The organism is Succinivibrio dextrinosolvens DSM 3072 (assembly GCF_900167015.1).
Lineage (GTDB): Bacteria > Pseudomonadota > Gammaproteobacteria > Enterobacterales > Succinivibrionaceae > Succinivibrio > Succinivibrio dextrinosolvens.
In genome coordinates this window covers 1-46,397 of the sequence record NZ_FUXX01000021.1, presented here as the reverse complement: position 1 = coordinate 46,397, position 46,397 = coordinate 1, and the positions used below count along the sequence as shown (strand labels likewise).

The 46,397-nt window shown below is 37.9% G+C and carries 35 protein-coding genes and 10 tRNA genes; 23 read left to right on the top strand and 22 right to left on the bottom strand.

Annotated elements, in window-relative coordinates:
- Positions 1-496 precede the first annotated feature (496 nt).
- The 4 genes from B5D46_RS07010 to B5D46_RS06995 all read left to right on the top strand — a co-directional run bounded on the left by B5D46_RS07010 (position 497) and on the right by B5D46_RS06995 (position 2,415).
- Positions 497-572 (top strand) — tRNA-Ala (locus B5D46_RS07010).
- A 16-nt stretch (positions 573-588) separates the two neighbouring features.
- A tRNA-Ala gene (locus B5D46_RS07005) sits at positions 589-664 on the top strand.
- Between the two features lie 16 nt (positions 665-680).
- Positions 681-756: transfer RNA gene (locus B5D46_RS07000), tRNA-Ala, on the top strand.
- A gap of 309 nt (positions 757-1,065) precedes the next feature.
- Positions 1,066-2,415 (top strand): TolC family outer membrane protein, encoded by a 1,350-nt coding sequence (locus B5D46_RS06995; RefSeq protein WP_078928858.1) that lies wholly within the window; start codon positions 1,066-1,068, stop codon positions 2,413-2,415.
- A gap of 312 nt (positions 2,416-2,727) precedes the next feature.
- Here B5D46_RS06995 and B5D46_RS06990 read toward each other — a convergent pair whose 3' ends face one another.
- The 3 genes from B5D46_RS06990 to B5D46_RS06980 all read right to left on the bottom strand — a co-directional run bounded on the left by B5D46_RS06990 (position 2,728) and on the right by B5D46_RS06980 (position 8,353).
- Complete coding sequence (locus tag B5D46_RS06990) at positions 2,728-4,752, bottom strand: OPT family oligopeptide transporter (RefSeq protein ID WP_078928857.1); 2,025 nt, start codon at positions 4,750-4,752, stop codon at positions 2,728-2,730.
- A gap of 719 nt (positions 4,753-5,471) precedes the next feature.
- Positions 5,472-6,818 (bottom strand): NCS2 family permease, encoded by a 1,347-nt coding sequence (locus B5D46_RS06985; RefSeq protein WP_078928856.1) that lies wholly within the window; start codon positions 6,816-6,818, stop codon positions 5,472-5,474.
- Between the two features lie 113 nt (positions 6,819-6,931).
- Entirely contained in the window at positions 6,932-8,353 is a 1,422-nt protein-coding gene (locus B5D46_RS06980; protein WP_078928855.1) for an MFS transporter, read from the bottom strand.
- 255 nt (positions 8,354-8,608) lie between these two features.
- Here B5D46_RS06980 and B5D46_RS06975 point away from each other — a divergent pair, with 255 nt between their 5' ends.
- Positions 8,609-9,052 carry an RNA chaperone Hfq gene (locus tag B5D46_RS06975; RefSeq protein WP_078928854.1) on the top strand — a complete coding sequence of 148 codons (444 nt, stop codon included), beginning with the start codon at positions 8,609-8,611 and terminating at the stop codon, positions 9,050-9,052.
- Between the two features lie 52 nt (positions 9,053-9,104).
- Here the strand turns inward: B5D46_RS06975 and hldE are convergent, their stop codons facing one another.
- From hldE to B5D46_RS06940, 7 genes are all read right to left on the bottom strand, one after another.
- Positions 9,105-10,526 carry a bifunctional D-glycero-beta-D-manno-heptose-7-phosphate kinase/D-glycero-beta-D-manno-heptose 1-phosphate adenylyltransferase HldE gene (hldE, locus tag B5D46_RS06970; protein WP_078928853.1) on the bottom strand — a complete coding sequence of 474 codons (1,422 nt, stop codon included), beginning with the start codon at positions 10,524-10,526 and terminating at the stop codon, positions 9,105-9,107.
- 12 nt (positions 10,527-10,538) lie between these two features.
- Entirely contained in the window at positions 10,539-11,510 is a 972-nt protein-coding gene (locus B5D46_RS06965) for a KpsF/GutQ family sugar-phosphate isomerase (protein ID WP_031491817.1), read from the bottom strand.
- A gap of 159 nt (positions 11,511-11,669) precedes the next feature.
- Positions 11,670-11,930: a helix-turn-helix domain-containing protein gene (locus B5D46_RS06960; RefSeq protein ID WP_051639427.1), complete on the bottom strand. Its 261-nt coding sequence runs from the start codon at positions 11,928-11,930 to the stop codon at positions 11,670-11,672.
- Positions 11,931-12,470: 540 nt separating this feature from the next.
- A tRNA-Phe gene (locus B5D46_RS06955) sits at positions 12,471-12,546 on the bottom strand.
- Positions 12,547-12,569: 23 nt separating this feature from the next.
- Positions 12,570-12,645, bottom strand: a tRNA-Phe gene (locus B5D46_RS06950).
- 159 nt (positions 12,646-12,804) lie between these two features.
- Positions 12,805-15,480, bottom strand: a complete 2,676-nt coding sequence (gene secA / locus B5D46_RS06945; RefSeq protein ID WP_078928852.1) for a preprotein translocase subunit SecA — start codon at positions 15,478-15,480, stop codon at positions 12,805-12,807.
- A gap of 309 nt (positions 15,481-15,789) precedes the next feature.
- A tRNA-Gly gene (locus B5D46_RS06940) sits at positions 15,790-15,865 on the bottom strand.
- A gap of 243 nt (positions 15,866-16,108) precedes the next feature.
- Between B5D46_RS06940 and asd the strand changes: the two genes are divergently transcribed.
- From asd to pykF, 6 genes are all read left to right on the top strand, one after another.
- Positions 16,109-16,951, top strand: coding sequence for an archaetidylserine decarboxylase (gene asd / locus B5D46_RS06935; RefSeq protein WP_078928851.1), 843 nt, complete (start codon positions 16,109-16,111; stop codon positions 16,949-16,951).
- 229 nt (positions 16,952-17,180) lie between these two features.
- On the top strand, positions 17,181-18,995 hold the full coding sequence (gene frdA / locus B5D46_RS06930) for a fumarate reductase (quinol) flavoprotein subunit (protein ID WP_078928850.1): 1,815 nt from the start codon (positions 17,181-17,183) through the stop codon (positions 18,993-18,995).
- Positions 18,995-19,747 carry a succinate dehydrogenase/fumarate reductase iron-sulfur subunit gene (locus tag B5D46_RS06925; protein WP_074839903.1) on the top strand — a complete coding sequence of 251 codons (753 nt, stop codon included), beginning with the start codon at positions 18,995-18,997 and terminating at the stop codon, positions 19,745-19,747. Before frdA ends, B5D46_RS06925 begins: the two co-directional genes overlap by 1 nt.
- A 1-nt stretch (position 19,748) precedes the next feature.
- Entirely contained in the window at positions 19,749-20,201 is a 453-nt protein-coding gene (locus B5D46_RS06920) for a succinate dehydrogenase/fumarate reductase transmembrane subunit (RefSeq protein WP_078928849.1), read from the top strand.
- A 12-nt stretch (positions 20,202-20,213) separates the two neighbouring features.
- Positions 20,214-20,591: a fumarate reductase subunit FrdD gene (gene frdD, locus B5D46_RS06915; RefSeq protein ID WP_078928848.1), complete on the top strand. Its 378-nt coding sequence runs from the start codon at positions 20,214-20,216 to the stop codon at positions 20,589-20,591.
- Between the two features lie 651 nt (positions 20,592-21,242).
- The gene (gene pykF / locus B5D46_RS06910) at positions 21,243-22,661 is read left to right on the top strand and encodes a pyruvate kinase PykF (protein WP_078928847.1); all 1,419 of its coding nucleotides are present in this window, start codon (positions 21,243-21,245) and stop codon (positions 22,659-22,661) included.
- A gap of 103 nt (positions 22,662-22,764) precedes the next feature.
- Here the strand turns inward: pykF and fliS are convergent, their stop codons facing one another.
- The 6 genes from fliS to B5D46_RS06880 all read right to left on the bottom strand — a co-directional run bounded on the left by fliS (position 22,765) and on the right by B5D46_RS06880 (position 28,750).
- Positions 22,765-23,181 carry a flagellar export chaperone FliS gene (gene fliS, locus B5D46_RS06905; RefSeq protein ID WP_078928846.1) on the bottom strand — a complete coding sequence of 139 codons (417 nt, stop codon included), beginning with the start codon at positions 23,179-23,181 and terminating at the stop codon, positions 22,765-22,767.
- Positions 23,182-23,339: 158 nt separating this feature from the next.
- Positions 23,340-23,855, bottom strand: coding sequence for a flagellar protein FlaG (locus tag B5D46_RS06900; RefSeq protein WP_078928845.1), 516 nt, complete (start codon positions 23,853-23,855; stop codon positions 23,340-23,342).
- Positions 23,856-24,071: 216 nt separating this feature from the next.
- Complete coding sequence (locus B5D46_RS06895) at positions 24,072-24,359, bottom strand: hypothetical protein (RefSeq protein ID WP_078928844.1); 288 nt, start codon at positions 24,357-24,359, stop codon at positions 24,072-24,074.
- Between the two features lie 20 nt (positions 24,360-24,379).
- Complete coding sequence (gene flgL / locus B5D46_RS06890) at positions 24,380-25,597, bottom strand: flagellar hook-associated protein FlgL (protein WP_078928843.1); 1,218 nt, start codon at positions 25,595-25,597, stop codon at positions 24,380-24,382.
- A gap of 13 nt (positions 25,598-25,610) precedes the next feature.
- Complete coding sequence (gene flgK, locus B5D46_RS06885; protein WP_078928842.1) at positions 25,611-27,698, bottom strand: flagellar hook-associated protein FlgK; 2,088 nt, start codon at positions 27,696-27,698, stop codon at positions 25,611-25,613.
- 59 nt (positions 27,699-27,757) lie between these two features.
- Positions 27,758-28,750 carry a glucosaminidase domain-containing protein gene (locus B5D46_RS06880; RefSeq protein WP_078928841.1) on the bottom strand — a complete coding sequence of 331 codons (993 nt, stop codon included), beginning with the start codon at positions 28,748-28,750 and terminating at the stop codon, positions 27,758-27,760.
- A gap of 524 nt (positions 28,751-29,274) precedes the next feature.
- On the opposite strand from B5D46_RS06880, the gene B5D46_RS06875 reads away from it, so the two are divergent.
- Genes B5D46_RS06875 through pseG form a run of 5 tightly spaced genes read left to right on the top strand, consistent with a single transcriptional unit; the run spans position 29,275 to position 34,667 of the window.
- Entirely contained in the window at positions 29,275-30,783 is a 1,509-nt protein-coding gene (locus tag B5D46_RS06875; RefSeq protein WP_078928840.1) for a sigma-54 dependent transcriptional regulator, read from the top strand.
- A 14-nt stretch (positions 30,784-30,797) separates the two neighbouring features.
- Positions 30,798-31,832 (top strand): UDP-N-acetylglucosamine 4,6-dehydratase (inverting), encoded by a 1,035-nt coding sequence (gene pseB / locus B5D46_RS06870; RefSeq protein WP_078928839.1) that lies wholly within the window; start codon positions 30,798-30,800, stop codon positions 31,830-31,832.
- A 5-nt stretch (positions 31,833-31,837) separates the two neighbouring features.
- A complete protein-coding gene (gene pseC, locus B5D46_RS06865) occupies positions 31,838-32,998 on the top strand; it encodes a UDP-4-amino-4,6-dideoxy-N-acetyl-beta-L-altrosamine transaminase (protein ID WP_078928838.1) in 1,161 nt (386 codons plus the stop codon).
- The gene (gene pseF, locus B5D46_RS06860; protein ID WP_078928837.1) at positions 32,999-33,691 is read left to right on the top strand and encodes a pseudaminic acid cytidylyltransferase; all 693 of its coding nucleotides are present in this window, start codon (positions 32,999-33,001) and stop codon (positions 33,689-33,691) included.
- On the top strand, positions 33,684-34,667 hold the full coding sequence (gene pseG / locus B5D46_RS06855; protein ID WP_078928836.1) for a UDP-2,4-diacetamido-2,4,6-trideoxy-beta-L-altropyranose hydrolase: 984 nt from the start codon (positions 33,684-33,686) through the stop codon (positions 34,665-34,667). The genes pseF and pseG overlap by 8 nt, the downstream gene beginning before the upstream one ends.
- 604 nt (positions 34,668-35,271) lie before the next feature.
- On the opposite strand, the gene ung is transcribed toward pseG, so the two are convergent.
- Positions 35,272-35,964: a uracil-DNA glycosylase gene (gene ung / locus B5D46_RS06850; RefSeq protein WP_078928835.1), complete on the bottom strand. Its 693-nt coding sequence runs from the start codon at positions 35,962-35,964 to the stop codon at positions 35,272-35,274.
- Positions 35,965-36,118: 154 nt separating this feature from the next.
- Here ung and B5D46_RS06845 point away from each other — a divergent pair, with 154 nt between their 5' ends.
- From B5D46_RS06845 to B5D46_RS06835, 3 genes are all read left to right on the top strand, one after another.
- Positions 36,119-36,862 (top strand): Bax inhibitor-1/YccA family protein, encoded by a 744-nt coding sequence (locus B5D46_RS06845; RefSeq protein ID WP_078928834.1) that lies wholly within the window; start codon positions 36,119-36,121, stop codon positions 36,860-36,862.
- An 83-nt stretch (positions 36,863-36,945) separates the two neighbouring features.
- A complete protein-coding gene (locus tag B5D46_RS06840; protein ID WP_159443046.1) occupies positions 36,946-38,112 on the top strand; it encodes a prephenate dehydratase domain-containing protein in 1,167 nt (388 codons plus the stop codon).
- A gap of 101 nt (positions 38,113-38,213) precedes the next feature.
- Positions 38,214-39,278 (top strand): hypothetical protein, encoded by a 1,065-nt coding sequence (locus B5D46_RS06835; protein WP_159443045.1) that lies wholly within the window; start codon positions 38,214-38,216, stop codon positions 39,276-39,278.
- Between the two features lie 50 nt (positions 39,279-39,328).
- Here B5D46_RS06835 and B5D46_RS06830 read toward each other — a convergent pair.
- The 4 genes from B5D46_RS06830 to B5D46_RS06815 all read right to left on the bottom strand — a co-directional run bounded on the left by B5D46_RS06830 (position 39,329) and on the right by B5D46_RS06815 (position 39,731).
- Positions 39,329-39,412: transfer RNA gene (locus B5D46_RS06830), tRNA-Leu, on the bottom strand.
- A 43-nt stretch (positions 39,413-39,455) separates the two neighbouring features.
- Positions 39,456-39,539, bottom strand: a tRNA-Leu gene (locus tag B5D46_RS06825).
- A gap of 17 nt (positions 39,540-39,556) precedes the next feature.
- Positions 39,557-39,632 (bottom strand) — tRNA-His (locus tag B5D46_RS06820).
- A gap of 22 nt (positions 39,633-39,654) precedes the next feature.
- Positions 39,655-39,731: transfer RNA gene (locus tag B5D46_RS06815), tRNA-Arg, on the bottom strand.
- 311 nt (positions 39,732-40,042) lie between these two features.
- Between B5D46_RS06815 and B5D46_RS06810 the strand changes: the two genes are divergently transcribed.
- Both B5D46_RS06810 and folD read left to right on the top strand, forming a co-directional pair.
- The gene (locus B5D46_RS06810; protein ID WP_078928831.1) at positions 40,043-40,966 is read left to right on the top strand and encodes a sulfite exporter TauE/SafE family protein; all 924 of its coding nucleotides are present in this window, start codon (positions 40,043-40,045) and stop codon (positions 40,964-40,966) included.
- A 4-nt stretch (positions 40,967-40,970) separates the two neighbouring features.
- Entirely contained in the window at positions 40,971-41,831 is an 861-nt protein-coding gene (gene folD / locus B5D46_RS06805) for a bifunctional methylenetetrahydrofolate dehydrogenase/methenyltetrahydrofolate cyclohydrolase FolD (protein ID WP_078928830.1), read from the top strand.
- A 59-nt stretch (positions 41,832-41,890) separates the two neighbouring features.
- Here folD and fabV read toward each other — a convergent pair whose 3' ends face one another.
- Positions 41,891-43,087, bottom strand: coding sequence for an enoyl-ACP reductase FabV (gene fabV, locus B5D46_RS06800; RefSeq protein ID WP_078928829.1), 1,197 nt, complete (start codon positions 43,085-43,087; stop codon positions 41,891-41,893).
- A gap of 182 nt (positions 43,088-43,269) precedes the next feature.
- On the opposite strand from fabV, the gene dacB reads away from it, so the two are divergent.
- Both dacB and B5D46_RS06790 read left to right on the top strand, forming a co-directional pair.
- Positions 43,270-44,754, top strand: a complete 1,485-nt coding sequence (gene dacB, locus B5D46_RS06795) for a D-alanyl-D-alanine carboxypeptidase/D-alanyl-D-alanine endopeptidase (protein ID WP_078928828.1) — start codon at positions 43,270-43,272, stop codon at positions 44,752-44,754.
- Positions 44,755-44,865: 111 nt separating this feature from the next.
- Entirely contained in the window at positions 44,866-46,077 is a 1,212-nt protein-coding gene (locus B5D46_RS06790) for a pyridoxal phosphate-dependent aminotransferase (protein WP_031492372.1), read from the top strand.
- Positions 46,078-46,397 lie beyond the last annotated feature (320 nt).

Genomic DNA, 46,397 nt, shown 5'->3' with positions numbered 1-46,397 from the left:
GAAGGTAAGTCTCTGACAAAGAAAATCCTCACCTGGGATATGGTTTCCCTGTCAGAAGGTTTTGAATTCAATAAATATCAGATAATCAAGATCTGATCCTGCCAATCCAACAAACGCGTTTGTTGGAAATCCCAGAAACCTGATTAAATCCCAGGAACGCGTTCATTGGAATAATCCTAGATACATGATTAAATCCCGGGAACGCGTTCGTTGGAATAATCCTAGATACATGATTAAATCCCGGGAACGCGTTCGTTGGAATAATCCCAGATACATGATTAAATCCCGGGAACGCGTTCCTGGGATTAGCAAAAGCTTTATTTAAAAGTGCGAAAAAACAGGGTTGGGAAATTTACATTAAACTTATTGTTTTGTATAGTTTGTTTTTGCTTTTAGTAGCTTGAATACAGGCATATTCTCCACTTTCGTAAAAAAAAGATCCAAAATTCCTTGACCTATCTCAAATATCATATATAATGAATCTCGTTTTGAATATGGGGTTATAGCTCAGTTGGGAGAGCGCTTGCATGGCATGCAAGAGGTCATCGGTTCGATCCCGATTAGCTCCACCAGTTCAAAATCCCTTGTGGGGGTATAGCTCAGTTGGGAGAGCATCTGCTTTGCAAGCAGAGGGTCATCGGTTCGATCCCGTTTACCTCCACCATTTCATATCCTTCTGTGGGGGTATAGCTCAGTTGGGAGAGCATCTGCTTTGCAAGCAGAGGGTCATCGGTTCGATCCCGTTTACCTCCACCATCCGTTACATTCAAATATTAATTTGTTGCGCAATATCTCAATTTATAAATTACGCATTGTGATTTGTGTTGATATAATCTTACGGCTTTAAAACTAAAATAATCTTACAGGGGTATTTGTTTTCTTCTGCATTATGCTGAAGTTAATTTCAATTACTAGTGCTCCCTGTCCAGAATTGACTACGTTATTAAAGAAATATAGCAACTTTGGATCTCATCATAATTCAGAGCTCTGCGCGGTCGGTGATTTAACAGGAGGTGCGAAATACCTTCTCATTCTTATAAAGAGACTGTATTTTCGCAAATACATATGAATTTTAAGATATCATCTTTAGCTTTAACTGTTGCATGTTCACTTGCTATCTTCAGCGTTCAGGCAGAAGATCTTATGGATATCTACAAAGAAGCACTTCAAAAAGATACCGAGCTAAATCAGGCTAAGGCAAATGCTGATGCCGCACATGCAGGAATTTCACAGGCAACAGCAGCCCTTTTACCTCAGATTGATGTTGTAGGCTCTCTAACTAAAACTCGCACAAATTATGTAAAGACTGCGACATATGAAGGAAGAGCCAGCAACAAAGTAGCTTCAGCAGGCGCAACCTTATCTCAGGCCATCTGGAGACATTCCAGCTGGGTTAACCGTTCAATTGCAGAAAAAACAGCTACCCTGAATGATTTGGCTTATGCAGATGCTCAACAGGATTTAATTCTGAGAGTAAGCACTGCATATTTCAATGTTCTAAATGCAGCAGAAACACTAAAATACCAGCAGGCAAACAATCAGGCACTAAAAAGACAGCTTGACGAAGCTGAAAAAAGACTTAATGTTGGTCTTATTGCAGAAACAGACAAGCTTGAAGCTCAGGCTGCTTACGACTTATCAACGGCTAACGTTATTTCTGCAGAAAATGCCCTGATTAACTCATATGAGCAGATTCGAATCCTTACCGGAAATACTGTAACATCAAACCAGCTTTCAGAACTCGATATAACAAAATTTGATACTCCTAAGGTGAATGAAACTCTTCAGAGACTTATCAAAAGAGCAGAAGAGAATAACATTGCCCTACAGGAAGCTGTTGTTTCGCGTGATATAGCTAAGGATAACATTACCCTAGCAAGAACTGGTCACGAACCAACGCTTGATTTTAACGCTAATATCAAAACAGCTTACACGGACTACAGCCACGAAAATCCAACTCCAGGCTGGGTGGATAACAACTCCTGGTCTAAGTCTGTAGGACTTACTCTGAATATTCCTATTTATCATGGTGGCGAAACATCTGCAGCTGTAGATAAAGCAACCGCAAACTATGTTGCTCAGTCAGAGGCTCTTGAAAATGCTCACAGAACATTACTGACTAACGTAAATAACAGCTACAACAATGTTAATGCAGCTATCAGTAAAGTTACAGCCTACAAGAATACTGTTGCTTCAGCAAAATCTGCATTAGATGCTACCATTGCCGGCTATGATGTTGGTACCCGTACCATGACTGATGTGCTTGATGCTACACAGAACCTATACAATGCAATGCAGCAGTCAGCTCAGTCACGCTATGATTACATTCTGGCAAGACTTAACCTGATGTACACTCAGGGAGATCTTAAGGTTGAACACATCAACCAGATTAACAACAGTCTTGTAAAGAAATAACCTACTTCAAAAGATTCTTTCCTAAGGAGAACTCAAATTGAGCTCTCCTTTGTTATGTCTAAAAACTCCCCTTCCCTCTTAATTATCATTTGATTGATTTTCTGAAGTTCTCATCACCGAACTCACGGCTACTATTTGAAATATACAACTATAAGATGTCAACCGATCTTTGAGAGCTTAAGCGCCAAGTGCTGGGCATAATTATCAACAGACAAGGGACAAAAAAGAAAGGCTGTTTAGAAAAGGGAAAAGGCATCGAATGCAAAAAAAACTCCTCGTGAAGAGGAGTTTTACAGCAAATTCAATAATGAATTACTTAGAAGAACCAGATGCTATCTTATGTAGAACGTAAATAAGTCCACCAAAGAAGATAACAAATGAAATAACGCTGATAACAGTTGCATTCAGCCCCAGATCAATAGCTAAAGGAGCATCAGAACCACCGGTTGAAATAGATGCGGTTAAAACGAAGGCCATTAAAACGCCCATCAGACTTTCACCAACAATTAGTCCTGCCGCCATTAGATTGTTTCTGCTATCTAGATTGGTCAGTTTATTTTTCTGCTCTTCCTTATCGGTAAACTTGAGCTTAATGCGACGAACGATAAAGTAAGAAGCAATTGCACCAATGATAATTACAACATTAACACTTGATGGAAGATAAATACCCAGACCTACAGCTAATGGTGCGATGAACATCTTGTTCTTAGTAATCTTCTTTATGAAAAGATTCAGAACAATTAATAACGCACCTAAAATCAAACCAATAATGATATAGGTCCATTCTAAGTGATGATTGAAAATGCCTTTTGCAATAGATGCCATCAGAGTTGCCTGAGGAGCATTCAGCGCAAGACTTGGATCCATATTAGATCTTGGCATTGCACCTGGGAAACCATAGCTGTTGTATAGAAGTTCAAGAACAGGAGCAATAACAAAAGCACCAATAATAGTACCGATAATCAGAGCAACCTGCTGATGCTTTGGAGAAGCGCCTACAAGCTGACCAGTCTTTAAATCCTGAAGGTTATCGTTTGAAATACATGCTGTTGCATTAACGACGGTAGCAGTAAACAGAGTAAATGCAGTAACAAAATCTCTACCACCTTCAATATTGAACATTCCCTGTACTCCTGAAAGAACCAGGTAACATAAGGAAATAACAACAACAGAAATAATTGTGATTCCAGAAATAGGACTTGAAGATGAACCAATCAGACCTGCCATATAACCACATGATGCAGCTAATAAGAAACCGATAAGAACAGCTAAAAGAGTTCCTAAAATAATAAATGACCAGCTCCATAATGCAGGAATATCAATATTAGTAGTGAACTTATAGAAAACACCACAAATAATCAGAATCGATATAACTGTATAGATAATCATCTGCTTGAAACTTAAATCAGTATTTCTTGAGTCAATCTGACCAGATTTAGCTTCTTTAGCAAGTTCCATGGAGTCTAAAAGACCTTTAACAATAGGCTTAACAAGAACAATCAGAGTCCATAAAGCAGAAATAGCAATACAGCCTGCACCAGCGAATCTTAGCTTGGTAGCCCAGATCATTGAAGAGAAATCTTCAACTGCCAGCGCATCTGGATTTAGAAGAATAGATGTTAATACAGGAACACCTACACCCCAGCATAAAATTGTACCAACTAGCAGAGAAAAACCACCACCGATTCCGATAAGTAAACCGGCGCCTAATAGAGCAAATGAATAACCGGTACCTAATGAGAATACTGCAGCTCCAACTTTTCCTGTAATGGTAAAACCATCAAAAAGTACTCTTAAACCACTGGTACAGAAAGTAAAGACTGATGATAAACCAGCACCTAAAGCTAATAATTTAACACCACTCTTTGCCTGTGATTCTCCATCGGAGGACTTCTTGTTTGCTGTCTTTAGAATTACTGCGGCAGCTACTCCTTCAGGATAAGGTAGATTTGATTTCACTACCATTGCATATCTTAAAGGAACAGTAAAAATAACACCAAGAGTACCACCTGCGGCACAGATCAGGAAAGTCTGCCAGAATGGGAAATCATTCCAGTAGCCAATCATTACCATTGCAGGCATAACGAAAATAATTGATGAGATACAACCTGCAGCAGAAGCCTGAGTCTGTACAATATTATTTTCGAGAATTGATGAGTCTTTAAACATTCTCAAAACAGCCATTGAAATAACAGCAGCAGGAATTGAGGATGCAAAGGTCATTCCCACCTTTAGTCCTAAATAAACATTAGAAGCAGTAAAGACTAAAGTAATTAAGGTACCTAAAATAATACCTCTGAGAGTAAGTTCTCTCATAGAGTTGCTAGATGTTTTCATTGTTAAGTTTTTTTTATTAATTCTGTCAAGAAAGCAAAGAGAGCTTTCAATGCAGATTGTTTATTTAATCTATAACCGAATAAATCGGCGCTCTTAACCTTACGCTAATAAGGAAATTCATTCTATAGAATCAGATTTTAACTTCACTCTCAAAAGAAAGTTTCTGTAATAGCAGAAATATCTTCCAAGCAGCGAAAAGAGCTACTCCGACAACGAAAGTTCAAGAATCAATGCATTCTCAACAATAACTTCCGCCCAAAAAGAAGAAATTCGGTTATTTTTCAGAATGTTACAAATCACACCGAAACAAAATTAATTTTAATTCAGAATGATTTATTGAAAATGAACCTGCATTATACGGACAAAAAAACACCTCGGAGACTAAACCTCGAGGCTGGCTGATTGTCCGGTAAAATCCAATACTACAGGACGGTGTCTTATTAACCAGAATCATTTTAGCTGAGGAATACCTTTGAAAGGATTCTCTTACCGTAAAAGATCGTAACAAAGACACATATATGAGTCTGAAATGCTTTTATTAGCCTTTTAATCAAAACTCGCAATGCACAATTTTACCACATTGCACAAGTCTACGCAAAAATATGCATACACAAAAGAATCTCTTTCAAAAAAAGGGAATGAAAACAGATAATCAGATAAGAATACAGATAGGAATATTTGTGTTTAAGCCTGCAACGGCTTAAACACAAATAAGAAAATTAACGAATAAAGAAGCTGAGAGCTAAGAACAGAGTAATTCCCCACATAGTAGGAGTAATCTCTTTAATTCTTCCTGAGAATACCTTAATAAAGCAGTAGCTTAGGAAACCAAAAGCAAAACCATTAGCAATTGAGTAGGTTAATGGCATCATAATGATTGTTAAGAATGCAGGGAACCCCTCAGAAAAATCCTTAAAATCAATTGAGCTGATATTAGTTGCCATTAAACCACCTACGATAATCAGTGCAGGTGCAGTTGCACAGGCAGGAATTAAATCACCTAATGGAGTAACAAAGAATCCTAGAAGGAATAACAGGCCAACAAATACTGCTGTTAAACCGGTTCTTCCACCAGCATTAATACCAGTTGCAGACTCAACATAAGTTGCAACGGTACAGGTGCCGATAGCTGCAGAAGCTATAGTACCAACAGAATCAGAAATCAGAGCCTTGTCAATATTCTCAATCTTGCCATTTTCATCAACCATATGAGCCATCTTGGTAACAGCAATCAGAGTTCCAATAGTGTCAAACAGCTCCACGATTGTGAATGTAAAGATAATAGAAATAATACCGTAATGCAGAGCTCCAAGCAGATCCATCTGCATAAATGTTCCTGCAAAATTTGGCATTTCAAAGCTGAAAACATCATCAAATGAAGATGGGACAGCAGAATTACCAAGAATCATACTGATTAAGGAGACAGCAAAGATGCCAATAAGAACTGCAGCCTTAACGTTAATTGAGATCAGAGCGGCAGTAAATAAAATACCAAACAGTGTCAGAAGGACATTTAAGGAAGTTAAATCTCCAAGAGTAACCTTTGTGGCAGGATCAGCAACAATTATTCCTGAACTCTGCAGACCGATAAATGCAATAAAACAGCCAATACCAACAACAATTGCTGTTTTTAGTCCAGCAGGAACAGCATCAATAATAAGCTGACGAATCTTTGTTACAGATAAAATAAAAAAGATAATACCAGAAATGAATACTGCACCTAAAGCGGTCTGCCATGGTAGATGCTGGCTTCCACACACATAGAAGGCAAAGAAAGCGGTTAATCCCATACCAGGAGCAACTGCCACAGGGTAGTTGGCATAAACACCAATATAAATTGTACACAGTGCTGTGGTCAGAAGACATGAAGCAAGAGCAGCGTCCTTTGGCATGCCTGCAGCTGACAGCATTGAAGGCACAACAAAGATAATGTAAGCCATAGAGAAAAATGTGGTCAGACCGGCTAAAAACTCAGTCTTGATACTTGTGTTTTTCTGTTTTAATTTAAAAAAATTATCAATCCATCCTGAAATTGATGAATTTGCTTTTGTCGGCATATCTGACATCTGACAATCCTTGGCTCACTTGCCTCTTAATTTATTAAAATAATATAAAACATCAACTCTATCTAATAAGACAAAGTTAAAATCTAAAAACTTATTAATGATTCAACTCTCAACTAGTCTCGAGAATCAGATTTTATTGCTAAAAGATTTCGTCCGTTGAAAATTGTATTCTCCATTGATTCCAGAAGTTTTCCTTTTGTTTCAGGCAAACCGGAATAAATCAATGAAAACAGAAATGCTCCTGCTATCAGGAAGAAACTCAGAAGCATCAGAAGACCTAGACTCTGAACAGCTCTGTAGAAGAAATACATTCCCATCATAACTGCAGCAAAGTTAAATAAGTAAATAACTGTTAAACCGAATTCTCGTCCTTTTACTGCAAGCAACTCTGAAGCCAGTACGGTAAGAAGCAGACTCAGACATACGGTTGAACTAAAAACAAATATGCACATCAGGAGCACGACAAAGAACTGTCCAAACTCTCTAAACTGTCCATATAGCAACACATAAATTACAGCAATAATAATTTCATTTGAGAAAACTGCAAATAAAAACAACTTCTTGCGACCAATCTTATCAACAGCAAAGAAGGTAAAAATCGCACCAAGAAAAGCGGATAGTAAAATAGATCCCAAGAAAACAAAATTAATGTCTGACTGAGAGGAAGGAACAAGAATGCCTAAAGTCATGGCAGTCTGGAACGATTTTATAAGCTGCAGTGACATGTAAGGAAGAATTGCCATACCAGCCAGCTGGCAGGAAATACTTATAAAAATGAAGAACCAGGTTACCCCTCTGAATACAGGGCTTCTGAAAAATAAAGCCATACCTCGCTCTTCACCAAGAATACATTCGTTGATGGCAGCAAGCTCTCTTGCAGCCTCTGAAGTAGAAACTCTTAACCTTATAAGTTCAGTTAAAGCCTTATCTGAAGATCCCGTCAGAGCATGCCATCTTGGAGATTCAGGCAGACGCAGATATGAATACACTAATAAAGGTAAAGACAGTAGAACAATTCCTGATACAACAGAAAAACCGTAGTTAGGAATAATACCTCTTAATACGGTAGCTAAAAGTAAACCTAAGGTAAAAAATACAGCGATAAGAGAGGAACAGGATCCTCTGTACGCAGAAGGAGAAATCTCAGTTACATAGCTTACTGAAGAAATAAGATATACACCAAAGGCTGCACCTACGGCGAATTCTGATATGAACAGAGTACTGAAGGTTGGAGACATCAGAGAAATTGACTGACCGATTACACCAAAAGTGAATGCGCCAAGAATCGACTGAAGACGACCTGTATCATAAACAAGTCTTCCTCCTAGGAAGGTACCAACCAGAGCTCCTAGTAAGAAAGTATTTATCATGCTGTCTACATTGTAGACTTCCAGCATAAACACATTGATAAGACGAACTTTACTCGAAAGAATCGCACCTAAATTAAAGCCGAAAATAGTCGACATACATGAGACAATAGCTACACATATGTATACAAAATTCTTGCTGTGAACTGTTTTCTTTACTTTAGTCATAAAAAAGGTGGTGAAGTTCGTTAAATTTTCACGGTGTAATTTTAGTTGTTTTTTTAATAAAATGCGACTTTTTTCACAAAATTTTATAAAAAAATTTTTTCTGTTTAATTAAAGAGCACTAGTTTTGAGAACCTCATGATTATGCACACAAAAAAAACATAGTAACAAAACAAAATTACAATCATTTCGTATCAAAAAATGTTGATTCATGGTAAATTAGAGCAAGCATTAATAATATAAAAGAGCGTGAATAAAGTGGAAGACTTTAAGAAAACTAATATTCAAAACTCAAACAGACAATTTTCAGAAAAATCTGCAGACCACAAGCGTCCTGTCGGAAAGATAGGAGGAAAACCTCATAAGTCTGGTAATAAAGGAAAAGATCGCCAGAAAGGAATGGTAAATGCCTTCGTACAGGGTAAAGGCCAGAATGCAGCTTTAAAATGGCTGATGGATTCACGTACTCCTGTAAGCATCTTTCTGATTACTGGTGTTAAATTTGAAGGCCTTGTAAGTGCGTTTGATGCATTCACAATCAGTATTACTGACGTAAAGCATCATCAGCAGATGATCTACAAAGACAAGATTTCAACAATTACTGTTAAGAAGGCTGAATCTTCACCTCATGGAGGTTTCTCTCACCAGAAGAAAGAAGATAATCCATCGGCTGTAACTGTTTCGGAAAAACCAGCTATCTAGACAGTTTATTTTGCATGCATAAAAAGAAACTCTCCAAATGGAGAGTTTTTTATTAGACGTTCTGAATCTTATTAACGATTCGTGTTGTTGATTTTCCCTCCACAAAAGGAATAATTACAACCTTACCTCCGTTTGCAATTACTTCTTTATGACCGGCAATTTCCTCAACCTTATAATCGCCGCCTTTAACCAGAATATCCGGAAGGATTCTTGAAATCAGTTTCTGAGGAGTATCCTCACTGAATGAAACAACATAATCAACGGAAGATAACCCGCTTAATACGGCAATTCTGTCTTCTAAAGAGTTGATTGGTCGAGAATCTCCCTTTAGGCGTTTAACAGAATCATCTGAATTTACAGCAACAATCAGTTTGCTACCAAGAGCCTTAGCCTGCCTTAGATATGTTACATGGCCAGGATGAATAATATCAAAACAGCCATTGGTCATTACAACCTTTTCTCCGTGTGACTGAAGCTCTCTTACAACCTTATAAAGCTCATCCTCAGATAAAACACCGTGAGATTCGGCATTCTTTCCTAAAGCTCTCTCAAGCTCCTGAGGAGATACAGTTGAAGTTCCAATCTTGCCAACAACAATACCCGCAGCACTGTTAGCATATTCACATGAAGTAACAATATCCATGCCACTTGCAAGACAGGTACCTAGAGTACCGATAACAGTGTCTCCGGCACCAGTTACATCGTAAACCTCACGAGCATATGTTGGAAGATGAACTGCATTCATTCCAGGACGTATTAGAGACATGCCGTCTTCAGATCTGGTAACCAGAAGCATTTTCAAATCTAACTTATTGATTAGAGCAAGAGCCTTCTGCTCCAAATCATCATCATTAGCAACCTTACCAACAACAGCTTCAAACTCAGACATATTTGGGGTAAGAAGAGTTGCTCCTCTGTATTTCTCAAAATCAGTTCCCTTAGGATCGATAAGAGACATAATTCCCAAAGAGGAGGTAATCTCGATCATCTTACTTACTGAAGCAAGAGAACCTTTTCCGTAGTCAGAAAAAATTACGACCTTTGAGTTCTTTATAGATTCTTTAAAGGATTTTAAAATCATATCCTCATCTAGATTAGAAAAAGAATCTTCAAAATCCAGACGTAATAACTGCTGATTTCTTGATAAAACTCTAAGCTTTGTAATAGTTGGATGATCTTTTGTAAGAACAAAATCTGTCTTAATTGAATGAGATCTAACGATTTTTTCTAAAATCTCAGCGTTCTTATCCTCACCAACTATACCAACGAGATTACATGGAGCGCCTAATGAAGCAATATTGATTGCAACGTTAGCAGCTCCACCTGCTCGTTCTTCTCTATCGGTTACACGAACAACAGGTACAGGAGCTTCTGGTGAAATTCTATTACTTGGACCTTTCCAGTAACTGTCCAGCATCACATCACCAACTACAGTTACAAGACCAGTAAAATTAACTGACTTAGCAGAATTCATCTTATTTTTTTCCTAAATAATTCCGGCCTGCATTAGATCATGAAGATTAAATGCGCCTATTGGATGATTGTCCTTATCAGTAACAATCATTGAATTAATCTTAAGCTTATGCATCATAGCAAGAGCATCAGCAGCAAGAGTATCAGCACTTACAACACCACGTACTGAGGTACTCATCAGATCTGAGATATTTGCGTTTATAGTTGCGCCCTTTTCCAGAGAACGTCTTAAATCGCCATCTGTATATACACCAACAAGTTCGTGCTTCTCATTAACAATACAGATAAAACCTAAAGTCTTCTGAGTCATTTCAAACAGAGCTTCCTTTAAGGAAACAGTGGACTTAACTACAGGAATCTCATTACCCTTATGCATAACATCCTGGCAGTGAACCAGCAAACGTCTACCTAAAGCGCCACCAGGATGACTCATGGCAAAATCTCGCTCGGTAAAGCCTCTTGATTCAATCAGAGCAACTGCAAGAGCATCACCCATTGCCAACTCAGCTGTTGAAGATGAGGTCGGAGCAAGATTCAATGGACAGGCCTCTTTTTCAACATGAGCAGAAAGTGTAACATTTGCAGCCTTTCCAAGGCTAGATTCAGTATCACCAACAATAGCGATAAGAGGAATACTTCTACGTTTTAGAATTGGAATAAGAATTTTTAATTCAGAACCTTCACCTGAATTTGAAATTGCAATTACACAGTCATCCTTGCCAATCATGCCTAAATCTCCGTGTGCAGCTTCACCTGCCTGAACAAAGAATGACTGGGTACCTGTACTTGCCAGTGTTGAGGCAATTTTAGTAGCAATATGGCCAGATTTACCAACACCTGTAAGAATAACTTTTCCCTTGGTGTTCAGAATTATCTGACATGCTTTTACGAAATTTTCATTGATTGAAGGAATTAAATCAATTAGAGCCTGAGCCTCTTCTTTTAAGACTCTTACACCTGCGTTAATACATGCTTGAGATGACAAAATAGTAACTCCTAACTTTTCAAAGAATTTAGGTATTTTATCACGCGATTAAGTCTCATCAAACAAAAATTAAATTCGAGTACTTGGGAGAAATATAGAGATGAAGGATTTTTTGAATGAAGTGTCCCGTTTGAAGAACAAACAGGACACAGTAAACGATTAGACTCTAGTGGTTTCTTCTAGCAAAATATTTGTTAAACGAAGATCCAGTCCTAAAACAGATAAGGCTTTAATATAATGACCCATAGAAACAGATGGAAGACCATCTTCAATTGAACCTAAAGTTACACGGGTTGTTTCCATAAGTTCAGCCATAGAAGTTGCGGTAATACCTCTTCTAATACGAGCAGTTTTGATGCTTCTGCCTAATTTCTTTAAAGCGCTCTCAGCACTAGCAGATAATTGAATTTGTTTTTTCATTATAATCCATGCTTTATTATTCTAGTGACATCCAACCTCTCACAAACAGAGAGATTTCCAGAAGTGAAACCACTTCATTTGGTTCATGTTAATAATCCAGTCAAAAGGACAGAACTAGAAACATATAGGGCAAGTCCTGCCCAATCATCAGTAAAACCAAAGACTGAGAAACAATCTAAAGCCACACAAACAAAACAACTAATCAAATACTTTTGTTTAGTTGGCTGTCTGATTCAACTGACAATTTTTTCTTCAAAGAAGAAACCATAAAAACAAATACCAACGAATGACTCAATTGGTATTTATAAGCACATTCTTGAAAGACGCGCATATTATATTAAAAATATTGGACAATGTAATGACAATAATTGAGATATTTTTTTAACATCCCAAAAAACAAAGAAATTTTGTTTACTTGTTGTTGTATAAGGATTTTAGTAATGACAAAACTTAAAAAAGTGTCATATATTTTACAAAAAAAACAGTAATACAACAAAATATATATATGAGATAAAAAGTTAAGGGGATTTCTGATTTAGATGGTGCCCAGAGACGGAATCGAACCGCCGACACGGGGATTTTCAATCCCCTGCTCTACCGACTGAGCTATCTGGGCATATTAAGATATAATTTTTTAGATGGTGCCCAGAGACGGAATCGAACCGCCGACACGGGGATTTTCAATCCCCTGCTCTACCGACTGAGCTATCTGGGCAACGGCGGTTATTAAACCATATAGCCGTATTTCAGTCAAGCAATTTATAAAAAAAAATCCTAAAAAAACTTGAAAAATAAGAAAAAAGACCTTGTCCTTTTTATTAAAAATTTAAGGACAAGGTCTTTAGATATGTTTTTTATGCGATTCTGTTAGTTTTTAAACAAATCTACCGTGACATGCTTTGTATTTCTTACCTGAGCCACAAGGACAAGGATCGTTTCTGCCAATATGCATATTTGCATATTGTTTAGCCTCTTCTCTCATTCTCTGCTCTTCTCTAGCAGCCTCAATCTGAGCTCTCTCTGCTTCAGCTTCCTCAGGAGTCTTTAGACGAACCTGAACTCTGCATAAGAATGAAACAACCTGAAGCTTCAGATTATCAAGCATCTTGGTAAATAGATTAAATGACTGAATCTTGTATTCATACTTAGGATTCTTCTGAGCATAGCCCTGAAGTCCGATACCCTGACGCATATAATCCATTGCAGAAAGATGTTCTTTCCATAATGTATCAATACACTGAAGCATAATCTGACGTTCAAGCTGATGCTGATTATCAGGACCGATAAGTTCACATTTAGCAGCATACTGAGCATGGGCTATATCGATAATCTTTTTACGGATATCTGCCTCGACAAGCTTATCATCTTCCTTAATCCAGGCATCTACAGGAGCATCAATCAGGTAAGCTCCCTGTAACTCTTTCTTCAGTCCTTCAATATCCCAGTTCTCAAGAAGAGAATTTGGCTCGATGTATTTAGAAATAACGCTGTCAATAACATCCTCAAAGATATTATGAATTGTCTCAGAGATATCCTCACCATCTAAAACGGCGTTTCTCTCTTCATAGATAACTTTACGCTGTTCATTGGCAACATCATCATACTCAAGAAGACTCTTACGAATATCAAAGTTTCTAGTCTCAACCTTTCTCTGAGCAGACTCAATTGCTCTTGTTATGAATTTGTGCTCAAGAGGCTGACCATCATTCATGCCCATTCTCTGCATGAAAGACTTTAATTTTTCTGAGCCGAAAAGCTTCATCAGATTATCATCCATAGACAGATAGAATCTTGATGAACCTGGGTCACCCTGACGTCCGGCACGACCTCTCAGCTGATTATCAATACGTCTTGATTCGTGTCTCTCAGAACCAATAATATGTAGACCACCAGCCTTTAGGACAGCATCATGTCTTTCCTGCCAGTCTTTCTTAACCTTCTCAACCTGTTCTGCAGTTGGATTTTCTCCTAATGCAAGAATGTCAGACTGTAAATTACCGCCAAGAATAATATCTGTACCACGACCAGCCATGTTAGTAGCAATTGTAACGGTGCCTGGACGACCGGCCTGAGCAACAATATGAGCTTCCATCTCGTGGAACTTAGCATTCAGAACCTGATGCTTAATTCCAAGTTTGGTTAGAAGTCTGGATAATTTTTCAGAATTTTCAATTGAAATGGTACCAACAAGAACTGGTCGACCGGCTTCAACAGTTTTCTTGATATCTTCAACAATAGCAGCATATTTCTGATCTTCAGTTAAATAAATCAGATCGGCCATATCCTTACGGATCATTGGACGATTAGTTGGAAGAACAATAGTCTGTAGTCCGTAAATCTGCTGGAATTCGTATGCCTCTGTATCAGCAGTACCAGTCATACCAGCAAGTTTCTTATACATACGGAAATAGTTCTGGAAAGTAATAGATGCTAATGTCTGATTTTCAGCATGAACTTCAACCTTCTCTTTAGCCTCTACAGCCTGATGAAGTCCATCTGACCAACGACGTCCTTCCATCTTTCTTCCGGTATGTTCATCAATAATTAATACTTCACCGTTTTCTACAACGTAATCAACATCCTTTTTAAATAAGGTATGAGCTTTTAAAGCGGCCATTACGTGATGAAGTAATGAAATATGCTCTGAGCTGAATAATTTATCTCCCTTTGGAAGAAGTCCAGCTTCAATCAGTCGCTCTTCAATCTTAATCTGACCACGTTCTGTCAGAAAAGCCTGCTTACTCTTAAGGTCAAGAGTATAGTCACCATCTCCGGTGTAAGTTTCTGTATCCTCTTTTTCCTGGAAAATCAGTCCAGGGATAAGTTTGTCAACAGCCATATAGGCCTGAGCAGAATTCTCTGCGGCACCAGAAATAATCAAAGGAGTTCTTGCTTCATCGATAAGAACAGAATCAACCTCGTCAACTAAGGCATAGTTCAGTTTTCTCTGAACCTTCTGATCATTTGAGTAAGCCATGTTGTCACGAAGATAATCGAAACCGAACTCATTATTGGTTCCATATGTTACATCACAGGCATAAGCAGCTCTTTTTTCTTCAGGAGACATACCTGGAACGTTAACACCAACAGTCATACCTAGCAGAGTATAGAATGGTCTTGACCAGTCGCTATCACGCTTTGCCAGATAATCGTTAACAGTAACAACGTGAACACCGTTTCCTGATAATGCATTTAAATAGCAAGGTAAAAGAGCGGTAAGAGTCTTACCTTCACCGGTTTTCATTTCAGCAATACGATTTGCATTTAAAACAATGCCACCCATAAGCTGAACATCAAAAGGTCTTAAACCTAGAGATCTCTTCGCAGCTTCTCTAGCACAAGCGAATACTTCAGGTAACAGAGCCTCGTAGGTTTCTCCGTTCTCGAGTCTGGATTTAAACTTAGCAGTATATTCTTTAAATTCCTCGTCTTTAACGTCTGCAAACTGAGGTTCAAGTGCATTAATTGCCTTAACTATCTTAGATAGCTTTTTGACTGTTCTTTGATTTGAACTACCAATAATCTTGGTAACAATAGAAGTGACAAACATTTTTTATATCTTTTTAATTGATCAATTAACGTATTAAATAAAACTAGTTTCTAAAAATAACTGTGATTATACCTTATTGAAACTCTGCACGAAAGTCATAGAAAAAACTGATTCTACTTTCTATATATTGCAAAAAAATAACAAAATTGTAATTTTGTGTACTACCACGCAATGGATATTAAAAATTGAATAATATATTTTATACACAAACAGATTTGTATAGAGTTGATTTAGATATGATTATCTGAGGAATTAAAACTGGTCGTATGGATAAAAAAAAAGATTTGCAATTGCAAATCCTCTTTAGTTTGGAGCGGGAAACGAGGTTCGAACTCGCGACCCTAACCATGGCAAGGTTATGCTCTACCAACTGAGCTATTCCCGCATCCGATGTGGGCCATTATAGATTATTTTTTACTCATGTCAACATTTTTTTTAGATTTTTTTTATTTCTCTTTTAAGAACAATTGAAAAAAGAACAAATTCCTCTATTCAGAAATTTGAACCGTCCCTCAATTTAATTAAAAACTTTATCTTTGTACTTTTGTTTTTTTGGTAGAATCTATCGTTTACTCAAATATCTACTAGAATTTAAGAGATCTGCACCGCAGATTTAAAGAGGAAAAATATGACTTTTACGTCTTTTTTACTAAAAACAGTTGAGACACTTACCCCATTCACTACATTAACATCGCTATCCGCTAAGTTAACCGATGTTCCAATGGGAAAGTTCACACAGTTTTTAATAAAAAACTTTATTAAGACTTTCAACATTAATTTGGATGAGGTTGCTAATTCGGACATTACCTCATACAAAACTTTTAACGATTTTTTTATAAGAAAATTAAAACCGGAATTAAGACCTATAGACAGCGATTGTATTGCAGTTTGTCCTACAGACGGAACTATAGGTCATGCAGGTATAATTGATGCGGGAAGACTGATACAGGCTAAAGGTCTGGATTATTCGTTAAAGGCATTGGTTGGTGGTAATGAACAGGATTCAAAGTGTTTTGAAAATGGCAGATTTGCCTGCATATACCTGTCACCTGCAAACTACCATAGAATCCATATGCCAATTGATGGCAAACTGGTCAAGACAATTCATGTTCCAGGAAAGCTTTTCCCTGTTGGAAAAAACAATATTTCGAACATGCCTGACCTTTATACAGTTAATGAGAGACTGGTCTGTTTCTTTGAAACTTCAATCGGTACACTATGTGTTGTGATGGTCGGAGCAGCTCTCGTAGGTTCTATTCACACCTCATGGTCAGGAACAATTGATCGCAAGGTGGGTTTAGAAATCAAGACATATGAGAATGAAGATATCCGTTATTCAAAAGGTGATGAAATCGGATACTTCAAATATGGAAGTACAGTTATTACTCTCTGGCCGGAGAATGGCGGAGAAGTAGCAAAGGATTTACAGGAGAATCTTCCTGTAAAAATGGGACGTTCAATGATTGTTTAACAATCATTGCCCATAAATGTTTCACAATTGTGATATATCGTAGAATTTAGACATTTGTCTAATATTGTAGATTATTTTTTATTTTATATTTCAAGATGTTAACAAAAACAGACATTTTAAATTAAAATAAACTTTAATTTACAGTTATAATCATGCTGTTTTTTTTGCTTGCTAACCTTGGTAAATGTCACTTCAGACAGATTAACCAATAGGTATTTAGGAGATTCACGTGGAAAAATATCAAGCCGATGTTGCGATCGTGGGTGCTGGTGGTACTGGTCTTCGTGCAGCTATTGCTGTTGCTCAGGCAGATCCAAAATTAAAAGTTGCACTCATTTCCAAAGTTTACCCAATGCGTTCACACACTGTTGCCGCTGAGGGTGGTGCTGCTGGTGTAGTTCGTGACGACGATTCTTATCAGAAACACTTCGAAGATACAGTTGCTGGTGGTGACTGGTTATGTGAACAGGACGTTGTAGAGAAGTTCGTTCGCCAGGCTCCTCAGGAGTTATACCAGCTAGAACACTGGGGCTGTCCTTGGAGCCGTAAACCAGATGGTAACGTAAACGTTCGCCGTTTCGGTGGTATGAAAGTTCCACGTACCTGGTTCGCCGCAGATAAATCAGGCTTCCACATGTTACACACACTGTACCAGACTTCCGTACAGTTCCCTTCAATTCACCGCTTTGATGAGCACTTCGTTTTAGATCTTCTAGAGGAAGACGGTGAGTGCCGCGGTGTAGTTTGCTATGACCTACAGAATGGTGTATTCCGTCAGATCAATGCTAAGGCAGTATTCTTAGCAACTGGTGGTGCAGGTCGTTGCTACCTATTCAATACAAATGGCGGTATCGTAACCGGTGATGGTATGGCTCTAGCATATCGTCATGGCGTACCTCTACGTGATATGGAATTCGTTCAGTATCACCCAACAGGTCTTCTAGGCTGTGGTCTGTTAATGACCGAAGGCTGCCGTGGTGAAGGTGGTGTTCTATATAATAAGGATGGTTACCGTTACCTGCAGGATTACGGTCTAGGCCCTGAGACTCCAGTTGGAAAACCTCAGAACAAGTACATGGAATTAGGCCCACGTGACCGTCTGTCACAGGCATTCTGGAACGAGTCAAAGAAAGGCCGTACCATTAAGTATCCATTAGGTGAGGCAGTTCATCTAGACTTAACTCACTTAGGTGAGAAATACTTACACGAGCGTTTACCTCTGATCTGTGAACTTGCAATGACTTACTCAGGTGTTGACCCTGTTAAGGCTCCTGTTCCAGTACGTCCAGTTGTTCACTACACCATGGGTGGTATTGAGACTGACGGTAATACCGCAACTCGTATGCCTGGTCTATATGCTGGTGGTGAGTGTGCATCAGTAGGTATCCACGGTGCAAACCGTCTAGGTTCAAATTCACTTGTTGAGACCATCGTATTCGGTAAGATCGGTGGTGACGCAATGGTTGAAAGAGCTCATAACGTTAAGGACTTCGATTCTGCAGAACTAACCCGTCAGGCAGAGGCTGCTGAGAAGAGAGCATTAAGCCTGTTCGACGTTAAGGGAACCGAGTCAATGTCTAAGATCCGTCATGAGATGGGTCAGTCAATGGAAGACGGCGTTGGTATCTACCGTGAAGAAGAATCAATGCAGAAGACTATTGACGTTCTGAAGAATCTACAGAAGCGTATCGTTAACGTTGGCTTAACCGATCGCGGTCGTGTATTCAACACCGAGTGGATGAATTTAATTGAGTTAGGCTATACCCTAGATGTTGCTCAGTGTATGGTTCACTCTGCAATTAACCGTAAGGAATCACGTGGTTCACATCAGCGTTTAGATGGTCCAGACGGAGCATACAAGCAGCGTGATGATTTAAACTTCTTAAAGCATTCATTAGCATTCAAGTCAACTGACGGTGCTGATGAGCCACGTATTGATTACAGCGGTGTTAAGATTACAACCTTCCAGCCTGCTAAGCGTGTATATGGTGCAGAGGCAGAAGCAGCAGAAAAAGCTAGAAAGGCAGCACAGGAGGCTAAATAATGGAAGCTACTCAGAAGACTATGAAAGTAACTGTTCTACGTTATCGTCCAGAACAGGACAAAGAGCCTTGGGAGCAGACTTTTGACGTTCCTTACCACAAGGATACATCAGTTCTAGAAGCTCTTTTCTATATCAAAGATAACTTCGAACCAAGTTTATCATTCCGTTGGTCATGTCGTATGGCTGTTTGCGGTTCATGCGGTATGATGGTTAATGGTGTTCCTCACCTTGCATGTAAGACCTTCCTTCGTGATTATGAAGGCAAGGACATGAAGATTGAGCCACTAGCAAACTTCCCAATCGAAAGAGATCTTGTTGTTGATCTGTCAGACCTGATCGAGAAGATCGAGCGTATCAAGCCTTACATCATTCCTGATGCTAAGAATGCAAATATGCCTCTGAACAAGAACTTCAAGCAGACTCCTATGCAGATGGAAGCTTACTTACAGTTCGCTCAGTGTATTAACTGCGGTTGTTGTTATGCAGCTTGCCCTCAGTATAAGCTAAATCCTAAGTTTATCGGTCCTGCAGCATTAACTCTTCTATATCGTTACAATACTGATAACAGAGACGCTGGTGCTAAGTTACGTGCTCCATTCCTAAATTCAGAGGAAGGTGCATGGGGCTGTACATTCGTTGGTTACTGCTCAGAAGTTTGTCCTAAGCATGTTGATCCATCTTCAGCAATTCAGTTAGGCAAGAAGATGAGTGCAACTGATTACGTATTTAACATGATCAAACCGGAGCATTAAAATGAGCGAAGTTAAGTCATTCCGCAAACCATATAATCCTCCAGTCAATAAAATGACCTGGTGGTTAGAAAATTCATTCTACACAAAATACATGATTCGTGAAGGTACTGCAGTCTTAGCTTTATTTGCTGTTTTAGAGATTGTTTTCGGTATCTTTATGCTGGCACTATGTGACATTGGACCAATCCCTACTCTATCAGGTATTGCTCCTTACGCATGGTACTTACAGAGCTTCTTAGGCAATCCAGTTATTATTGCCTTAAACGTAATTGTTTTAGTATCTCAGCTATACCACGCAATTACATGGTTCGCTCTAATGCCACCATTTGTTCGTATATTCATGAACAAAAATTCAACCGAATTACTACCAAGATGGATTATTACAGCTTCACTATACGCAGCATTCGCTGGTGCAACTGTAGTTATTCTTGGCGTAGCATTTTTAACCGTATAAGGAGAATTACAAATGCGTCAATTTCTTCCAACTCGTTCTGATGAGCCAATGTACTGGTTAATGTTCGGTGCTGGCGGTATGGTTGCTTCAATGGTGTTACCTGCAATTACAGTTATCCTAATCGCTGCTGGTTTAACCTCAGGTGATTTACAGCATGGTGTTCTAAACCTAGGCCAGGTTGCAAGCATTTTCTCTAACTGGTTCCTAAGCTTAGTTGTATTTGGTATCGTATTCCTATTAAGCTTCTATGCTTTACACAGAATGCACCACTCAAGCCATGACTTCGGTATTCACTCTAAGTTAACCTGGTACATCGCTTATGGTTCAGCAGCTGCTATTTCATTCATTTCACTTGGATTACAGCTGTTAATGTATGTAAAATTCTTCTAAAAAAGAATAAATTAACTAAAAACCGAGCATAAAGCTCGGTTTTTTTTTATTTCCATATATTTTTAAAACTAACATTATACATATAATCCAGGTAAACTTTATTAAGAAGGTTAATTAAGTAAATTTAAAGAAAATATAAGATCTTATCCTTTGATTTATAATACTTTTTAATAAAAATCAAATGATTGACTTTAATAAGTATCACTTTATATTTATATGTGATCGTAATCACACTTTTTTCTCTTTTCATAATTTTTAATTCTGTTATAATTCAGCTAAATTTTTTAGGGGAAAGCATTATTTATACTAGGGTTTTAATCATATAAGACCTCAGTAAAGATCCTCTCAAAAAAATGATAACTATAATGTTATAAGCGATATAACATGTCTGATATTACCCTGCTAGGAACGACTGTCAATCATGACTCGGTTTTAGCAATGACGTGTTATAGAAATAACCGGTACGCTTAGAAAATTATTTCAGAAGTACTTGGTAAGTGAATTTGTAGGGCACAAGAACTGTCCATACGTTAAAGCCTCAAAATCATTAATAATGATAAAGAGGAAATTTCTATGTTCTTCACTGAATTTAATAGAAATAGTTCTACACATTTTGAATTAATCTTGTTAACTCCGTTTGGGAGCCTGAAAATGAAAAAAACTAAAATGGTATGCACTATCGGACCAAAATCCGAGAAACGCGAAGTAATGGAAACCTTATTAAATTCTGGCATGAACGTAATGCGTTTAAACTTCTCTCATGGTGACTTTGAGGAGCACGGTGGACGTATTACCAACATCAACGCTATCATGGAAGAGACAGGTAAAGTATTCGCTGTTCTTTTAGATACTAAGGGCCCAGAAATCAGAACCTGTGACTTAGAAAACGGTGAAGATGTAGAGTTAACAACTGGTGATAAGATTACTCTTACTTCAGATGCTTCTTTCGTTGGTAACAAGACTAAAGTTGGTGTAACCTACCCTGACCTAGCTAAGGACCTAAAAGTTGGTTCAACTGTTCTTTTAGACGACGGTCTAATCGGTTTAACCGTTACTGCAATCAACGGTAATGACGTTGAGTGTGAAGTTCAGAACAACGGTCTTCTAGGTGAGCACAAGGGTGTAAACCTACCTAATACCCACATTTCTATGCCATTCTTATCAGAGAAAGATAAGGGTGACCTATTATTCGGTATCAAGAGAGATGTTGATTTCATCGCAGCTTCATTCACCAGAACTAAGGAAGACGTTCTAGATATCCGTAACTTCCTAGATGCTAACGGTGGTAACGAGATCAAGATCATCTGCAAGATCGAGAACCAGGAAGGTTTAGACAACTTCGAAGATATTCTAGCTACAGCTGACGGTATCATGGTTGCTCGTGGTGATATGGGTGTTGAGATTCCTGCTCAGGAAGTTATCTTCGCTCAGAAGCACATCATCAAGCGTTGTAACGAAGTTGGTAAGCCAGTAATCACTGCAACTCAGATGTTAGATTCTATGATCAAGAATCCACGTCCAACCCGTGCAGAAGCTGGTGACGTAACCAATGCTATTCTAGATGGTACTGATGCAGTTATGCTATCAGGTGAGTCAGCTAAGGGTAAGTACCCACGTGAGGCTGTAAGAACCATGAACACCATCTGTGAGAGAACCGATTCATACTGCGAAGAGTATGCTGATGAAGTTTACCGTTATGTAGAGGCTTCTCCAACCGTAACTGATTCAGCATGTTTAGCAGCTGTTGAGGCTTCAGAGAGCTTAAATGCTCCAGTTATCGTTGTTGCAACTGAGCACGGTAACTCAGCTCGTGCAATCCGTAAGTTCAACCCTAATGCTGTAATTCTTGCATTAACTCCTAACTACAAGGCTGCACGTCAGCTATGCTTAACTCGTGGTGTTCTACCTAAGATTGTTGATAGAATCAACTCAACCGACGAATTCTTCAAGCTAGGTAAGAAGTTAGCTTTAGAGTTAGGTTTAGCTAAAGCTGGTGACAAGATTATCATGGTTAACGGTGCTCTAGTTCCATCAGGAATCACCAACACCATGTCAGTTCAGACTATCTAATAATCTAGCTTATCAGATAGAGAAAAGGGGCAAAATATTTTGCCCCTTTTTTAGTACCTAATAAAAAGTAGTTACCCCAAAAACGGAAGTAACTCCTCTGTGTTTACTTGTTCACAAGCTGAGAGTTTACCTCTTCCTTAATGTCATTCGGAATCTTATCCCAGGCCTGTTTAATAGGAAGCAGTAGATTTATACATTCATCAATTGGAGCTGTTTCTAAAGAAATAGAAGCTGTAGTTAAACGGTCTCGCATATACTCATATAAAGCAAGCATTCTATCGTACAAAGCAGGATCTGCTTTTCGATCCAGTGAATTCTCAAGACCATAAATAATACCCTGAGCCTTGGCTATTCTGTCTGCTTTATAAGCAAAGTCATTTCTTAAGACAGCACCTTTTGCCTGAGATAGTCTTTCTAGAAGGCCTTCGTAAAGCATCTGGATAATTCTGTGAGGATCTGCAACTGCTAATTCGGCCTCTATATTTGTTTTTTTATAGGCTTTTAAATTACGTCCGTACATATTAGCTCCTGCGTTTTTTATAATCTTAAAGCATTATATTTATACTTTATTATCGGCTGAATCTGTTTTTCTTTAAGAGAAAAATTAAATAAAATTCAGGCAAAATAAAACCGCCATATTATAGCGGTTCTATCAGTGGAGAGAGAGGATAAAATGAACTATGCTTTATCGTCCAGAAGTAATCCTTTAATCTCTTCTTTATTTAAGGTCATAGCTTTCTGGTTTTCTTCCAGCATCTTATCCAGTTTCTCTGCAAACTCTAAAAATTCTTCAGAAGGGATCTGACGCACAAGCTTCTTAGTGTTCATGTCAGTAACCTTAACCAAGGTGTTATCAGAATCGTCAAATGAGAAAGACAGACCAATGTTCTGCTGGTTCAGTGCGTACATACGCTCCTGAGCCAATTCCTCATTGCGCTCCTGTAATGCCTTGGAAATTTCTTTATCTTCTTCAACCTTCTCTTTGCTTCGCTCGCTAAGGGTCTGTGAAGACTTACTTTCCTCATCACCTAGAGAAGAAACACGAGCAGATTTTTCTTTCCCGTCTTTTGTCTCTTCTGTATTTAAAACCTTTTTTTCTTCCTCTGTCGGAATTGATTTATCCTGATCCCTGAATATAGATCTTGATACACCGAACAATGAGGAAATGGCATCTTTAATACTTATATCGCTCATTTTTTATCCCCCCTCTATTTTGAGGAGTCACTCTCTCCTGAAAAGTACAATTACTTTTCCATTTGTATAATTTATCGGACAATTTAATTAAGAACTTTAGAAAAAATTTAAAGAAAATATTAAAAATAAAGTAAATAATTATTACTTATTGATTTTTAAATAAAAATAGTATCGGTTAAGAGGATAGAGAGAGGAGACCGATACTATTTTAATTATTTAAGATAAAAGACTGGCTGCATCAAAAGGGCTTATATTTGCCTGAACTTTGCCATCTGACTTACTTAGCAGTGATGCGATATCTGCTGCTATATTCTTGGCGTTAGCTGAATTTACTACAATATTGTTCTTCTCACTTAACCTGTTCAGGTTTGACTGTAAATTCACCACAGTTGAAGACTCATTTTTAGCAACAGAATCTGCTGCCTTTTCACTAATCTTGTTGTTGCCCTGATGGTTAGATGGAATATTATTCACAACATTTGAAATATTATTTAACTTAATCATTTTTTCACCTCATCTCTATGTTATATAAAATCGAATAGTGATTGTTTATTCAACATACTGTAAATCTGTCTTGAAACTGTCAGCTGGTTCTGAGCTCTGATAAGTTCAGAAGCAGCATCAAAGGCATCAACTTCTGATACATTTGCCTTTGATTCCACCTTAATGGCAGATAATGACTCGTTTGCATTTAATACATTAGTGATTGCATTCTGTCTCGCACCAATCTGACCACGATATGAATCATAATGAGAAAGAGCTATCTCAACATCAACCTGACATTTTGTTATTGCTGCAATCTTATCAACATTTGATACAGACTCATCGTTAATAACAGAAGCAATTTCTGTCAGGATATTCAGCATATTTTTCGTAGTAGGTTTTTCTAGCTGGATGGAGATAGATTCATTTGAATTTGGATTTGAGATTGTGAACTCCATTCCTTTAACAGTAATCTTATTGATACTTGTTGATGTATCTACTTCTCCTGAATCAATAGTATTTCCATTTGGATCTAATAAAGTAAATTTTCCATTACCGTCAAGATTTATTGTCAGAGTATTCTCGGCTACAGATCCTGCAGGTTTGTAATATGTCTCAAATAACTCATTGAAAGTACCGTATGTCTTAACTTCAGCTCGTTCTAGATTAGTACCAGTAGCGTTAATGGTATATGCTGTTTTACAATTTTCAAAAATATCCAGTCCAGAATCAGATACCTGTACATTTACACTTGGTGCAACAACCACACCTCTGCTTGAACCATCAGCCTGACATTTGTAATGTCCTTCAGATGTCAGTGTATAGGTGGCAACACTACTATTTGCGCCAGAGAAAATATATTCCCCCTCTGTATTCTGAGTATTCATCAGATCAAACAGGTGATCTCTTAACTGGGCAATTTCTGCAGAAAGGGCTTTCAAACTTGATTCGTCATTAGAACCATTCACACACTGCTGCAGTCTTGTATGTACGCTTGATAGTGTATCCCACATTGATGATAAGGCAGTTTCCTCTTCAGAAAGGCTGTTATTAGCAATTCCACCAGCTTCAATATACTGTTTATATGCCGCAATAGCACCTTCATACTTCACCTTTGAAGCCATTCCTGAAGGATCTTCACCTGCAGACTGGAATTTCAGTCCAGAATTATATCTTGTTGCCTGCTCATCTACCTTAGAATTAGAATTTTTAATATAACTAAGACTGTTGGTATACTGCATTGTTGTTGAAATTCTCATACAGATACCTCCTCTAGAATGCTGCAATTAAAGCATTGAAAACGGTTTGTGATGCTTCAATAATCTTTGCACAAGCCTGATAAGACTGCTGGAACATCAAAAGATTAGTGGCTTCTTCATCAAGATTTACACCAGAATTTGACTCAAACATCTTTACAGTCTGCTCATATTTAGCCTCAGCTGCTTCGGTATTTGTCTTAGCTGAATTAGATGCTGAACCAATTAAAGCCAATAGGTTTGCATAGCCTTCATTTAAGGTAGTAGTCTGAGTCGAACCAGTTGTTTTGGTCAGTTTTTCACTTCTTAAAGAAGTTAAGGCGTTTGCATTTGAGTTATCAGCCTGACCTTCTGTGTTAATCTCAACAGTGAATGTGTCATTTTGCCTTACTGTACCAGAAATGGAAACCTCATAACCTGGGTATCCTTCTTCGTACAACTTTTTTGTTCCTCCCAAACCATCATCAGTAACAGCGTTTGCGAAAACATTTACACCTTTACATGAAGCAGGAGCATAACCTAACTCTGTCTCAGCACCTGTATCAGGGTCTCGATAAAAAATCACATAATTACCATCTTTATCAATTTTTATTAAATTAGGTGCCTCTGTATTAAAAACAGGTTTTCCATCTGTACCCACAGATACTCCGTAACCTGTACCTGTTGCTGTACAGGAAGTTAAAGAAATTACAGCATTACCATAATTATCATCACCGGTTCTAGTTCTTACCGCAGAGGCAAAAGCAAAGTCCTCCGGTTTATTGATTAAAGTTGAAAGAGTGCTTGCTGATAACACAGTTGGTTTGACATAGAATACAGTTCTGGTTGTTGCAGAAAGTGTATTTATGGACGCGTTAATAGAGAATTTAACTCCATACTTATCATCCTTGAACTTAATTTCCGCTGGAATTGCTGTCTTATCTATAGTTGTATCCAACTCATCTGTTATATCAACTCTGGTATCGTCCTTACCTCTTTTATAAACCTTATAATCACCGCCAGCAAAAATAAGCTCAAAGTCATAAGCCTCAACATTCTCACCTTTACCTTCAATGAAATCACAGGTTATACCATAAGAGTTACTTGAGCTTACGCCCTGAACACTTTGAATTTTTAAAAGAGCCTCGCCAGCTTTATCTTCCAAGGTAAAACCTGCCTTATTCTGCTCATTGAGGGCATCGGCAAATGAAACAGCAAGTTTACCCAGCTCCCTCATGGTATTTCTGATTTCCTTAGATGCGTTAAGGTAACCGCCTAAAGCGCCACCAATAGAATCAATGGTAAGCTGAACATTGGCAATGTTACGACTGGCATCCTCAGTATTCTCATAGCTCAGATAAATCTGTCGTTTTGTTGAATCAAAATCATTTAACTTATCGGTCAGACATCCATATGAATCGCCGTTGGCAAGCAGCATACCAGTACTCATGTAGATTTCATAAGTACCATCATCCTGCTCAACAACCTTGACACTCATTAGTTTTGACAGTTCACCTGTCAGACGATCTCGTTCATCCAGCATCTGCAGATAGATTTCGTTATTAACATGATTATCTGACAGAGCCATTGAACGAATTTCGTAGTTAATATTAGCTATTGAACGAGTCAGAGAGTTAATTTCTGTAATGCTGTCATGAACTCTGCTGTTTACATCGTTTAAAGAATCAAACATGCTTTCATTAGCGGTCTGAAAACGGTTAACCACGATATCAAGTTTTGCCATAGCAGCCTGACGGTTCGCGGTAGAAGTAGGAAGACTTGCCGCAGTTGAAAGCTCGTCAAAGAAATCTGACATTGCATTTGCCACAGACATAGTTGAATCTGAAAGAAGTCTGTCTGTTGTATCCAGACCTTCTGCATATGATTTATAGTAGTTGTAATCACTGCAGTCAGAATACATCTGACGCTGAACATACTGGTCATAAATACGACGGGTATAGGTAGCACCTACTCCCCAGTCAACACAGGAAGTATAAGTCTGAGTTTCTTTACGGATAAAGCCAACAGTATTAACGTTATTGATGTTATTTGAAGTAGCATTCAATAACTTCTGCTGGTTCAATACACCATATTTTCCGGTAATAATCAGATCTGTACTGCCCATTACAAAAATCCTCTAAAGTGGCAATAATTGCCTACATCCTATCCTCAGAAAATTACATGCTATTTGTATGCCATAAATGCAATTTTCCTTGAAATTGTTTTCAACTTCTCAGCATAATCGGGATCCGTTGCATATCCTGCTTTTTGAATTTCATCAAAATAATCGTCAGGAGAATAACTTTTATCAACAGCATTTTTATACCTCGGATTATCCTTTATAAATGAAATGTAATCTTTCATGCTTTCAAGAACATCTGCATATTTTCTGAAAGCACTAACCTCATTGACCATTTTTCCGTTTCTAAATTCTGGGGATGATAGTTTTTCGCTATCTCCTTTCCATGCAGAATTCGCTTTGATACCGTAATAGTTATTTCCTGATGAGACATGTTTTCCCCATCCGGTTTCAAGCGCAGCCTGTGCAACAAGAACCAGAGGATTAAAGCCTAAACCTTCCACTGCTTTAATTGCATAAGGCATCATCTTTTCAACAAAGTCTTCATGTGACGCAAAACTCTTCATTGATTCTGGGTCAGGTAAACCGGCATATAGCTTTCTCAATTTTGAGATACTTGCCTCACCGTCCACGTGAGAGGAAATGAAACTAGATAGTTTTGTAACGGAAGACCCTTTTATATGTGTACCTCTACCTGAAACAGCCAGCTTATCAAGTTCAGCCATAAGCTCCTTACCTTCATCACCGAGTGACTTTGCAAACTGCTTGGTCAGAAGGTAGGTAATTGAGTTTTTGTTTACACCTGAATTAGAAGTTAAAGCTGCAACATTCTGCTGAGCGAGCATATCCTCATAAAATCCGGAATACTTTGAATGAAGAGGAGAATCAGGATTTAATGAATCATTAGACTTACGCATTGCATCAACCCAGTACTGATTCAGCAAAGACTGGAATTGCTCTGCAGCGGCTTTCAAAGCTAAAGCCTGGGCCTTCTTGTCTCCCAGACCAAGTTTTTTTATCTTGGATAAATTACGATGATCTCCAACCAAGCCTATATCGAGATCAGTTTTCGAATTAGCAGAGGAAAAATCAGTCATAACTACACCATGCGTCCATTAATTGTTGTTCAAACAGAAACAGCAAGGTTTATGCCAATTGAAAAATTGGCGCTGATTTTTCATAAATAGAGAGGCCGAAAAGAACGTAATTTTGACGAGTTAGTTAGTCAATAACAGTGTTTATAAAAAAATAATTTTTATTTTTTTTGAAAAAATGACGATTAGTGATACCCTATGAAAAATAAAGAGAATTTATTATAAAAAAAAGAAATTGATATTTTGATGCATATTTTTACTCGACATTAATCACAATTACATTACCTAAAACATGTCAAAAATTTGTCATTTTTTTATACCGATGTATTATTAATATAAAGTCGAAAAATAATTAAATCAGGTTGTGATATTCATTCAGTAAGTCAAAAAAACATCATGACAGAGTGAATGCATTTTAGTTAAACAAAAACTGCTAATCATTAAACATTCTCCTCATAACGATTATGTTACGGGCGTTTTATTCTTTATTGATTATCATGCAGTTTACAGATCATTGAAGGTGATACATGCGTTTTTCAGGAAATCTCCTAATTCTTGAGAAGGATAATCACAAACGAGAATCACTTGAAACTATCTTTTCCTTTTTGGGATTGTCGTGTCAAAGTGGCGATGTAGATGACTGCATATCTTACTTTGATGCAGAAGAGTCAAATGTAGATATCTGCATTCTTGGTGATATTGATGGTTTCAATTACAAAGAATTCATTATTTCTCATGCCAATACAGCATTCCTGTTATGTTCTGAAAACAGTCACGAGGATCTGAAGGAACAGCCTAATTTCATGGGCGAAATCGGAAATGATCCTAACTATGATGAAATAGTTTCACTACTGCATTACTGTCAGTCTTTCCGTTCTATGAGAAGACTCTCAAGCAAATCTGGTGACGGAGCATCGGCACTGATTAAGATGCTGGTTGGTCAGGATAAGGCAATCACCAACGTTAGAAGACTGATTGAACAGGTTGCAACCAAAGATACCTCTGTACTGATTTTAGGAGAATCTGGCACGGGTAAAGAGGTTGTCGCAAGAGCTATTCATGAATTATCAGATAGAAAGGATAAGGCATTTGTTCCGGTTAACTGCGGAGCTATTCCTGCAGAACTGTTAGAATCAGAGCTTTTCGGTCACGAAAAAGGTGCTTTCACAGGTGCAATCAGTGCTCATGAGGGAAGATTTGAACTTGCTGAAGGCGGAACCATTTTCCTTGATGAAATCGGAGATATGCCATTTCAGATGCAGGTAAAGCTCCTGAGAGTATTACAGGAAAGACAATTTGAAAGAGTCGGTTCAAATAAGCCAATTAAATCAGATGTCAGAATTATTGCCGCAACCCACCAGAATCTTGAGAAAATGGTTGCAGAAAAGACCTTCCGTCAGGACCTTTTCTATAGATTGAATGTATTCCCTATTGAAACACCTCCTTTGAGAGAAAGAACCGATGATATTCCTCTTTTAGTTCAGGAATTGGTTAATCGTCACAGCAAAATTCAGAAAGCAACGGTACGATTTACTCAGAGAGCGATGCTTCAGCTGATGTCATGTCCTTGGCCGGGAAATGTCCGAGAATTATCAAATATTGTTGAAAGACTGCTGATTCTTCATCCTAATGAAATCGTTGATGTTAACGAGTTACCTGTAACCTACAGAGGCGGTAAACTTGAGGATGATCCATATGAAGAAAGAATGGCTCTTCTGGATAACTTCTCTGTTCCTCTTCAAGGTGATGAGCTTCAGGAAGAAGGATTCTTCGAAGACAATGACAACAGACCAATTGATCTGCCACCATTGCCAGTGATCGAAGGAGAAAGAGATATGGCACAGGCATTCATGCCTACACTTTCTCCAGAAGGTATAAACCTTAAGGATATGGTTGCAAGTATTGAAATCAGCATGATTAAGCAGGCGCTTACTCAAAGCAACGGAGTTGTTGCAAAAGCCTCAGAAATCTTAGGACTGAGAAGAACAACTCTTGTTGAAAAAATGAAAAAGTACGGTATAGCTTCAACAAACTAACGGAATCTTAATAGATGAAATATAAAAAGGACCTGGAATCTTTTCTAAAAAATAAGACTATTTTAGTTACTGGCGGTACCGGCTCTTTTGGAAACAAATTTATACAGAAACTTCTGGAAAATTTCGAAGTCAAAAAACTTATCGTCTATTCTAGAGATGAGCTAAAACAGTATGAAATGTCTCAGAGACTTGCAGACTATTCTCAGTCTTTAAGATTCTTTATCGGTGATGTAAGAGATCTTGAAAGATTAAAGCTTGCTATGCGCGGAGTTGATATTGTCATACACGCTGCAGCATTAAAGCAGGTTCCTGCTGCTGAATACAATCCAATGGAATGTATCAAAACCAATATCAATGGAGCGCATAACGTAATAGAAGCAGCTATTGCCAATAATGTAGAAAAAGTAATCGCTCTTTCAACAGACAAGGCTGCAAACCCTATCAATCTGTATGGTGCAACAAAGCTTTGCTCAGATAAGCTCTTTACCGCTGCAAACAATCTTGTCGGCGAAGGTAAAACAAGATTTTCAGTAGTTCGTTATGGAAATGTTTCTGGCTCCAGAGGAAGTGTTGTTCCTTTCTTTAGAAAACTAAAAGAGCAGAATGCCGAGTTTATTCCAATTACAGATAAAGAGATGACCAGATTCTGGATTTCCCTTGAGCAGGGCGTGGAATTTGTTCTAACCAATCTTTTAAGAATGCATGGCGGTGAGATTTTTGTTCCAAAGATTCCTTCAATAAAAATTGTTGACCTTGCGACTGCCATTGCCCCAGAGATACCTAAGAAGGAAATCGGAATCAGACCAGGCGAGAAAATTCATGAACTGATGTGCCCAAGAGATGACTACCAGCATGTAATCGAATTTGATGATTTCTTCATCATCAGACCTTCAATTGCAACATTCTCAAATGCGACACCATTGAGATATCTGACCACTGGTTTAGGTGAAAAAGGATGGCCTGTAATCAGAAACTTTGAATACAATTCGCAGACTAATCCTGACTTCATGAATGTTGAACAAATCAGAGAATTTCTGAAAAAGGTTTAATTTTGATGATTCCCTACAGTACTCAGACAATTGAAGATGAAGATATCGATGCCGTAAAAAACATTCTTCGTTCTCCATTTCTTACCTGCGGTCCAACTGTCACTGATTTTGAAGAACAGACCGCATCCTACGTTAATGCAAGTTATGCTGTCGCTGTAAACTCATGCACTTCTGCATTACATATTGCAATGATGGCACTGGGCGTAACCGATTCAGATCGAGTTTTTGTCAGTGCTATCAGTTTTGTAGCATCAGCAAACTGTGCAAGATATCTTGGAGCTGATGTAGATTTTATTGATACAGATAAATTTACAGGTAATCTAGATGTCAATCATTTAGAACAGATGCTTATTGATGCAGAAAAGCAGAACAGACTTCCAAAGGTGGTGGTAGCTGTACATCTATCCGGACGCCCTGTTGATCTTCAAAGAATATATGAATTAAAAATCAAATATGGTTTTTATCTGATTGAAGATGCTGCTCACGCATTAGGCGCAATCTACAAGGGACATAAGATTGGAGACTGTTTCTTCTCTGATATTACCGTTTTCAGTTTTCATCCGGTAAAAATTATTACAACCGCTGAAGGCGGTATGTGCCTGACAAATGATGAAACACTGTACAGAAAAATGAAACTCTATTCCAGTCATGGAATAGAACATGACAAGCAGTTCCTGATAAATAAGGATATGCCGAATTTTTACTACGAAATGCAGTCCTTAGGATATAACTATCGCATGTCTGATGTACATGCAGCTCTTGGAATATCTCAGCTCTCAAGAATAGAGGACTTTCTTTCAAAAAGGAGAGAACTTGCAAAAGAATGGGAGGAACTACTATCTTCAGACAAAAATCTGACTCTTCCTCCTGCTGATTCTAATGATTCTGTAAGCTCCTGGCATTTATATCAGGTAGGAATTCCTTTTGGCAAACGAGATTTCGTATACAATACCCTAAGACACAGAGGCATTTGTGTACAGGTCCACTATCTGCCTATATATAAACACCCATATTACCAGAGCATAAAGAACTACCCTTCACTACCTGGAGCGGAGTATTTCTTTGAAAGAACGCTTTCTCTTCCTCTTTACCCAAAACTAAAGAAATTAGACCTTCAGATGTGTGCTGCAACACTTTTAGGTCTCATTGATGAGAAAAAATTATAGATGAGCATTTACGCATGTATTCCTGCCAGAGGCGGTTCAAAAAGAATACCTCATAAAAACATTAAGGATTTCTTGGGGCAGCCTTTGATTTCATATCCAATTAAAGCGGCATTAGCTAGCGGCATTTTCAAGGACGTTATCGTTTCAACAGACGATCAGGAAATTGCAGATATATCTGTTAAATGCGGAGCCAAGGTTCCATTTTTGAGAGATAAGAGTTTGGCGGATGATTTTACAGGTACATTTGCCGTTACAAAGGATGCATACAGTAAAATTAAGGAATTCGATCCTCAGATTGATTCCATATGCTGTATATATGCAACAGCTCCTCTTCTTAAAGCGCAAAATCTAATTGAGGCCTACAAAGACTTCAAAGAGACTGAATGCGACTGTGTAATGTCCGTTTGTGAATTCTCTTTTCCAATCCAGAGAGCTCAGATTATTGGGAATGATGGGTATTTAAAATACAGAGAACCTGAATTTGTTCCATGCCGCTCACAGGATCTGGAAAAATGCTATCAGGATTGTGGATTGTTCTACTTCTATTCAAATGACGCAATGGAACAGAATAAAACTGCAAAAACAAAACCATACATCATGCCAAGATACCGAGTAATAGATATTGATACAGCAGAGGACTGGAAAATGGCATGTGCCTTAGCCAAAGCAGTTACAGATCTTAATTATGAATAAAAATCTAGTTGTAGTACTTAAGGCTGATGCTCAGATTGGTACCGGGCATCTTATGAGAGTAAAAGGATTACTTCCCTATTTTAAGGACTATAACATCTATCTGTGCTCAGATTCCCTATCGGATGAGCTTAAAACACAGTGTACAGAATATAAAGATATAGTACTAACCGAAAAAAACAATCTTGTTAACGCAGTCCTTTCCTTTTCACCTTCACTGGTAATCGTTGATCATTACTTTCTTGATGAGAAATTTGAAAGTGCAATATATGAAAAAGCAAAAGTAGTTGTTATTGATGATCTTGAAAACAGAAAACACAAATGTCATCTTCTGATTGATCAGTCTGAAGGAAGAACCAGATATAGAGAGCTTGTTCCTGAAAACTGCAGACTATGTTTAGGACCAAAATATAACTTTATAAAAAAAGAGTTCTTTGAAATTCAAAAAACACCAAACATATATGGTGTTCCAAGAGTTCTGGTGAATTTTGGTGGCGCTGATCCTGTACATGGCTGCAAATATACAGCCCAGGCTATTCTTGAGGGTAAACTGTACAAACAGTTCAGATTTACGATCATAAGCGGACTTTCCAATCCTGATTATGAAGATATAAGAGCTATCGTATCAGATATTAAGGAAATAACTCTAATTCGTAATTCAAATAATATAGCAGAAGTCTTTTCTAATACAGATCTGGCTATTGGTGCCTGTGGAGGAATGTTCAGAGAAAGAATAATTGCGGGAATTCCTTCTATCAATGTTGAAATAGCAGACAATCAGGCAGGAACCTGTGATGGAGTCGTAAGAAAATTCACTCTTGGCGAATGTGCAAATGTGTCAGAACTGAAGAACCCTTCGGTAATTTTCGAGAAATTAAACAATCTTTACAGGAACTACAGCGAATTCGAAAAGAACTGCAGAAATTTAATCAAAGACTGCGGAATAGAGAATATAGTAAAAGAAATTCGCAGTCTATAAATAGAAAAGGATGAGTACCATATTAGATACTCATCCATCAATTCACCTTTATGAAAGCTATCATCTTGGATGGTTCAATTTGGGGAAGAAACCATCTAAACTACATAGCGTGATTATGTTATCAAAAACGCTATTCCGATTTAGAGACATTCGTCACATTTTTCTCAAATAAAAGTAAGATTTTAACGCTCTATAAAAGATTAAAGCGACTTAAATCAAAATTAAAAAAATCAAGTTATCTAATTGTATTACAACATTAAAATCTGTCATTATTGAGATAATGACACTTTTTTGATTTTTGTATTTTAATAACAATTTTCACATTATGAAAAATTAATTATCGGATAATTGCGAAGAAAAACACTTAAATACGTGTATATATAATCAAAAAATTACATTTTAAGATGATAACTATCAGATCTTATTAGAATTTGAGGATAATTCTGTAGATAGTACAATTTTCATGCAAACGGTTTAATTTTTTTATTTTTCCGTTTTTTTTTGATAATTTTAGGCAATTATTATTGATATAAAAAATAGAACTAAAGCCGTTTCCAAATAAAAGCCTAAAAAATATTGGGAAGAATTAGTTACGAAAGCGTTTTCATAGTTCTTCAGTACCATCAAGAAAAACAGGTAATCTCCAGTCAATTGGAGAGATACCCTTGGAGGTTAGATAGCTGTTTGTTTTTGAAAAATAGTGATTTCCAAAAAAACCGCCTCTGTTTGCTGACAATGGACTTGGATGGGCACCAGTCAGAACCAGGTGTTTTGAGGTATCGATTCGAGAACCTTTTCTCTGAGCATATCCGCCCCACAATATAAAAACGAGATTCTCACATTTATCGCTTAGAGTCTTTATGACATCATCTGTAAATTCCTCCCAGCCAACACCACGGTGAGAGCCAGCCAGATTTTCATCTACACTTAGTACGGAATTTAATAAAAGAACCCCCTGTCTAGCCCAAGGTATTAGATTTCCATGATTAGGAACTTCAAACCCCGGAATATCATCACAAAGTTCTCTATATATATTTCTTAAACTAGGAGGAATAGCTATTCCTACAGGAACAGAAAAACACAGTCCCATCGCCTGACCTTTCTCATGGTATGGATCCTGACCTATGATCACAACTTTAAGTTTCTGAAATGGAGTATAGCTAAAGGCATTAAAGAGATCCTTCTGAGGAGGAAAGACATTTATTCCTTTCAAACGCTGCTGTTTCTGGTAATTATATGCATTAATAAATGCATCAGTCTTCTTCAACGGACCTATTATGTCTTTCCAGTTATTCATAACCATTCCTTACTTAACTCACAAAATTCGCATATAAGTATAATTGGAAAACTACATTTCTGTATAATTCTTAGATTAAAATAAACTGGTATACTTTAAAAATACCAATAATGCCCGCATGTATTAATACGGGAAAATTAAGTTAAGGAGATTCATGATGCAATCATCTAATCCAGCAATTTCAGCAATGAGAAACGCTGCTGGTGTGTATAACTTCGGCGGAGTTGAAGCAGGAGCTACAATCTCAGGAACAACCACAAAATCTATTCTGCTGGTTGGTCTAACTATGGTTGTAGGCTATCTGACAATGAACTACACCTTAGGTCAGATTTATAGCGGACAGGCCATTTCATCTTTACTGATGTACGGCTCTATCATCGGTGCTCTTATTGTTGCTTTTATAACAATCTTCAAGCCAACAGTAGCACCTATTACAGCACCTATTTACGCAGTTCTAGAAGGTGCAGCACTTGGAACCTTATCAGGAGCTTTTGAGTTCCAGTATCCTGGTATCGTTACCACAGCTGTTATGTCAACCTTTGTTGTTGTAATGACAATGCTTTTCTTATGGAAATACAAGATTGTTGTTCCAACACAGAGATTTAAATCAATTATTACAGGTGCAATCACTGGTATCTTTGTTCTATACATGATCCAGATTGTATTCTCTCTATTTGGAGGAAGTCTTCTTCCATCATCAGGTCCAATGTCAATCCTGATTTCGCTGATAATCTGCACAGTTGCAGCATTCAGTCTGATCCTTGATTTTGAGAATATCCAGATTGCAGTTGACGAAGGCCTTCCAAAGCATTTTGAGTACTACAATGCATTCTCATTATTAGTAACCATCTGCTGGCTTTACATTGAAATTCTTAAGTTACTATCCAAGAGAGAGTAATTTATTCAACCAATATAATGCAGACTTTATGTCTGCATTTTTTTTGATGTAAAATACTAAAAAAACAACAGATAAGGATGATCATGCGAGATTTATTGCAGTGTAGAGAAGATATAGACAGCATTGACAGACAGATATTGGACCTTCTCGAAAAGAGAATGGACGTAGCCAAGGACATTGCTGAATACAAGTTATCTCATAATCAGAGTATTACAGACACATCTCGTGAACAAATAAAGCTCCAGAAATTAAGAGAACAGGCAAAGTCACATGGACTGCCAGCATCATATATTTCTGATCTTTACAGAATGATCATGAAAAACACCTGTGCAATTGAACAGCAGCACATAATTGCAAAGGCAAACAGTTCTACAATCATTAGAGATACCTCTATCGCCCATCTCGGCTCCACTGGAAGCTATTCTCATGTTGCTGCAATGCGCTTTTTAGAAGGGTTCAAAGGGAATATTACGGCAAGTGGCTGCGATACATTTGAGCAGATTGTCGGACAGGTTGAAACAGGAAAAGTTGAATTTGGTGTTCTTCCTATTGAAAACTCAAGTTCAGGCTCCATTAACGAAGTTTTAGATGTTATTCAGAATACAACTGCATCAATAGTTGGAGAGCTTTTTGTTCCCATTGATCATGCAATTTTAGGAACTAGTGCCAGCAAACTCGAAGAAATAACTGATGTATACTCACATCCACAGCCAGTAGCTCAGTGTTCTAACTGGATAAAAGACATTCTTCCAAAGGCAAATATTCATTACACAAAAGCAACATCCGAGGCAATGAACATAATAAGAGACCTAAACTCCCCTCATCATGTTGCAATTGGATCTCATATGGCAGCAAGTTACTACGATCTGATTCCGATTGTAGATAATATTGCAAATAATACAAACAATTACACTCGTTTCATTGTAATATCAATGACACCAATCAGTGTACCAGCAACTATTCCGGCAAAGACATCTCTGACCTTTGGTGTTCAGAAATACACTCCTGGTTCCTTAATTTCTGTTTTAGCTGAAATTTCAAAACACCAGCTTAACTTAACCAAACTAATATCAAGGCCTAGATTAGACCGAAACAAAGATACCTGGGAAGAAATTTTCTTTGCAGACATAGAGGGAAATCTTTCTTCTCCAGAACTTCAGGATATTCTCGAGGATATAAAGCCTTTCACTTCAACTCTGAAGGTTTTAGGCTGTTATCCAAATTCAGAAGAAAAGAACAATCAGCGATAGAAAAAACACTTAGTTTAAAATAAACACAAAATATCATATAAATGGACAGTCTTCGTAGAAGACTGTCTCTTGTTTTAAGGGATGATAGACGCGAGGTATTTATGCCATCAAATAATCTGCAGAATATTTTAAAAATACTTCATCGTCAGCCATCATCTCAGGTCGCATTATGTAAACAGCTCAACCTCAGTAAAGCACAGATCAATAAACTAACAAGCAATTTACTTGAGGCTAAACTGATTGATAAACACGAAGATACTGACTATAAAAGCAATCTGGGCAGACCTAGACAGATCTTAAAGATATCAGATAATATGCAGTACTGTACTGTTCTTATCGTGCATACCTTATCTGATTTTTCAGCACACGTTTTTGTATACGGGCATAAAAAAGAGCTAGCCTCAACCCCACTTCCCCATGTTAAGTCCGCAAAAGAATTCGCAAGAACTATTGATATAGCTATTGATACTCTTACAAAGAACTGTTTTATTAACAGAGCTCTTATTAAATCTATAGTTATTGCTACCCATGCAACGGTTGAACAGGGTGAAAGCGGAATAATGTATAGAAACAATAATCTAGATGATGTAAATATCATGCTAGGACAGATTGTTTATAAACAGACCAAGATCAGAACTTTTATTTATAACTTTGCATATGGAACCCTGCTGAAACTAAAAAACACTCCAGAAATTAATACAGAAAACGCTCTCGTTATCAACAACGGAGAAGGTTCTGTTGCCTTAGGTATATTTCTAAATGGCGACATTCAGTTGGGTAAAAACAATTCATTTCCAGAGTGCTCACACTTACCATATCCTCATGGTTTTGAAAAATCACTTGGAGTATTCGGAGAACATACTGAAGATGCATTGTTTTTTGCTATAAGTGTAATGGCTCCAATCTACAACCTGTCCAACGTAATAATTACAGGAAACTGCTTCAAAGAACACCTTGATACACTAGAAAGAGTAAAAGATAAATTAAAGGAACAGAGAGATCCTAGACTTCATAATATTGAGCTTTCATACAGAAGAATTACTTTAAAAGATTGTCTAGAAGAGATGATCTACTTAAGTTTTGATACGCTCGTAGATGTACTTAACCCACAAATGACAAAACAGAATCTGCAGACAATCGTATCCAAGATTAAATACACAAACTAATCTTAAAAAATTTAAATGAAATTTAAGTTAATAAAGAGAAAACTAAGAAATGGTGCGGGAGAAGAGACTCGAACTCTTACACCATAGGCGCCAGAACCTAAATCTGGTGCGTCTACCAATTTCGCCACTCCCGCAAAATTGTAATTTGAAGAAATCTTAAGAACCGAAACACCTAAATGGTGCGGGAGAAGAGACTCGAACTCTTACACCGAAGGCGCCAGAACCTAAATCTGGTGCGTCTACCAATTTCGCCACTCCCGCAAAATCAGTGCTTAAGATGGGGTGGCTAGAGGGGCTCGAACCCTCGACAACCGGAATCACAATCCGGGACTCTACCAACTGAGCTATAGCCACCATTGTATTAAATCATTAGCGTTGGCGCGTCCTAGAGGAATCGAACCTCTGACCCACAGCTTAGAAGGCTGTTGCTCTATCCAACTGAGCTAAGGACGCAAAGGTAAGTAATTAGGACTGAACCTAACACCACACTTCAAAACGCTGAAGTGATTTAACGGTGTGATATGATACAAGAGAGATATGAGTACGTCAACAAAAATTTTGACTTTTTTCGCAAAATTCACTTTCCTCTTTTTTCAAATTTTAAACAAATGCCTTTTATATCGAATGCAATTTGATTCGTGTTCGTTATTGTTTTTTCATAAAAGTATAATTAAACGAACGATTCTTTTCTGATTGTTAATCATTTAACAAATATTTTTGTACAATAGCGTTGGTCTTAATTATCGTTAAAAAAAGGAGGAAAAATGTTTTTAGGAATTCCCCTGATTGAATTAGTTGAAACTATCGCTATTCTAGCCTTATGTGGTGTTGTTGCAGGTTTTCTTGCAGGCTTGCTGGGAGTAGGAGGAGGAATTATTTTTGTTCCTTGCTTCACTTTTGTTTTCACCGTATTTTTTAAAGTCCCTTTGGACGTTGCTGTTATCATTGCAACCGGAACGTCTCTTTTATGTATGATTCCAACATCTATATCTGCAGCAAGATCTCAGAATAAAAAAGGAAATACTGATATTGAAGTAATTAAAGCATGGTCTGTTGCTATGCTTGTAGGTGTTTTTATCGGAATCATGGTTTCAAAATTCCTAGGCGGAGCCTGGTTAACCATTCTGTTTGGTAGTGTAATGATTTTAAACTCCATCAACACTTTATTCAGAGCAAAAGCAAAACCAGCTTTTGATAAATTACCAGGAAAATTTGGTCAAAATTGTATTGCATTCTGCATTGCATGCTTCTCATCAATGCTTGGAATCGGAGGAGGAACTCTTACAGTACCAGTGCTGAATGCTTGTTCAGTACCACCTCATAAATCAATTGGTACATCATCTGCAGTTTCACTTTTTGTATGTGTACCAGGAGCCCTTCTAATGATATTCACCAATTTAAACTCTACTCCTGCAGGTGCACCTTTAGGAACATTTGGTCTTGTTAATGTTCTTGCTGCCATTTGTGTAGTACCTATTTCATTCTTCTGTGCACCACTAGGAGTCAATATTGGTAAAAAAATCGCTCCAGTAACATTAAAACGCATTTTTGCTGTAGCTTTGTTTATAATTAGCGCAAACATGCTGTACAAAGGCATAACCTATTACACCAAGGTATCCGAGCCTCAGGTTGTACAGCAGGTTGAAGAGCCAGCAGTAGAACAATCGCAGTTTATCGAGGAGAAATAAACAAATGACAGCTCAAATCATTGACGGTAAGAACATTGCAAAACAGTTAAGAGCAGAACTTAGAGAAACTGTAGATGCAAAGGTAAATCAAGGATTCCGCCGTCCAGGTTTGGCTGTTGTACTTGTAGGATCAGATCCTGCCTCTCAGGTATATGTAAGAAATAAAAGAAAAGCATGTGAAGATGTCGGCATCAGATCTTTTGCATATGATCTTCCAGAATCAACCACTCAAGATGAGCTTGATGCTTTAATTGAAGAACTGAACAATAATCCTGAAGTTGACGGAATCTTAGTTCAGTTTCCTCTACCTTCACATCTGGATGAGTCAAGAATTGTTGAACTTATTTCATCAGAGAAAGATGTTGATGGATTCCATCCATATAATGTTGGAAGACTGGTTCAGAGAATTCCTTACATCTGTGCATGTACCCCTCATGGAATAATGACTCTGTTAAAGAAAACTTTAGGTGAAGATCTAAAGGGGTTAAATGCCGTTGTAGTTGGTGCATCAAATATTGTGGGAAGACCAATGGCACTTGAACTGCTTCTAGCAGGATGTACCACAACAGTTACTCACAGATTCTCAAAACCAGAGGATCAGAAAGCTCTGATCAAAAATGCAGATATTCTGGTTGTAGCAGTAGGTAAACCAAAATTTCTTGATGGTGATTTGGTTAAGGACGGAGCTACAGTTATTGATGTTGGAATTAACAGACTTCCTGATGGAAAATTATGCGGTGATGTTGATTTTGAGAAAGCATCTCAGCACGCAGCTTACATCACACCGGTTCCTGGCGGAGTTGGTCCTATGACCATTGCGACCTTAATGCAGAATACTGTTACCTCTTATCTAAGCAAAATTTAACAAAAAAAATGCCAGCCTGTTTTCAGGTTGGCATCTCTCCTTAAAAATACATCTTTTTATTAAAGCATATTCTCAAGATTATCCATTGCAACATCAGGATTTACATCCTTGGTGTAGTCAACGCCATCTACTTCAAAGCCGAATAGCTGTAAGAACTGTTTCTTGTAATCAGCATAATCAGACATTTCAAATAGATTATCAGTTGTAACCTTTGGCCATAATTCCTTGCACTTGTTCTGAACTGAGTCACGTAATTCCCAAGAATCCATGCGGATACGGTTCTTATCGTCGATCTCAACTGTCTTTGAGTAAATTTCAGAGAACATTCTGTAAATGTGCTCAATTACAGACTCGTAAATACCCTGCTCTCTCATTACCTTAAAGCATAGAGAAATGTATAAAGGCATTACAGGAATTGCAGATGAAGCCTGAGTTACAACACTCTTTAATACAGCAACCTTAGCCTCACCACCAACAGAAGCTAATCTCTCGCAGTTAGCCTTTGCAGCTCTATCAAGATCTTCCTTAGCCTTACCTAAAGCACCGTGCCAATAGATTGGCCATGTAATCTCTGTACCGATATAGCTGTATGCAACAGTCTTACAGCCTTCTGCTAGAACGCCAGCATTCTTTAGAGCCTCAATCCATAGCTCCCAGTCCTGACCACCCATAACCTTTACGGTATTCTCGATTTCTTCCTCGGTAGCAGGCTCTAGAGATGCAGTGATAATCTCATTCTTGTTGGTATCAATTGCAGTTGAAGTATAAGTCTGACCAATTGGCTTTAATGAAGAGCGAACTACTTCACCAGTCTGTGGCATCTTACGTACAGGAGCTGCAAGAGAGTAAACAACAAGGTCGATCTTGCCAAGATCCTCTTTGATAATCTCAATTGCCTTGTTACGACACTCATCAGAGAATGCATCTGCATTGATATTCTTTGCATATAAACCTGCTTCTTTAGCATATTTTGTAAATGCACAGGTATTGTACCAACCAGCAGAACCTGGTCTCTTCTCTGAACCAGGCTTCTCAAAGAATACGCCCAAGGTAGCAGCATTAGAGCCAAATGCTGCACTGATACGTGAAGCTAAACCATAACCGGTTGAAGCACCAATTACTAAAACTTTCTTAGGACCGTTGGCAACAGGGCCCTTTTTCTTTACTAGTTCAATCTGCTCTTTAACATTTAAGTCACATCCTGTTGGATGAGTTGTAACACATATGAAACCACGTGCCTTTGGCTCGATAATCATGAAAAATATCTCCTTTATGAGCGTATTTATAAAAACTGCTGTGATTTTATCATATTTTAAACTCAACGACTGCTAATGCGTCACAAAGACGAGGATAAGCCGTTTAAATCCCCTCTTCAAATAGATAATTGGTGTATAATTCTCGCCTAGAACATTAGATTACATAGATTCCGACAAAAAAAATGAACAAATATTTAAAATTACTAGTTACTTCAGCTCTTCTTTATTCATCTTCATCTTTAGCTATTAAATCAAATCCAAACCCTATTCCGGGATCTCAGATTGGAGTCGCCTATTTAAGACCAAACGACAACAATATATATGGAAAAAACATTGATACATACATGCATCCCGCATCAACCTTAAAGGTTATTACAGGTCTTGCAGCAATTCTGTATCTTGGTCATGACTATAAATTCAAAACAAATCTTGAGGTTTCAGCCAGACAGGTAAGTTCTCAGGGCAACATTAAGGTTGATAATAACGGTGTTCTACAGGGAAATGTTCTTATTAAATTCGATGGTGATCCTAGCTTCACCACTCAGTCATACAGAACACTTATCAATACTCTTGTATCTGCAAAAGTCAAAAAAATTGCAGGAGATGTAATTATTGATGTAAGTAAGTTTGCGGGAATGTCAAAGGGAGAAGGCTGGTCTTGGAACGATCTTCCAATCTGCTTTACCTCGCCTGCAAGTACAGCAATCATCAACAGAAACTGTGTATTTGCACAGCTTCAGCCAAACGGAATTGGAGAAGTAGCTACAGCTAAACTTAATGCAGCAAGTCCAATCTCCATCCAGTCAGATGCAATAGGTGTCAAGCAGTCTAGCTACGGCGGCAACTGTGAGCTCGAAGCCAACCTGTACATGAAGAATCAGTACCACATTACAGGCTGTGTTCCTGTAATTGGAAAGAATCAACCTTGGCCGCTTTCTTTATCAATTTCAGACCCGGATCAGTGGGCGGTAGATTGGACAAATCAGCTTTTAAAGGAGAAAGGAATCAGTGTTTACTCGATAAAAATTGCACGTTCTCCTCAGGAAGGCTATACCACAGTTGGATCTATTGAATCCAAACCTATGTCTGAACTGGTGAAATATATGCTTTACCGTTCTAACAACCTGTATGCGGATGCTATTGCAAAAACAGTGGGTGCAGAATTCTATAAGCTTCCAGCAACATATCCTCGTACAACCAGAGCTCTTAGAGCTGTACTTCTGAAATATGCAAATATCAATTTAGGAAATACATATATTGTTGATGGAAATGGCCTTTCACCTCATAATCTAGTAACTCCTCACAAGATGCTTGAGATTCTGGAGTTCATCAATCTTAATGATGATAAGATTGGTTTTATTAAGCTGCTTCCTGTAGCAGATGAATCTGGAACTTTACACTGGAGAGCATCTACAAAGAATCCTCCTCTCGGAAAGAATGTTGCAGCAAAAACAGGTTCTCTTCAGAATGTATCTAACCTTATGGGCTTTATGAGAACAAAATCAGGAACCAGAGTACCATTTGTTTTCTACACAAATTCACTATCATATGATCAGAAAACCAGAGATCTGGTTAAATACCATAAGATAGCATCACCTCATTTAGGATATGAGCGTTATGTTCTAGAACAGATTTATGACGAAAAGGTTATGGGAAGAGATTTCTGATTCTGACCTATATTAAATACAGCCAGATGCGCTTTATGTTCACTAATATGGATTAATGATGTAAAATCAAGTTTACTCAAAACCACTTATAAATACGGTGTATATTTTATTATGAAATTACTACAAAAATCCCACAAACTTGATAATGTTTGTTATGACATCCGAGGAAAAATCCATCAAGAAGCTTTAAGAATGGAAGAAGAAGGACAGAGAATCCTTAAATTAAACATCGGTAACACCGCGCCATTTGGTTTTGAGGCGCCAGAAGAAGTAGTCCGTGACGTAATTAGAAATATTCCAAACTCTCAGGGCTACTGTGAATCAAACGGAATTTTCTCTGCTCGTAAAGCTATTGCTCAGTATTATCAGCAGAAGGGTCTAAAGAGCGTTGATGCTGACGATATTTTTATTGGAAATGGAGCATCAGAGCTTATCACCATGACTATGAATGCACTGTTAAACAACGGTGATGAAGTTTTGGTACCTGCTCCTGATTACCCTCTATGGACCGCAGCTATTAACCTTGCAGGAGGAAAAGCTGTTCACTACATGTGTGACGAGCAGTCAAACTGGTATCCAGATCTTGAGGATATGAAAAAGAAATTAAGCTCAAGAACAGTAGGTATTGTTTTAATTAACCCAAACAATCCAACTGGTGCTGTATACCCTACTCCTGTTCTTCAGGAAATTGTTGAATTTGCAAGACAGAATGATCTGGTTATTTTTGCAGACGAAATCTACGACAAGATTCTTTATGATGACGTAGCCCACAGAAGTATCTGTACCCTTGCTGACGACGTTACAATTGTAACCTTCAATGGACTATCAAAGGTTTACAGAGCATGCGGATTCAGAATGGGATGGATTATGATTACAGGCCCAGAGAAGAGAAACAAAGGCTTCTTAGACGGCATCAAGATCATGATGGCTATGAGACTCTGTGCTAACGTACCTCTACAGCATGCCATTCAGACTGCGCTTGGAGGATATCAGAGTATCAATGAACTGATTATTCCTGGTGGTCGTCTATATCAGCAGAGAGCTGCAATGTACGAGAGATTGAACTCGATTGATGGTATTACTGTTGTAAAACCTCACGGTGCATTGTACATGTTCCCTAAGCTGGATAAGAAATTCAACATCAAGGATGATCAGAAATTCGCTATGGATCTGTTACGTCAGGAAAAGATGCTTATTGTTCAGGGAACAGGTTTCAACTGGCCGGAGCCAAACCATTTCAGAATGGTATTCCTGCCATCAATCGACATTATTAACGATGCCTGTGACAGACTGGAACATTTCTTAAAGACATATAGACAATAACAGTCTTGAAAATCACATTATTAGACAAAGAGGCTGGCTAAAAAGTATGTCAGCCTCTTTCATTTTTCAAACATAGAATTTTGTTATTTCTAGGGAATTGAAATTTTCAAATACGATTTTGTTGAGATATTTATTTTGATTGGAGATTTTTAGAACTTTTAGAGAGATAAGGTAGGAAGCTTAAGGTATTTCTTGTTCTTTTTTAACTTATTACCGCATTCATTTCATTTCTTATATTGGCCCATTTTCTTATATTATGAGCCAGAGCCACAAGCCCAAATTCAATTATTACCTTCGCTTTAGATCGCAGTCTGAATCTT

Coding starts and splice junctions, on each gene's coding strand:
- B5D46_RS06995 (WP_078928858.1), top strand. CDS start 1,066: ATGAATTTTAAGATATCATCTTTAGCTTTAACTGTTGCATGTTCACTT.
- B5D46_RS06990 (WP_078928857.1), bottom strand. CDS start 4,752: ATGAAAACATCTAGCAACTCTATGAGAGAACTTACTCTCAGAGGTATT.
- B5D46_RS06985 (WP_078928856.1), bottom strand. CDS start 6,818: ATGTCAGATATGCCGACAAAAGCAAATTCATCAATTTCAGGATGGATT.
- B5D46_RS06980 (WP_078928855.1), bottom strand. CDS start 8,353: ATGACTAAAGTAAAGAAAACAGTTCACAGCAAGAATTTTGTATACATA.
- hldE (WP_078928853.1), bottom strand. CDS start 10,526: ATGAATTCTGCTAAGTCAGTTAATTTTACTGGTCTTGTAACTGTAGTT.
- B5D46_RS06960 (WP_051639427.1), bottom strand. CDS start 11,930: ATGAAAAAACAAATTCAATTATCTGCTAGTGCTGAGAGCGCTTTAAAG.
- secA (WP_078928852.1), bottom strand. CDS start 15,480: ATGTTTGTCACTTCTATTGTTACCAAGATTATTGGTAGTTCAAATCAA.
- asd (WP_078928851.1), top strand. CDS start 16,109: ATGACTTTTACGTCTTTTTTACTAAAAACAGTTGAGACACTTACCCCA.
- B5D46_RS06925 (WP_074839903.1), top strand. CDS start 18,995: ATGGAAGCTACTCAGAAGACTATGAAAGTAACTGTTCTACGTTATCGT.
- B5D46_RS06920 (WP_078928849.1), top strand. CDS start 19,749: ATGAGCGAAGTTAAGTCATTCCGCAAACCATATAATCCTCCAGTCAAT.
- frdD (WP_078928848.1), top strand. CDS start 20,214: ATGCGTCAATTTCTTCCAACTCGTTCTGATGAGCCAATGTACTGGTTA.
- pykF (WP_078928847.1), top strand. CDS start 21,243: ATGAAAAAAACTAAAATGGTATGCACTATCGGACCAAAATCCGAGAAA.
- fliS (WP_078928846.1), bottom strand. CDS start 23,181: ATGTACGGACGTAATTTAAAAGCCTATAAAAAAACAAATATAGAGGCC.
- B5D46_RS06900 (WP_078928845.1), bottom strand. CDS start 23,855: ATGAGCGATATAAGTATTAAAGATGCCATTTCCTCATTGTTCGGTGTA.
- B5D46_RS06895 (WP_078928844.1), bottom strand. CDS start 24,359: ATGATTAAGTTAAATAATATTTCAAATGTTGTGAATAATATTCCATCT.
- flgL (WP_078928843.1), bottom strand. CDS start 25,597: ATGAGAATTTCAACAACAATGCAGTATACCAACAGTCTTAGTTATATT.
- flgK (WP_078928842.1), bottom strand. CDS start 27,698: ATGGGCAGTACAGATCTGATTATTACCGGAAAATATGGTGTATTGAAC.
- B5D46_RS06880 (WP_078928841.1), bottom strand. CDS start 28,750: ATGACTGATTTTTCCTCTGCTAATTCGAAAACTGATCTCGATATAGGC.
- B5D46_RS06875 (WP_078928840.1), top strand. CDS start 29,275: ATGCGTTTTTCAGGAAATCTCCTAATTCTTGAGAAGGATAATCACAAA.
- pseB (WP_078928839.1), top strand. CDS start 30,798: ATGAAATATAAAAAGGACCTGGAATCTTTTCTAAAAAATAAGACTATT.
- pseC (WP_078928838.1), top strand. CDS start 31,838: ATGATTCCCTACAGTACTCAGACAATTGAAGATGAAGATATCGATGCC.
- pseF (WP_078928837.1), top strand. CDS start 32,999: ATGAGCATTTACGCATGTATTCCTGCCAGAGGCGGTTCAAAAAGAATA.
- pseG (WP_078928836.1), top strand. CDS start 33,684: ATGAATAAAAATCTAGTTGTAGTACTTAAGGCTGATGCTCAGATTGGT.
- ung (WP_078928835.1), bottom strand. CDS start 35,964: ATGAATAACTGGAAAGACATAATAGGTCCGTTGAAGAAGACTGATGCA.
- B5D46_RS06845 (WP_078928834.1), top strand. CDS start 36,119: ATGATGCAATCATCTAATCCAGCAATTTCAGCAATGAGAAACGCTGCT.
- B5D46_RS06840 (WP_159443046.1), top strand. CDS start 36,946: ATGCGAGATTTATTGCAGTGTAGAGAAGATATAGACAGCATTGACAGA.
- B5D46_RS06835 (WP_159443045.1), top strand. CDS start 38,214: ATGCCATCAAATAATCTGCAGAATATTTTAAAAATACTTCATCGTCAG.
- B5D46_RS06810 (WP_078928831.1), top strand. CDS start 40,043: ATGTTTTTAGGAATTCCCCTGATTGAATTAGTTGAAACTATCGCTATT.
- folD (WP_078928830.1), top strand. CDS start 40,971: ATGACAGCTCAAATCATTGACGGTAAGAACATTGCAAAACAGTTAAGA.
- fabV (WP_078928829.1), bottom strand. CDS start 43,087: ATGATTATCGAGCCAAAGGCACGTGGTTTCATATGTGTTACAACTCAT.
- dacB (WP_078928828.1), top strand. CDS start 43,270: ATGAACAAATATTTAAAATTACTAGTTACTTCAGCTCTTCTTTATTCA.
- B5D46_RS06790 (WP_031492372.1), top strand. CDS start 44,866: ATGAAATTACTACAAAAATCCCACAAACTTGATAATGTTTGTTATGAC.